This is a genomic window from Arthrobacter nitrophenolicus (assembly GCF_000332815.1).
GTDB lineage: Bacteria > Actinomycetota > Actinomycetes > Actinomycetales > Micrococcaceae > Arthrobacter > Arthrobacter nitrophenolicus.
In genome coordinates this window covers 1-57,671 of the sequence record NZ_AOFD01000016.1, presented here as the reverse complement: position 1 = coordinate 57,671, position 57,671 = coordinate 1, and the positions used below count along the sequence as shown (strand labels likewise).

General features: G+C 60.3%; 43 protein-coding genes and 5 pseudogenes. 13 read left to right on the top strand and 35 right to left on the bottom strand.

Features of this window, described 5'->3' with window-relative positions:
* Positions 1-1,275: 1,275 nt before the first annotated feature.
* A complete protein-coding gene (pmfR, locus tag G205_RS07900; RefSeq protein ID WP_035752413.1) occupies positions 1,276-2,688 on the bottom strand; it encodes a transcciptional activator PmfR in 1,413 nt (470 codons plus the stop codon).
* Positions 2,689-3,287: 599 nt separating this feature from the next.
* On the opposite strand from pmfR, the gene G205_RS07895 reads away from it, so the two are divergent.
* The 6 genes from G205_RS07895 (at position 3,288) to G205_RS23990 (ending at position 10,318) form a co-directional block, all read left to right on the top strand.
* A complete protein-coding gene (locus G205_RS07895) occupies positions 3,288-4,631 on the top strand; it encodes an APC family permease (RefSeq protein ID WP_235046823.1) in 1,344 nt (447 codons plus the stop codon).
* A gap of 837 nt (positions 4,632-5,468) precedes the next feature.
* Entirely contained in the window at positions 5,469-6,332 is an 864-nt protein-coding gene (gene purU / locus G205_RS07890) for a formyltetrahydrofolate deformylase (RefSeq protein ID WP_009357517.1), read from the top strand.
* Between the two features lie 56 nt (positions 6,333-6,388).
* Positions 6,389-7,897 (top strand): FAD-dependent oxidoreductase, encoded by a 1,509-nt coding sequence (locus G205_RS22075; protein ID WP_200859148.1) that lies wholly within the window; start codon positions 6,389-6,391, stop codon positions 7,895-7,897.
* Positions 7,879-8,862: a glycine cleavage T C-terminal barrel domain-containing protein gene (locus G205_RS23750; RefSeq protein ID WP_200859147.1), complete on the top strand. Its 984-nt coding sequence runs from the start codon at positions 7,879-7,881 to the stop codon at positions 8,860-8,862. Before G205_RS22075 ends, G205_RS23750 begins: the two co-directional genes overlap by 19 nt.
* A 94-nt stretch (positions 8,863-8,956) precedes the next feature.
* On the top strand, positions 8,957-9,883 hold the full coding sequence (locus tag G205_RS07880) for a bifunctional methylenetetrahydrofolate dehydrogenase/methenyltetrahydrofolate cyclohydrolase (protein WP_009357515.1): 927 nt from the start codon (positions 8,957-8,959) through the stop codon (positions 9,881-9,883).
* Positions 9,884-10,018: 135 nt separating this feature from the next.
* Positions 10,019-10,318, top strand: coding sequence for an SMR family transporter (locus tag G205_RS23990; protein WP_420874307.1), 300 nt, complete (start codon positions 10,019-10,021; stop codon positions 10,316-10,318).
* Positions 10,319-10,479: 161 nt separating this feature from the next.
* On the opposite strand, the gene G205_RS07870 is transcribed toward G205_RS23990, so the two are convergent.
* Both G205_RS07870 and G205_RS07865 read right to left on the bottom strand, forming a co-directional pair.
* Positions 10,480-11,142 (bottom strand): fumarylacetoacetate hydrolase family protein, encoded by a 663-nt coding sequence (locus tag G205_RS07870; RefSeq protein ID WP_009357513.1) that lies wholly within the window; start codon positions 11,140-11,142, stop codon positions 10,480-10,482.
* Between the two features lie 88 nt (positions 11,143-11,230).
* Positions 11,231-12,736, bottom strand: coding sequence for an NAD-dependent succinate-semialdehyde dehydrogenase (locus tag G205_RS07865; protein ID WP_009357512.1), 1,506 nt, complete (start codon positions 12,734-12,736; stop codon positions 11,231-11,233).
* Between the two features lie 898 nt (positions 12,737-13,634).
* Between G205_RS07865 and G205_RS07860 the strand changes: the two genes are divergently transcribed.
* The 3 genes from G205_RS07860 (at position 13,635) to G205_RS07855 (ending at position 16,367) form a co-directional block, all read left to right on the top strand.
* Entirely contained in the window at positions 13,635-14,900 is a 1,266-nt protein-coding gene (locus G205_RS07860) for a flavin monoamine oxidase family protein (protein WP_035752410.1), read from the top strand.
* Positions 14,897-15,241: a cupin domain-containing protein gene (locus G205_RS21010; RefSeq protein WP_009357510.1), complete on the top strand. Its 345-nt coding sequence runs from the start codon at positions 14,897-14,899 to the stop codon at positions 15,239-15,241. The genes G205_RS07860 and G205_RS21010 overlap by 4 nt, the downstream gene beginning before the upstream one ends.
* A 511-nt stretch (positions 15,242-15,752) precedes the next feature.
* A complete protein-coding gene (locus G205_RS07855; protein WP_009357509.1) occupies positions 15,753-16,367 on the top strand; it encodes an NADPH-dependent FMN reductase in 615 nt (204 codons plus the stop codon).
* Positions 16,368-17,622: 1,255 nt separating this feature from the next.
* On the opposite strand, the gene G205_RS21715 is transcribed toward G205_RS07855, so the two are convergent.
* The 16 genes and pseudogenes from G205_RS21715 to G205_RS07790 all read right to left on the bottom strand — a co-directional run bounded on the left by G205_RS21715 (position 17,623) and on the right by G205_RS07790 (position 35,922).
* The gene (locus tag G205_RS21715; protein WP_152419549.1) at positions 17,623-18,417 is read right to left on the bottom strand and encodes a hypothetical protein; all 795 of its coding nucleotides are present in this window, start codon (positions 18,415-18,417) and stop codon (positions 17,623-17,625) included.
* A 291-nt stretch (positions 18,418-18,708) separates the two neighbouring features.
* Positions 18,709-19,362 (bottom strand): hypothetical protein, encoded by a 654-nt coding sequence (locus G205_RS07850; protein WP_009357508.1) that lies wholly within the window; start codon positions 19,360-19,362, stop codon positions 18,709-18,711.
* 374 nt (positions 19,363-19,736) lie between these two features.
* Positions 19,737-20,948, bottom strand: a complete 1,212-nt coding sequence (locus G205_RS07840) for a quaternary amine ABC transporter ATP-binding protein (RefSeq protein ID WP_083875024.1) — start codon at positions 20,946-20,948, stop codon at positions 19,737-19,739.
* A 25-nt stretch (positions 20,949-20,973) separates the two neighbouring features.
* The gene (locus G205_RS07835; protein WP_160166600.1) at positions 20,974-23,043 is read right to left on the bottom strand and encodes an ABC transporter permease; all 2,070 of its coding nucleotides are present in this window, start codon (positions 23,041-23,043) and stop codon (positions 20,974-20,976) included.
* A gap of 5 nt (positions 23,044-23,048) precedes the next feature.
* Complete coding sequence (locus tag G205_RS07830) at positions 23,049-24,092, bottom strand: glycine betaine ABC transporter substrate-binding protein (RefSeq protein WP_083875023.1); 1,044 nt, start codon at positions 24,090-24,092, stop codon at positions 23,049-23,051.
* Positions 24,093-24,932: 840 nt separating this feature from the next.
* On the bottom strand, positions 24,933-25,355 hold the full coding sequence (locus G205_RS07825; RefSeq protein ID WP_035752401.1) for a hypothetical protein: 423 nt from the start codon (positions 25,353-25,355) through the stop codon (positions 24,933-24,935).
* A 192-nt stretch (positions 25,356-25,547) separates the two neighbouring features.
* Entirely contained in the window at positions 25,548-26,654 is a 1,107-nt protein-coding gene (locus G205_RS07820) for an ATP-binding protein (RefSeq protein WP_009357503.1), read from the bottom strand.
* Between the two features lie 435 nt (positions 26,655-27,089).
* Complete coding sequence (locus tag G205_RS07815; protein WP_009357502.1) at positions 27,090-27,872, bottom strand: 2-keto-4-pentenoate hydratase; 783 nt, start codon at positions 27,870-27,872, stop codon at positions 27,090-27,092.
* An 89-nt stretch (positions 27,873-27,961) separates the two neighbouring features.
* Positions 27,962-28,700, bottom strand: a pseudogene (locus G205_RS22065) (aldehyde dehydrogenase family protein); the annotation flags it as partial.
* A 32-nt stretch (positions 28,701-28,732) separates the two neighbouring features.
* A pseudogene (locus tag G205_RS21000) lies at positions 28,733-29,485 on the bottom strand (aldose 1-epimerase family protein); the annotation flags it as partial.
* Positions 29,370-30,650: a beta-galactosidase small subunit-related protein gene (locus G205_RS23745; RefSeq protein WP_235046821.1), complete on the bottom strand. Its 1,281-nt coding sequence runs from the start codon at positions 30,648-30,650 to the stop codon at positions 29,370-29,372. The pseudogene G205_RS21000 and the gene G205_RS23745, both read right to left, overlap by 116 nt.
* Positions 30,647-31,486 (bottom strand): glycoside hydrolase family 2 TIM barrel-domain containing protein, encoded by an 840-nt coding sequence (locus G205_RS23740; RefSeq protein WP_338058404.1) that lies wholly within the window; start codon positions 31,484-31,486, stop codon positions 30,647-30,649. Before G205_RS23740 ends, G205_RS23745 begins: the two co-directional genes overlap by 4 nt.
* A 7-nt stretch (positions 31,487-31,493) precedes the next feature.
* Positions 31,494-32,759, bottom strand: a complete 1,266-nt coding sequence (locus tag G205_RS23735) for a sugar-binding domain-containing protein (protein ID WP_338058403.1) — start codon at positions 32,757-32,759, stop codon at positions 31,494-31,496.
* Entirely contained in the window at positions 32,728-33,636 is a 909-nt protein-coding gene (locus G205_RS07800; protein ID WP_009357500.1) for a carbohydrate ABC transporter permease, read from the bottom strand. Before G205_RS07800 ends, G205_RS23735 begins: the two co-directional genes overlap by 32 nt.
* On the bottom strand, positions 33,633-34,586 hold the full coding sequence (locus G205_RS07795) for a carbohydrate ABC transporter permease (RefSeq protein WP_009357499.1): 954 nt from the start codon (positions 34,584-34,586) through the stop codon (positions 33,633-33,635). Before G205_RS07795 ends, G205_RS07800 begins: the two co-directional genes overlap by 4 nt.
* Positions 34,583-35,922, bottom strand: a pseudogene (locus tag G205_RS07790) (ABC transporter substrate-binding protein). The gene G205_RS07795 and the pseudogene G205_RS07790 overlap by 4 nt, the downstream one beginning before the upstream one ends.
* 121 nt (positions 35,923-36,043) lie before the next feature.
* Here G205_RS07790 and G205_RS07785 point away from each other — a divergent pair.
* The gene (locus G205_RS07785; protein ID WP_052014066.1) at positions 36,044-36,703 is read left to right on the top strand and encodes a TetR/AcrR family transcriptional regulator; all 660 of its coding nucleotides are present in this window, start codon (positions 36,044-36,046) and stop codon (positions 36,701-36,703) included.
* Positions 36,704-37,285: 582 nt separating this feature from the next.
* On the opposite strand, the gene G205_RS21705 is transcribed toward G205_RS07785, so the two are convergent.
* From G205_RS21705 to G205_RS07765, 4 genes and pseudogenes are all read right to left on the bottom strand, one after another.
* Positions 37,286-37,606 (bottom strand): hypothetical protein, encoded by a 321-nt coding sequence (locus G205_RS21705; RefSeq protein WP_009357497.1) that lies wholly within the window; start codon positions 37,604-37,606, stop codon positions 37,286-37,288.
* Between the two features lie 90 nt (positions 37,607-37,696).
* On the bottom strand, positions 37,697-38,329 hold the full coding sequence (locus G205_RS07775; RefSeq protein ID WP_009357496.1) for a LutC/YkgG family protein: 633 nt from the start codon (positions 38,327-38,329) through the stop codon (positions 37,697-37,699).
* Positions 38,326-39,846, bottom strand: coding sequence for a LutB/LldF family L-lactate oxidation iron-sulfur protein (locus G205_RS07770; protein WP_009357495.1), 1,521 nt, complete (start codon positions 39,844-39,846; stop codon positions 38,326-38,328). Before G205_RS07770 ends, G205_RS07775 begins: the two co-directional genes overlap by 4 nt.
* Positions 39,843-40,644, bottom strand: a pseudogene (locus G205_RS07765) ((Fe-S)-binding protein). The gene G205_RS07770 and the pseudogene G205_RS07765 overlap by 4 nt, the downstream one beginning before the upstream one ends.
* A gap of 185 nt (positions 40,645-40,829) precedes the next feature.
* Here G205_RS07765 and G205_RS07760 point away from each other — a divergent pair.
* Both G205_RS07760 and G205_RS07755 read left to right on the top strand, forming a co-directional pair.
* The gene (locus tag G205_RS07760) at positions 40,830-42,569 is read left to right on the top strand and encodes an L-lactate permease (RefSeq protein ID WP_009357493.1); all 1,740 of its coding nucleotides are present in this window, start codon (positions 40,830-40,832) and stop codon (positions 42,567-42,569) included.
* Between the two features lie 77 nt (positions 42,570-42,646).
* Positions 42,647-43,381 (top strand): FadR/GntR family transcriptional regulator, encoded by a 735-nt coding sequence (locus G205_RS07755; RefSeq protein ID WP_009357492.1) that lies wholly within the window; start codon positions 42,647-42,649, stop codon positions 43,379-43,381.
* Between the two features lie 106 nt (positions 43,382-43,487).
* Here the strand turns inward: G205_RS07755 and G205_RS22060 are convergent, their stop codons facing one another.
* The 7 genes from G205_RS22060 to G205_RS07720 all read right to left on the bottom strand — a co-directional run bounded on the left by G205_RS22060 (position 43,488) and on the right by G205_RS07720 (position 51,889).
* Positions 43,488-43,676, bottom strand: a complete 189-nt coding sequence (locus tag G205_RS22060) for a hypothetical protein (RefSeq protein ID WP_009357491.1) — start codon at positions 43,674-43,676, stop codon at positions 43,488-43,490.
* Between the two features lie 646 nt (positions 43,677-44,322).
* Positions 44,323-45,990: a thiamine pyrophosphate-dependent enzyme gene (locus G205_RS07745; RefSeq protein WP_009357490.1), complete on the bottom strand. Its 1,668-nt coding sequence runs from the start codon at positions 45,988-45,990 to the stop codon at positions 44,323-44,325.
* Between the two features lie 86 nt (positions 45,991-46,076).
* Positions 46,077-46,652, bottom strand: coding sequence for a hypothetical protein (locus G205_RS07740; protein ID WP_009357489.1), 576 nt, complete (start codon positions 46,650-46,652; stop codon positions 46,077-46,079).
* A gap of 43 nt (positions 46,653-46,695) precedes the next feature.
* The gene (locus G205_RS07735) at positions 46,696-46,986 is read right to left on the bottom strand and encodes a hypothetical protein (protein WP_009357488.1); all 291 of its coding nucleotides are present in this window, start codon (positions 46,984-46,986) and stop codon (positions 46,696-46,698) included.
* A 635-nt stretch (positions 46,987-47,621) separates the two neighbouring features.
* Positions 47,622-49,319 (bottom strand): urocanate hydratase, encoded by a 1,698-nt coding sequence (locus G205_RS07730; RefSeq protein ID WP_009357487.1) that lies wholly within the window; start codon positions 49,317-49,319, stop codon positions 47,622-47,624.
* A 546-nt stretch (positions 49,320-49,865) separates the two neighbouring features.
* Positions 49,866-51,236 (bottom strand): MFS transporter, encoded by a 1,371-nt coding sequence (locus tag G205_RS07725; RefSeq protein ID WP_009357486.1) that lies wholly within the window; start codon positions 51,234-51,236, stop codon positions 49,866-49,868.
* Positions 51,233-51,889: a flavin reductase family protein gene (locus G205_RS07720; RefSeq protein ID WP_035752437.1), complete on the bottom strand. Its 657-nt coding sequence runs from the start codon at positions 51,887-51,889 to the stop codon at positions 51,233-51,235. The genes G205_RS07725 and G205_RS07720 overlap by 4 nt, the downstream gene beginning before the upstream one ends.
* Before the next feature lie 115 nt (positions 51,890-52,004).
* Here G205_RS07720 and G205_RS07715 point away from each other — a divergent pair, with 115 nt between their 5' ends.
* Positions 52,005-52,667 (top strand): GntR family transcriptional regulator, encoded by a 663-nt coding sequence (locus tag G205_RS07715; protein ID WP_009357484.1) that lies wholly within the window; start codon positions 52,005-52,007, stop codon positions 52,665-52,667.
* Between the two features lie 376 nt (positions 52,668-53,043).
* Here the strand turns inward: G205_RS07715 and G205_RS07710 are convergent, their stop codons facing one another.
* The 5 genes and pseudogenes from G205_RS07710 to G205_RS07690 all read right to left on the bottom strand — a co-directional run bounded on the left by G205_RS07710 (position 53,044) and on the right by G205_RS07690 (position 57,429).
* Complete coding sequence (locus G205_RS07710) at positions 53,044-53,544, bottom strand: LysE family translocator (protein ID WP_235046819.1); 501 nt, start codon at positions 53,542-53,544, stop codon at positions 53,044-53,046.
* Between the two features lie 266 nt (positions 53,545-53,810).
* The gene (locus tag G205_RS07705) at positions 53,811-54,140 is read right to left on the bottom strand and encodes a hypothetical protein (protein ID WP_009357481.1); all 330 of its coding nucleotides are present in this window, start codon (positions 54,138-54,140) and stop codon (positions 53,811-53,813) included.
* 215 nt (positions 54,141-54,355) lie between these two features.
* A pseudogene (locus G205_RS07700) lies at positions 54,356-54,921 on the bottom strand (recombinase family protein).
* Between the two features lie 186 nt (positions 54,922-55,107).
* The gene (locus tag G205_RS07695) at positions 55,108-55,875 is read right to left on the bottom strand and encodes a DUF1828 domain-containing protein (RefSeq protein ID WP_009357479.1); all 768 of its coding nucleotides are present in this window, start codon (positions 55,873-55,875) and stop codon (positions 55,108-55,110) included.
* 705 nt (positions 55,876-56,580) lie between these two features.
* On the bottom strand, positions 56,581-57,429 hold the full coding sequence (locus tag G205_RS07690) for a hypothetical protein (RefSeq protein ID WP_160166599.1): 849 nt from the start codon (positions 57,427-57,429) through the stop codon (positions 56,581-56,583).
* Positions 57,430-57,671: the final 242 nt, after the last annotated feature.

Sequence of the window (57,671 nt, the reverse complement as noted above, 5' to 3'; positions counted from 1 at the left end):
CCGCCACGAGACAGAATGCGTCGAGTGTAACCACCCCTCAAGCGACGATCAATGGGGTTGGCTGGGAACCATGACCAACCTACCGCCTCCAGGTCTTGGGCTCTGCCAGGCATCGGACAGGAACGGCCGCAGATGTCCATGCGCGAACAGAAGCCACGCCAGTTACCTATGAATTCCCCTTGGGCGGCACTGTTTCGAACACACCGGGACGCAGTGCCACAAGGCTTGACGAGTCACGCCACGTCAGATCTGTTCCAGCCAATTTGTCTCCTGCTCTTGCTGTATCGAAACAAAGAAAAGTAAAGGAGGGCGCGTTAGTAGGTGTGGCACTGAGGTTAGCTCTGGCACAGGCCAGGACCCGAATGTCCTCCGCGGCGCGAAGCAAAGTGGGCTGGTTTTCCGTCGGCCCGGCCCGGGAAGTAGAACTCATCGGCGGACTGCCAGCAGCGGCAAGGCGGACCCTTGCAGCGTTATAGCTAAAAGAACATGTGCCGAAAGCGTGGGGGAGGGATTCATCGCCGACGCCAAGAGCGTCCGCAGCGTCGGCGACATCCACCGCGGTCAATGCTGATTTTTCTGCGGTGGCGTCTGCACCTTGGACAGACCGAGGACCAGCGGAAGACAAGACGGCCCAACCGCATTCCCTCATTTCGCAGCTTCGCCCGCGCAAGTGCCAAACGGAGTTTGCCCACGGATAATGGGGACGGGAAAAGCACTTGCGGTATCGCGCGGGTTCTTTGGAAGGTATCGCCCGGAACAGCTGGGCGGTTAACTTCCTTTCGTTGCCAGCTCAATCAGTTTCCGGAATGTTGCAGAATCTGCAGGGGTGCTCTTCGCAGCCAGACCCGGCAGGTTCAAGGGCCAGATACGGGTGCTGGCCTGAGGTGGGGATACTGTCACCGGGATTTACGGTAAGTTCCTCCGGAATGGCGGCTGTCATCGTGGAAACCTTTCTGTTCCTCAAGACCACGTGCTCGTGGACGAGGGGTGTATGGGGACACAGGAGCTTGTGCTAGGCACGCGAAACCTGGGTAAGACACCGATTAGCGCATCGAGACTCGGGCCAGTAAGGTTAGACCCCATTCTTCCTGCTCACGGGCGCCATACATCCATGACAAGCACTGTCCATCGACACTAAACGTTCCGGCGGCGGCAGTCATGATACGGAAAGCCAAAAACACGAGTCCCGTTTGTGTGATTCCTTGGATCGCTTCTCCGTACAAAACGACAGTCAGATAGCCGTCTGAAGAAAGGAGCCGCCGGATGACGGCGGTCCTAGTCGGATATGGTCGAGTAAGAGGGCCAGGCTTGGAACGCGAGCCAGAAGGCAGATAGGTCCGCTGAAGACGCGACATCTCGCCCTGTAATCTCTTTGATTCGGGTGAGTCTATAGGACAGAGTTTGCCGGTGGATGCCAAGAGCGGCTGCCGTTTCATTCCAGCGGCGGTCATTGGCAAGGAACGCAAAGAGTGTTTCACGCAGAGCAGTCGATTTAGGATCTGTACCCGCGAGCCCACCTAGTACCTGTTGGACTACGGCCGATGCTTCCTTCCGAGAACGAGTAAGCAGCGACACGGGGACTCCGGCGAAGTCAATCCACTGATCGTTCATCCCACCGGATGAGAAGACCTTCACGGCCTCCTCGGCTGCCGCTTTAGCATCCCGCAGATCAAGGTATGTTGACGATGCTCCGGCCCGGACGTCGAGGCGGCTGAGCAGCTGCCGGACGTCATTCCGGCTCTGCTCGGGCATCAGGATAAAGAACGAGCTGCCTCCGGAGCCCGCCAGGACTGCCAGTGACTTGATTGACGCCGCCCGGGCTACCTTCTCGCCCTCGCCCAATGCCACTGCAACGACTTGATACCCAGACGAAGTACCGCCCGTACCCAGAAGATTTTCTATCCCGTCGGGGCTACGCCCTTCCAAGATGGACGCCAGCATATGCGCTGAGCGTTCGGAACGGCGGCGAAGTGACCGCAATAGTTGGCTCAACGCGACATCAATCACCTGCAGGACATGGATTAGCAGGAAACTGCTCACCTCTTCGCCTGGGAATTCCGAAATCATGAGCCGGGCATCACTGTCCCCCGGGAGGGCATAAGTACGTTCCCGCGCGGAAGTGGGCATGGATTCCAGCGGTGCTCCCTCTACAATTGCGAGCCCGGTTTTCACATCAAAGACACTGAGGCCAGCCCTTAGAAGAGCCTGCAAGTCATTTAACATCCGTACCGGGTCAGTGCGGGCGTACGCGGACAGCTGGTAGAGCTTGCTGAGCTTGAGTACCTGCATGGTCTGTGTGGTGGCTGTAGCAGCAGCAACTGTTCGCCCGATCGCAGCGAAGGGAGTTGCATGGTTCGTAAGAAGCACGGGGAAGGAACGTTTGTCTGCTTCTTCGTATAGTTCCGGGGTGAGTGGAGGGAGACTCGGGTGATCCCCCAAGGCAACACCGGCAAGGCCGGCCTCATCGAGTTTGACAATAAAAGTCCGTTGCTCAGCGGCACTGTGAGGAACGCACAAACCCACTGTCATGAGTAGCTCATGCGGACCGAGCCACCGGTCGGGATCGCTCAACTCACAGCTATGCGCCCAGAGAACCTGCCGGTCAAGGCCTGCCGCGCCTGCAAGTACCTTTGTACCCAGGCTTTGAGCGGTAACAAGGTCCCCGACCGTCAGCACTTGTGGCTCCATACAGGCATACTAGTACTGCCGTATGAGACACGCCTCTGGTACGCGGGTACGAATCAATCCAAAACTTCGGCAATCTGTCTGATTTTGGCCGTCGGGGCCAACTCGTAAGGTGAATCACATGTAAGCGACCTTGACCCTGGGGAGCTTATATGGGCTGCGTGCATCGACTTGACCCTCTGCCACCAATCTGGAGCGCCAGTTCCGATTCCTGTGCAAGCACCTTTGCGCTTAGAAACGACACTGCTAGCTCCGGCCTTTGACATCGAACGGCGGCGACTGATCGCTCTTTGCCGGCTGCTCTGTTTTCTCCACGGCGTCATGGTGAGGCGCCGTTCTTCTGAGACCAGTAAGAGCCAGCCCCTCCCGCCGGCATCGATTGTCGCCGGAGGGCTAAACCAGCTTGAAATTGCCGAAAACAATACCGGCGAAGGGGCTCGGAAATCCGTACAGACTGAACCAGTCGCGAACCATCTCCGCGCCGAAGTCGCTATCTGGTAGGTGCAGGGACGCATCTTCCCAATCCGCTTCTTCGATTCGAAAAAGCGGGACTAAGCGTCGCGGCCGTGCGGCCGCGACTCATTTTCGAAAGGCGTACGGCTTTGCAAACTTCTTCTGAAAACGCAGGAGCAACAGCTGATGGTGGTCAAGCCCCACCGACTCAGGATATAGCCCATGCAGATCTGCAGTTAGGGCACCTCACAGGATCGCAGGTGATGGGGCTCTCAGTATCTTCCTTTATTCCCGCTGTCGGTCTTTCAGCAGTCCCAGCCTTCCTTGCGGCTTATTCAGGCCGTTCTTCATGGTTGGCGATGGCCGCGTCGGTCGTTGCCTTCACAGTCGTCGGGCTGTTCATCACTGTGTTCGCGCGACGGTATATCGGAACCGGGTCTCTTTACTCCTATATTCGCCATGTGTTTGGCTCCTGGAGCCCGCTCGTCATCGCGGCGGCAATGATTCCGGGTTACATCGTCGTAGTTATGGTACTTGTCGTATCACTAGGCCTGTATGTAGGAAGTTTCCTCATGTCCGTGGGCCTATCCACCGCAGCTGGACCAGAAATACAGCTGGTGATTTATGTCTTAGCAGCGTTGGTGGCCATGGGGATTGCCTATCGAGGTCTGGACGTGTCAGTCCGGTCCAGCGTCATCCTCACGGTCGTTTCCGTACCGGTGATGTTGACTATCACTATCGCAACGGCGTTCAGCGGAAATGTCGATCTGGCAGGACAGCTTAGCCTTAGCGATTTCACCTTCAACAGTTTCCTCCAGGGTCTCGCCATAGGCTCGGCATTCTTCATCGGCTTCGAAAGCAGCGCAGCCCTCGGCGCAGAAACCCAGAACCCTACCCGCGCTATCCCTCGGGCAATTATGGTAGTTCCCGTCGTCCTGGGTATGGCCTTCCTCGCTGCTACAGTGATCCAGGTACCGACACTTGTCGACTCTGCTGATCAGCTAGCCCTTGGGGTCTCACCGAATTCGGTACTCGCTGAAGCAGCAGGGGTGGGCTTTTTGTCAAACATAAGTGACCTGGTTCTTGCCGTTGCCGTCTTCGCCAGTCTGATCGGATTTTTCAACTACGGGTCGCGAGTGGTGGTCAGCGCAGCTTCAGACGGTCTCCTACCTGCGGCACTAACCAATGTCAGCAAGCGTTACAAGAGCCCGGTGGCAGCCATCGCCTTTCTTGGAATCCCCTCGCTCATTGGCCCCCCAATCATGCTGTGGCTGACATCATCCACACCGTTGGAAATCTACGGGTATATCGCCACCTTGCTGGTCTATTTCTGGGTGATCCCTTACTTCCTCATCTGCATCGGCGGTGCAGTGTTGTTGAATCGCACCAGCCCAAGGAAATCTGTTCTGGTTAACATTGGAGCTGTCGCGGCGTCTGCTACCGTTCTGTGGCTCTACGTCAACGGAATCTTGTACCGGCGCCGGGGCCCCTGAGCGCGCTACCCTATGTGATGATCGGCACGGTAGCCGTGTTCCTCGTCGGTTTTGTGGCCTCCGTCCGCATCAAAAGCAGGACTGCAGCCTCGGTGTAGGGCTCACTGCAGTCACCTATAACGAGGTCAAGTGCGGCGCTGTATCGTTGCGGCGCGCACCACCTTTTCAAAAAATGAACCCAGGCCAAGAAGCTCCCGTCCGCCGCACTGGACGGGAGCTTCCTCGTTGCCGCGTTGAGCTTCTCTAAATGTGGTTGCCCGGCAAAGTCAGAACCTGACAACCGGGAGCTTGATCCACCCTCGGCTAGAAGTGAACGTCTTCCTCAGGACGTTGATGCTATTCGCTCATCCCGCCGCGGTGCGGGCAGCGCGTCCTGCCCGCACCGTATAAAGCCGGTTCACAAAGATCTGAAGTCCTCCAATATGGCGACCCCGTTGGTGTCTGCGCGTCTCCGGGCTAGGCCACCCGTTGGCGGAGGTGGTCACTTGGCCAAAGAGCAGCCAACAATGCCGCATTAGGCCGGCGGTTCAGGCGGTTATTGCTGTGTTGAAATCGGATTTGCTCGGGCAGCGGCTGCACTACTCGCATAGGCCGTCTTACACGTTCCAGGCAGCTACACCGGCGAGTCACGGATACAGTAAGGCATGCGTCCCGTCACCGCACTGCGGTATGAAAACGCTGATTTTTTCGTACAAATTGAGCATGGCGAGGGCTGCTTTAGGCCCGTATGGTCAACGTAGGATGCAGGTGCAGCTGGCAGGCGTAGGCCTATGGGCACTGCTCGAACCCTTCTCCTCGCAAGGGCACCCCAACGTACGAATCTCCCCTAGGAGTCCCATGGAAAACGCCCAATTCCGCCAAGTGATTCTTTCACTCAGTTGCAGAGACAGAATCGGAATTGTTCACGCTGTCTCCGGTTTCTTGGTATCCCATGGCTGCAATATTCTTGCCAGTCAGCAGTTCGACGATGCCGCCGAACAGAGGTTCTTCATGCGCGTGCACGTCTCTTGCCCAGCAGCCGTATCCGTTGGCGATCTGAAAAAGGCGTTTCAAGCAATGGCCTCCACGTTCGGAATGGAGTGGACGTTGGTCGACGCCGCCGACCGGCCCAAGGTTGCACTGCTGGTTTCTAAAGCCGAGCATTGCCTCAACGACCTGCTCTTCCGGTGGCGCTCAGGGCAACTTAGGGTTGACTTTCCCTTCATCGCCTCGAACCATACGACCCTTCAACCAGTTGCAGACGCCCATGGCATTCCCTTCTTTCACATTCCGGTGACACCTGAAACTAAGAGGGAAGCAGAGGAGAAGCTACTCGCTCTCCTTGCAGAACATCAGGTGGATTTGACCGTTCTAGCCCGGTATATGCAGGTGCTCAGCGACGATCTTTGCCGCGAACTTGTAGGCAAGGCCATCAACATCCATCACTCCTTCCTTCCAGGATTTAAGGGCGCCAAACCTTACCACCAGGCATTTGAACGGGGAGTGAAACTCGTTGGAGCGACGGCGCACTACGTCACCGCCGAACTGGACGAGGGACCAATCATTGAGCAGGAAGTTCTCCGCGTTGGACATGACTACAGTCCAGCTCAACTTGCAGTGACAGGCCAGGACGCAGAGCGGCTTGCACTGTCTCGCGCTGTTCAATGGCACGCAGAGCAGCGGATCCTGTTAAACGGCCACCGCACCGTCGTTTTCAACTAGCACAACAACCACTTGCCCAGGGTCTGGCAGCGACCTGAGCAGAAATGAGGCCCCCGATGGACAGGCTTGTCGACCGCACCGTAAGCGCCAACATGTTTACAGATACTTCCCATGATCCCTTGCCGACGCATGTGCGGACAATCGTAATCGGCGGCGGAATTATCGGTGCCAGCATTGCCTATCACCTTTCAGTTGCAGGTGAGAACGACACATTACTTTTGGAGAGTAACGTCCTAGGCAGCGGCACCTCTTGGCACGCCGCAGGCTTGGTCACTGGAGCCCGCGGTACCACGACGATGACAAAGCTGGCCAAGTACGGTTTGGACTTTTATGGTCAGCTCGAGCAAATGTCCGGGCTGGACGTATCATTTCAGCGTTGCGGGTCCCTTAGCGTTGCACGAACCGCCGGACGCGTTGATGAACTTCTGTATGCAAAGGACGTGGCCGACCAGCAGGGCGTAAGAACGGAATGGCTAACTGAGGACCGATACAAGGAATTGTGGCCTCTCGCAACCTACTCAGGGGTTGCCGGAGCACTCCTGCTGCCTGACGATGGTCACATCAACCCCGGACATGCAACAGTGGCTCTCGCTAAACTCGCCCATAGCTTTGGGACCCAGATACGCGAAAACGTTGCTGTCCTCAAGATACTTCGTCAAGGCGATCTCGTCGTCGGCGTGCTCACCGATCAAGGAATCGTGCACTGCGATCGGGTGATTCTGGCGTGCGGCTTGTGGACCCGTGATCTCGCGGCCACCGCCGGTGTGAAGGTACCCTTATACGCCGCCGAGCACATCCACGTCCGATCTGCAGAAATTTCCGGGGCTGTGCCTGAATTGCCCGTGTACAGGGATCTAGACAACAGCTATTACATCCGGCACGAGGCCGGGAGGCTCTTGGTCGGCGCATTCGAGCCTGACGGGCTTCCACGCGCGCTTGAGGAAGTTCCTTCCAACGGCTTTGCAGAGTTCGAGCCGGAGTGGGAACACTTCGCTCCGATTAGGGCGAAGGCCGAAGGGGTAGTACCGGCACTTTCTTCAGCGGGATTCGACCGATTCCTGAATGCCCCGGAAAGCTTCACCCCGGATGCCAATTTTGCCGTGGGTGAAACCTCCGAACTTTCCAATCTGTTCGTGGCAGCAGGCTTCAACTCCCAGGGAATCATTTTTGCTCCCGGCATCGGTAAGGAATTGGCTGAGTGGGTCATTTCAGGAACTCCCGGTTTTGACTCATCCTCGGTCGATGTGCAGCGCTTTTCCGGACATCAAAACAACCGCAAGTATCTCAAGGCCCGAACCAAGGAGGGCCTTGGACGGCTTTACGCAATGCACTGGCCGAACTTGCAGATGGAGACGGGCCGCAACGTCCGTCGAACGCCCCTTCACGGGCGCCTGGCTGAGCTCGGTGCCTGCTTTGGTGAAGTTAACGGTGGGGAGCGGGCGAACTGGTACGGGGCCCCGGAACATCTCCCACCTATGACTACAGCTATGGACGCCCGACTTGGTTCGACCGTGTCGCCGAGGAACATAAAGCGGCACGTGAGGGTGTGGTCCTTTTCGATCTGAGTCCATTCGCAAAGTTCGAAGTTGCCGGCCCTGACGCCCTTGAAGTGTGTCAGACGGCCGCAACAGCAGACATCGACGTTGAAACCGACAAAGCGGTCTATACCCTCTTCTTGAATGAGCGAGCGGGGATCGAACTAGACGGAACCATCACTCGTCTCGGCCCGGACCGGTTCTTAGTCGTTACCCCATCGTTTACGCAGCAAAAGACCGCAGCGTACCTCAACCGAATAGCTCGGGGCAAAGCGGCGGTAGTGTTCGACTGCACTGCGGCCCTGGCCACAATCGGAGTCATGGGACCGAAAAGCCGAGAACTTCTTAGCAGGGTTTCACCGGAAGACTGGTCCGACGATGCACAGAAATACACCCACGGACGCACGGTAGAAATTGCAGAGGGCTATGCCTACAGTCTGCGCGTGAGCTTCGTAGGCGAATTGGGCTATGAGTTGTATCCGAGTGCCGACATAGCTACAAACGTCCTCGATGCACTGTGGGAGGCGGGGCAGGATCTGGGAGTCAAGTTGGCCGGATACCACGCCTTGGATTCACTGCGCAGCGAGAAAGGATTCCGGCACCTGGGTCACGACATCGGGCCCATCGACGATCCCTATTCGGCAGGCCTTCGTTTTACAATCTCCATGGACAAACCAGGAGGCTTCGTAGGCAAAGACGCCCTCCTCAAGCTCGACCCCGCAGCGCCCGCTCATCGAACAGTGTATGTGGCGCTGGAAGATCCTGAACCGGTGTTCGTACATGACGAGACGGTCTACTGCAACGGCCAACCCGTCGGACGCATGACGAGCGGCAGCTACGGCCACACGCTGGGAAGCGCAGTCGGAATTGCAGCTATTGAACCTGATGTAGACCTCTCGGGAGACTTCGAAGTCCGGTGTAAAGGGCGGCTATACCCTGCAAAGGTCTCCCGGCGGCCCTTTTACGATCCCAAGGGCGAACGGCTCCGCGGTTAGGAGCCACGTCCCATAGACCCCCACTGGCTCAGACAACGACTTAGGTCGTCTCTGCACGGGCGAGAGCCAGGAACGAGCACCACAAGGAAGGCCTATGACTAACAGCGTCATGCAGATACCGGGTCCCCCGGAGAACGTCGACAACATCCTGGATGGCAAGGCAACCGCTGATGCCGTGAAAACCGAACTCGCAGATCGAGTTACAGCTTTGAAGCGCCGTGGCAAGACAGTTGGCTTGGGAACAGTTCTCGTTGGTGATGACCCTGCAAGCCATTCTTATGTGGCCGGGAAGCATAGAGATTGTGCGGAAGTGGGGATTGAATCCATTCGTCGGGATCTACCCTCGACAATTTCTCAGCAGGAATTAGAGAGCGTTCTGGAAGAGCTGAATGGAGACACTAGAACCACAGGCTACATAGTGCAGCTGCCGCTGCCCCCACACATCGACCAAAACGCTGTCCTGGAGAAAATATCCCCTCAAAAAGATGCTGACGGACTACATCCGATCAACCTTGGAAGACTTGCACTCAACGTCAGCGGCGATCTCAGCTCTCCGCTGCCCTGCACTCCAAACGCGATAGTCGAGCTGCTAACCCGACACGGCATCACTCTCAACGGTTTGGAGGTGCTTGTCGTCGGTCGCGGAGTCACAGTTGGTCGACCCTTGGGGCTGCTGCTTACACGGCGCACCATCAACGCGACCGTCACTTTAGCGCATACCGGATCGGTTGATCTTCCTAAGTTGCTAAAGCGCGCAGATGTTGTCGTGGCCGCGGCCGGTGTACCGGGCATCGTGCAAGGCAAACACCTCAAACCGGGGTCAATAGTCTTAGACGTCGGAGTGTCACGGATAACCGAGGCCAGCACCGGCAAAGCCGTCCTCCAAGGAGACGTCGCTGCCGACGCTATGCACGTGGCCGCCTGGATCTCACCCAACCCTGGCGGTGTTGGCCCCATGACCCGGGCGATGCTTCTGGCGAATGTCGTTGAGACGGCCGAGCGGGACCTTTTACTTGCGTAGCGACGCGCTGCCACGACTACTCTTCGTTTACAGTTCCCCCTAACGGCCCGGTGAGGTCAAGGGTATGCGTGGGTGAAAACCGTATCTTCTACGGCGGTGACTGTCGCAATCTCGGGTTTCCTGGATCGTTTGGTTATGCGAGCAGGCCGGTGGCGGCTGCTTCCGCAACGATTGCCAGGAAAAGACGTGGCCAGATGGTTGAGGCCTACCTTCATGCTTGGTCGAGGCTTCAGGTCGGTAGCTCTAGGCGTCGCTTACGCCACATGCTCTGGTCTAGGCACAGTAGCCGTTGCCTTTGCTGGCACGATCATGGAAGAGGAAGTCACCTGGGCGAGAGTCGCGGCCATCGTTGCGGTGCTTGGGAGCATTGAAATTGCTCCGCGTCTTCGTCATAGCGAGGGAGCGCCGGGGCTCCCTCGCTATGACGAACTCTAGGAAAAGTAAGGCCCGGTGCTCCACCCAAAGCACATCGTACTGCTCGGGCACCTTGCAGATCGGGGCCAAAGGCCAGGGCTTTAGCCTCTTAGAAAATTGTGGCTGACCCCTTATAAGGGGTCTTCATCGCAGTGCTTACACGATGGAGTTAGTTAAAGTACCTATTCCCCCGAGACTGATTTGCACGCAGTCTCCGGGGATAACAGCTGCGAAGGTACCCGGGGCCCCGTCATAACGATGTCACCAGGCTCAAGAGTCGTCCAGCGGGTGACGTACACCAGACAGTCGACAACGCTCGTGGGGAGGTTGAATGACCCGGACTCGGCCCTAACATGGCCGTTCACGTTCACCGTGATGCTGACCTTTTCAGGATCCTTAATTTCGGTCTCAATCCAGGGTCCAAGAGGTGTGTAATTAATGCCGGCTTTGGCTTGGAAAAGCTTTTCGTCTATAAGTCCTTGGTCGGCGTTTGTAACATCATTCGCGACCGTGTAACCCAGCACATGATCCGTCGCGTCTTCGGCGGTGAGACCGGTAGCCCGTTTGCGCATAACAACTGCCAGCTCTCCCTCCACGTGCACTACACCGACGTCCTGAGTCAACTTAACGTTGTCTTCCGGGTTCGCCAAGGTATGTACGGATTTGTGCCAGGCCTGTACGGGAAGCGGATGCTTATTACCGGGGCGGTTGTGGCTCAGCCCGATGAGGACGGAGGGCCTAACCGGAACGAGTAGCTTCGCCTCTTCCGCTGGCGTCACTTGCCCAGTGAAGGATAGTACCTCGGCAAACGGGTCTTCCAGGTGGTGCCAGTCCCCGTTCCGCAATACCGCATGCTGAGGTCCTCTGGTCGTTTGTATCCTAGCAAGTCGCATTATTCACTCGTTCAGTTGGCACGTAACCCCGACCAGTAATTCAGTTCTCATAGGGGTCGGCGATGCCGACGTATTGGGTGGTGGTGTATTCGGCGATGCCTTCAGACCCGCCTTCGCGGCCTAGGCCTGATTGTTTGACGCCGCCGAAAGGGGCGGCGGCGTTGGAGATGATGCCCGCGTTGAACCCAACCATGCCGAACTCGATCTGCTCTGCCACCCGGAGGAGTCGATTGAAGTCGCGGCTGTAGAGGTAGGCCGCAAGCCCGTATTCCGAGGCGTTGGCCAGTTGGATGGCGTCCTGTTCGGTGCTAAACGTGGTGACAGGGGCGACGGGACCGAAGATTTCCTGGTTGAGGATCTCCGCATTATTGGGAACGTCGGCGAGAACTGTGGGCTGGTAGAAGTAGCCTGGCCCGTCCACGTGGGCACCCCCGACGAGGGCAACGGCTCCGGCATCGATTGCGTCCCTGACCAGGGCGTGGACGTCGTCGCGAGCACTGTCGTCAATCAGCGGGCCGACCTGACTGGCAGGGTCGGTACCGCGGCCCGTGGCGAGGGCGCCCATCGCGGCTGCGAATTTCCGGGTGAATTCCTGCGCCACGGATTCTTGAACGAGGAACCGGTTGGCCGCGGTGCAGGCCTCGCCCATATTCCGCATCTTAGCCGCTATTGCCCCTTCTACAGCTTTGTCCAGATCTGCATCTTCAAACACGATGAACGGAGCATTTCCGCCCAATTCCATTGAAGTCCGCAGGACATGTCGCGAAGCCTCTGTCATCAGGCGCTTGCCGACGGGTGTGGATCCTGTGAAGGAGACTTTCCGCAGGCGGGAATCTTTCAGCAGCGGCCCGGATATCCCCGACGCCGAGGATGACGAAACGACGTTCAGAACCCCGGCCGGAAGGCCGGCCTCCATCATCGTCTGGGCAAATAGCTGCGAAGTCAGCGGTGTCAGCTTGGCTGGTTTAAGGACCATCGTGCAGCCAGCGGCGACTGCGGGAGCAACCTTGCGAGTAGCCATCGCAAGGGGGAAATTCCAGGGAGTTATCAGCAGGCAGGGGCCTACGGGTTTGTGCTGGACAAGAATCCTGTTTTTGCCCTCGGGGGTGGTGAGGAATCGGCCGTAATTTCGCACGGTTTCTTCCGAGAACCACCTCAGAAACTCAGCCCCATAGGCAACCTCGCCCCGGGCCTCAGCCAATGGTTTGCCCATCTCCAACGTCATCAACAGCGCGAAGTCCTCCGACCGCGCTGTTACCAGGTCGAATGCACGGCGCAATATCTCGGCGCGCACCCGGGGAGCAGTGCGCGCCCATGAGGCTTGCGCCGCGCAAGCTGCCTCCAGGGCGGCGACCGCATCCTCGCTCGTGGCCGAAGCTAGGGTGGCAAGTACCTCACCAGTAGCAGGATCACGCACGTCAAACGTTCCGCCGTCGGACGCATCCACCCACTGGCCACCAACCAGCAGGCCGGTGGGCACGGACGCGAGCAGAGACGCCTCGCGCTCTAGGGGAGTGGCAGGCAACACAGCCGATTCAACTGTCATTTGTAGTCCTCGGAGATTTGATTTGTAGCGACTGACTGCGCCGCAGGGGCACTGCAAGTTGGGGGCGAGTAAGAGTTCTGCTAAAGAAAGCCCGGGTCGGTCGCCAACGATCAGGCGAAGCTGTGACAGGCGGAGTCGCATGAATGCCGGCGAAAGAACTTTTCAGCCCGAAGTACAGAGTTCCAGCCTTAGATAGTCGGTCGACATCCAACGTCGCTTCTCCAGAGGTCGCGCTCCACCGTCGTCCCTGGCGCTATCTTCGTAGAAAGACGGACACTAAACGTTCTTTGGTCGTGACGCGTGACAACAATCCCGTGGTGGTCTGACGTTCGTAGCGCATGCGCCACTGCCTCGCTGACCGCTGCGGTAAGGCGTTCTTCCATGTCGCCACGGTGATCCACGGTGATGATTTTGCTATATGAGCCTGTGTGCTCTGGCATGCGGTAGTTCCTTACGAAGCGATGCGCGGGTGTGCTGCCACGCTATACCTCAGACATAAGAGTGCGATTTGTGGAATCTGGTGCTTCAACATGAACTCGAAAGCGGATGAAAGTCTCACGATTACAGCAGTCAGTATGGAGCGCCCTGTTACGGTCGCAAACAGTTCTTGAGAATGATCTTTGTACTAATCCTGTACGCAAGTAGGACTAGGGCGCGCGGGCAAAGAAGGGAAGGACTGCACCTAGGACGAGCCGCTCGACCTGCTTGTACGGATCCCCAGTCCTCCATTCCGTAGCTAGCCGACGGCGGACAAGGCAAAGATTATTCAAAAGTACGAAAACTGAGGGTATCTATCACTTCGGCACGATTTTGTCGGCACCCTAAGCGGCTTACTCTGGGCTAGAAACAGCGTCTTCTGCCTGTCTCCCCCATACCACATCAAAACGGAGGTGGCTGTGTGCCCCGCATAGGAATTCTTGGTGCCGGCTTGGCTGGCCTTGCAGCAGCTACAAAACTCGCCGAAGCCGGCGAACACGTCACGGTATTCGACGCCCGTAACCGCCCAGGCGGTCGCGTTTGGTCAGAAACACTTGACACACCACAAGGCAGGTATGTCATAGAACGAGGTGCCGAGTTCGTTCTGGACGGCTACACCTCCATGCGGCGGCTGCTATCGCATTTTGGGCTTAGCTTGGTTGATACTGGCATGAGCTATTACGTTCGTGAGCCCGGCGACATGGCTGGCATCACTTGTGATGACATTATTCGTACCGGGCGGAAAGCACTGGAATTAACCAGCAGCAATGGCCTTCAAGGGACCGCCGAAGAGCTGCTGGCCGCATTGCCCGACGAACCGGAACTGGTCGACGCGCTTCGTGCCCGCATTGAAATCTCTACGGCTGTGAGCGCATCAGAGGTCACGGCGAAATCGTTGCAGCATATTGCCTCGTTCGAACCCAAACCCAGCTGGCGAGTGGCTGGCGGCAATCAACGACTGCCCGACGCGATGGCAGCTGCACTTGGTTCTGCCGTGCGTTACGGCGAAACCGTGAGGGCCGTTGAGAACATCAGTGACGGTGGTGTCCTTGTTACTACCGACACCGACACGTCCGTGTTTGACGCCGTCGTTGTCGCTCTTCCGCTTGCTGTAATCCGTGACCCACAAGTGAACCTGCCTTCAACTGAGGCCCGCAGCGCAGCCCTAAAGCACGTTCTTCAAGGACATGCCGCAAAACTGCACCTCCCTCTGGAAACTCCGCCCCCCACAAGTGCTGTCATGTCCGTCGAAGGCCGCTACTGGACTTGGACTGCCACCGACGACTCCGGGGTTGTGGCCCCGGTGCTAAACGCCTTCATGGGCTCCCCATCAGCCATCTCCCGTGCCAACCTCACGCAAAACCCGTCGGAATGGGTTCTCAAAGCACGAGCACTTCGCACGGATCTCGACATCGCGCGAAACGCTTCCGCGCTGACCACTGTATGGTCCGAGGATCAACTGGCAGGTGGGGCATACGCCGCCCATGCCCCAGGCGCCACGGCCGCTGGGACGGCCCTCTTGGAAAAGCCGGTCGGGGATGTTTTCTGGGCTGGCGAGTACAGCGAACCGGAATTCGTAGGCCTAATGGAAGGAGCTATACGCAGCGGCGAGCGGGCCGCGGAACGTGTCATGCAGCGCCTTGAAACTACGTCCCGTGACTCTGACTCTGAAAGAACCAAAGCATGAGCACCGTACTTCACGCTTCTTCACTGCACTGGGCAGAACCGGTTCCAGTTGATCCCGAACGAATCATCCGGGGTGCTCCGGCCACGAGCACGCACGTACTTTTTGCAGACGGCAAAACGGAACTGGGGCTGTGGCGGGCAACCCCCGGCGAATTCACTACAGTCCATCAGGGATACGAGGAGTTTATTAGCGTGATCGAAGGAGAAGGAGAACTGATCCATGATGACGGCTCCCGCATCACACTCAACGCCGGGACAGTCCTAATCCTCGAAAACGGCTGGAGAGGGCGATGGAGCATTGCAAGCACCCTCGTTAAGTCCTACACAACAATCCGAGCGTGAACCAGGCAATGGGATAAGCGTGCAGCGGCCGAGCGCGCCGTAAGGGAGTTCCACCCTGGCTAAAAGTGAAAGACGCTCACCACATCCACCGTCCTATAGAAGGTCTAGACGTGAACAAACACCCGTCCCACGTGTTCAGCCCGAAGTTTTGCCACTCGGCCTCTAGCCATCGCTCGCTCCACTTCGAAGTTCTGGCGCCCGCTGGTACCTGCCTGTCTGTGGAAAAACCCAGCAGCGCTGCCCCTCCTACCTTGTCCCCGGCGCCCCCCGCAGCAAATCGCGGTCCGGAAGTCCAGGATCTTCTCCCTTGGATCGGGTGGGTTACTGCATGAACGGAGAAATTTTATCGAGATAGACCCATACCCGCTTAAGTGTGAAACAGGCTCCCTCCGAGCTCTCTGATCCAGGGCTCCTGAACCGGTTGGCTGAGCCGTGTTCCACTCCGCTGCCGTAACTCGCAGCGTCGCACACGTCGCCGCCGGCCGTAATCAGAAAAGAAAGGACTAGGCTTTTGGCAGCAAAATACAGAATTGGCTATTTCGTGGGGAGCCTCGCGACCAATTCCATCAACCGCGCTCTCTCGCAGGCTTTGATAAAGCTTGCCCCGGAGGACCTCGAGTTCACCGAAATCCCCATCAAGGACCTCCCACTTTACAGCTACGACTACGACGCCGGTTTTCCGCCGGAAGGCCTGGCCCTTAAGGAAGCTATCGAAGCGTCCGACGGGATCCTCTTCGTGTCTCCCGAGTACAACCGTTCCATTCCAGGTGCCCTCAAAAACGCTATCGACTGGGGATCTCGTCCATGGGGATCGAATTCCTTCGCCCGTAAACCCACGGGAATTATTGGGACTTCTCCCGGCAGTATCGGCACCGCAGTGATGCAGTCGTCCTTCCGCAGCATCCTGAGCTTCCTAGACGCACCACAGCTGAATTCCCCTGAAGCCTATGTTCACTACGACGTCGACATGTTCGGGGAGGGTGGCGAAGTCAAGGATGAACGCACGGCGAAGTTCCTGCGCCACTACATGGACGAATACGGCGCCTTCGTGGCCCGTGTCCTCGCCACAAGCACCGCCGGACACATCGGCGATATGGAGCCGGACAGTGACAAGCTCTCCCGCTGATGTGTAGATCTGGTTGTCAAGAGTGCATGGATGAGCGGCTGCCCGGTTTGATTTCGGGAGCCGCTCATCTTTGTGCCAGCCGGTCATGCTGCGGGGGCCGTGAGCGAGTCGTTTTCGAATGCAGTGTCAGGCTCACATTGCGGGTTGTACCCCATGACGATTTGTTCGGCTGGAGCATATCGTGCCTAGAATCGAGCACGTTGGAGGACGTCGGTTCACAGCGGGAACTCGGGTTAGCTCAGGATGCTGCCACCGCCGACTTCGATCACGTTAGGCGGCACGTTCATCTCGGGCCGCGGTTCATGCGTTCTCCTTGCTGGAGTGGTGCGGCCAGTAACCAGCACCAGCCGGCGAGCTCGCGGGCGATTGCGGTGTGGCCTTGACTGACATTTCATGGCGCTCGTTGAAGTGTTCCCAGTTGCGTGGAGCCGGTGGGTTCCTTCCAGGGCGCGGATGCGGGTTGCCGAGGCGACGAGCTCAAGCTGGCGCAACACTCGTTCCCCGGGCAGTTTACGAGCGTAGGTGTTCCGGCCTTGTAATCGGACCCTGGTGCCGTGACTGGCCGGAGGACTCCTCGCATCGCTTCGAGATTGTCGGAGCAGGAACTGAGGCTCGCTTTTCGCAACCAAGAGATTGCCAGTTCGCCGGCTACAGCCTGCAACTCGCTGCTTCCGTCGGGCCGCATGCCCCTAACAGTCCCTTGTCTTCCCCGGTAAGCCGAAAACTCCGGGCGCGGGACGCAATCTGCCCGCGCATTCGGCTCCCGCTTCCGATTGAAGGCAGCGGATCGTAAAAAGATGCACAAGCGCCGTGCCAGCGGCTTGCCACCCGAAGGGAGAGGCGGCGATGGAGCTGCTGTTCTGCCCGGCTACTCGGCTTTAGGTTGGTAATCCCTTCGAGCCTTCCTCTACTCCTCTTGCCAAATAGGTCGGGACTGCCTGGTTTCGCCACCCGGTGCCCTAAAGCCCGTAGACGATAACCTCGAGGCAGTAACACCCGGGCACCGTCATCGAAGTAGACGGCTTTGTGCCAGCGTCCGCCGTCAAGCCGCTGGATCCACCCAACCTCCTACGAGAGGACTTGCCTTTGGTTGACGATCGTCAGCGGTTCCAGCTCTAGGTGTAGGGCGCTGACATCATGTTTTAGGATGCACCATCGGCCTAGGCGGGAACCCAACGCGCGTGGTCGTAGTCCCCGTCCCCATCCGCGGGCAATCGCCGCGGCGTCCTGATTTAGCCATACGGTCAGAGGCTGGTCAGTAACGACAACGCTTCTTCTGGCTGATTCGCCGGTAGGATTCACGTCTAAGGCCGTTGCCATCAAGACTGCGGAGTCGGCGATCGGCGATTGTGCGGGCATAGTCGTACTCAACCTCGCCCAGTCGCAACTTTGCTATAGCCGCCCATCTGTCGTTGTCCACCGGTTGAGATTCACCCGGAAGCTCTGGCGGAACATCCTGTACAGAGCCAATGACTGCGCCGATATCCAGCGTAGCGGCGATGTTCTCCTCAAAAGATCCGTGCGATGTCTGCAGCCACACGTCCGCGCCAGATGTCACACCCTCTGGGCTATAAGCAAAACATGACACTAGGAGATTTCTTGCTGCCGCTTGTTCGGCCCAGGTGCTCGGTCCATCGGCAAAAACAGACGTATCCCCACCACTTGTTCCGTCGGGAATAGCAAGGCGGGTGATGGCCCGGTCGTTCAATGCCTCCACTACTGTCAAAGGGGAATTATCCGCCAAGAACACTTCCTTGCGCGGCGGCCAGAAGTCGAACACACTGTGATCGCCATGGCGTCCTCCCACATGAAAAAGGTAAATCTCCGGATATACGGCAGCGCTGAATCGTCTCTCCGGGGCAACTTTGAAAAACTGAACGATGGCAGCCTGCAACAGAAGGCTGGCACCTAAGCTACCGAATGGCTCATTAACAATCAGTCCGAAGCGATCATGCTTGTGCGATTCGGGGAAGAGCTGGGCCAGGGAAGCGTCTGAGACGCCAATCTTTATTTGCAGATGTTTCTCCGCTAACTGCTTCGCGACATGCACTATGTTCACTCCAAGGGGCCGCATGGCTGCGTACTACAGCCGTACTGTGTCAAGGGATCAGTTCTTACACATTGTGAAATTTACGGCTTGCCCTCCTCGCCGCAATGATGGTGAACCATCGTTCGGCCAAACTCTGTAGTTTCATCCTTCGAGCTTCCGACGAGAGCCCTACTGTCCCTTGCACACAGAGCGGCGAAGTTCCCCTGATCCCCACCATCGCCCGAGTACTCAAGATGGAGGATGCGTTCGGGCTGAAATCCATGATGGGCAAGGGACGCCATGGGCTGGGGGTTATGGCACCAGGCGACTGAGGCCATCATCAACGCTCAATTTTCGATAGGCCTGTGTGATGTTCCCCTCAGCGTTTCGGCGCCCTACTCGATCGGCCAGCAACCGCGCCCGCTCTTCTGCCCGGACCTCATTCATTCGCTCAGCTACGATGGGCGTAAGCGCTTCGAGGTCTTCCAGGCTGGTTTCGCCAATCATCTTCTTAGCGAGCGATTCCTCCGTGGCATCAGAAAACACCTTTATGCTTTCCTCCGGCCTTAGAACCTGGGTCACCGACTCCTCCAGACGCGGATCGGCCGAAGTTATCTCAATATCCGAGGAGCGGGCAAAGCCATTCTCCTGGCCATAGGCATAGACCGAGCGCAAATTTTCCCGCAGGTAACGGAGGTCCGTCCAGCCCAGTGGAGCCCGCTCGACATAAGACAGATCATGTTCTGCGTGTTCGTCAGGGACCATCAACCGCGTGATCCCATAGTCCTTCACGGCGGTGAGCACTGCGTAGGGGTCATTCTCTACCAGCACCTCATAGCGATGCGGAACGACGTCCAGCATGATATGGCTACCGTGCATCCGGTCGATGTGGAATAGAAAGATCGGCGGATACTGCGGCTTAGTCGTCGCACGCTCGGGAACCAGTCCGTAGAACAACGGCGTCATGGCCAGCAACGCGAGGCTCGCTCGATGGCCCCGTACGGTTTGCTCAGGACGATACCCAGCCGTTCTGTCATGCCCCAGTCGGGGAACAGGTCCTCTAACGTACCGGATTTTCGGTTACCGTCCGCTCCAATACGGACGGCGAAACTTTCCCGGGTGACGAACTTGGAGAGGTGCATATGGGACTCCTTATCGGTGCATCCCGCAAGACTGGCGGGATCGGATGTGCTTCAAATCCGCATAGGGCGGGTCGAGCTAAGTTACGACGCGCGGACAGTCCGCGTGGCCTTGAAGAGGGATGGTCGACTAGCTGTGAACGCCGTCATAACCTCGCGATCAACATGACCCTACAGTCGGCCCTTTGAGGAAATGCCGCCCTAGCGGGAAAGGTCTGCGAATTCCTTGCGGTGGTCTGGAAGATCGACCAAAGCTGCCAACAGCAGACGAGTATCAACCACCCCCACCAGGCGGCCCTCAGAATCAATGACTGCTACGGGGTTGTTACCGTCCATCACCAAATTGGTCGCGTCATGAAGTGTCCGGTCGCTGCTGATGATCGGAACCGGAACGTGCAGCGAACCGACGGGATCGTTGTGCCCGACCGAGAGAAGCTTTGACCGGTTGATGTAACCCAGTGGCCGGCCATGGGAATCGACAATGATTGCGGAATCATTCCCAGAATCATCGAGAACCTTCACGGCATCGAACGCTGAGGTCTCAACGCTGATGCTCTTCGACTCACTAGCAACAGTACCGACGCGAACTATATGCGCACGTGAAGCATCAGCGGTAAACCGTCGGACATAATCGTCAACAGGGTGCAAGAGAATCTCTTCCGGTGTGCCCACCTGAACTATCTGCCCATCTTTCATGATAATTATCCGGTCGCCCAGCTTGAGCGCCTCAGCCATATCGTGGGTGATGAATATGAACGTCTTTTTAATGTCTTTGGCCAGTCGGAGTAATTCGTCCTGAAGATCCCTGCGAATCAGCGGATCCAACGCACTGAAGGGCTCGTCGAAGAATAGTATCTGGGGATCGGAGGCCAAGGCCCGTGCCAACCCAACACGCTGCTTCATGCCGCCACTGAGCTCCGATGGATAACGGTTTTCCCATCCGGAAAGGCCCACGGTGTCTAGTACGTCGCGCGCACGCTGCTCCCTTTCCTTTCGGCTTACACCCTTGATTTCAAGGCCATATGCAGCGTTCTGGAGAACAGTCCGATGCCCAAACAAACCGAAATGCTGAAAGACCATCGAACATTCGTCACGCCGTAGGCCACGAAGTTCTGCCGGCTCCATTTTAGTGACGTCGCGGCCACCGATGATAACTTCACCGGATGTGGGCTCCACTAAACGCGTCAAGCATCGAATGAGCGTCGACTTTCCGCTGCCTGAAAGCCCCATAACGACTAATTTCTCGCCCGGCCGCACATCAAACGTCAGATCTCGAACCGCGGCCGTATGGCCGTCCAGTGCGCCAACACCCGCGTTGTGTGCTGAGACGTACCGATGGGGATCAGGTCCATACACTTTCCAAAGATTTCGGCAGGATACTATCGCCTCGTCTGCCGTGAGGGCTTTACTCATTGGGTCTTTTCCTATCGTTTAGTCGTCAAGCGGGAACAAGATGACTATGTGCTTGAATCTTCCGGTTCACGCCGGTTACGAGTCGGTCGACAACAACTGCAAGTAAGAACATGGCCACACCGGCCTCAATCCCCAAGTCAAGTCTGGCAGTCACGACGCCGGTGAGCAGTGCCTGTCCCAACCCAGGAGTGCCAATAAATGCACTTACGACCGCCATTGCGAGCGAGAGAATAATCGCTTGATTAATTCCGATCATGATCGTGGGCATGCCGAGGGGAATCTTGACGGTGCGTAGCAGTTGCCACACCGTCGCGCCGGTGCTTGTGGCCGCCTCCACCGTTTCGCTGTCGACGCCGCGAAGTGCGACATTTGTCAGGCGTATTACTGGTGGGAGGCAGTAGAGAACGGTTGCCAGCAGGCCGGCCACCGCACCCGTTCCCAGGACTACGACGATAGGGATAACGAATAGGAAGACCGGCAGCGTCTGCATGACATCAAGTACTGGGCGGATAGTTCTTTCTAGTTTGATACTGCGGCTCATCACCGCACCGATCGGCAGCCCAATGAAGAGTGCTACTAGAACAGCGGCCCCCGCTATCCCGAGAGTAATTGCCGCCGCTTCCCACATTCCCAGCACTCCTATGCCCAGTAGGCCAGCCGCCGCAAGAGCCGCACCACGAATGCCGCGGAGCAACAGACTTGCCCCGACCACCACGAAAAAGACTGTTGGCCATGGAATTGCCAGGAGCAAGGCCGTCACGCCATTTAGGACGTACCCCTGAATGCCATCAACTACTACATCGAGAATGAATCCAAGGTTGAGATTGAGCCAGTCCACCGCTTGGTCAACCGGATCGGCAAACGAAAGTCTGAGCGACTCGGGTGGGGTCTCGAAGTTCGCAAATCGCAGAGCTGGGACCATAGAAATGTAGATGGTTCCGGCGAATAACACCGCTGCCGTCAGGATGGTTCTGCGGTGCTGCTGAAAAGCTCTTTTCACAAGCGCGGGACGCTCTGCGCCGGTTGTCGTAACCAAGGTTCTGAAGTCGGAGAACAGTCCATGTCCTGTGCTTTTTTTCCCTTGGCCGGTAACGCGGTCTAGCACGATAGCGAAGAGGACGAGAGCAATCCCCGCCTCAAGTGCCTGTCCGAATGCGAGCCGGGTCAGGCTGCCCCATACCGACTGACCCAGACCACCAGCTCCGATCATGGCGGCAACGATAGCCATACTCATGGCAAACATGACTGTCTGGTTGACGCCAGCCATGATACTGGGACGTGCCAGGGGTATTTGTACATTCCTCAGGATTTGCCAACCGGTCGAGCCGCAGGACGTGGCGGCCTCGATGCTTTCGGAAGGGACCGTTTTAATTCCTAGTATTGTCATACGAGTTACTGGCGGGAGCGCCCAAATAATAGTCACAATGAGGGCACCAGTATTTCCAGGGCCGAAAATAAACACAATCGGCACCAAATAGGCAAAAACTGGAAAAGTTTGCATGGCATCAAGTGCGATGAGTACGAAAGCTTCAAACCTTCTGTTCATCTGTGCAGCGACGCCAATGAGGATGCCCAAAATGACGGCGATCACCACAGCCACAACCATCAGCACCAGGGTTTGCAGCGTCTCGTCCCACAATCCCACTGAGATAACGAAGCCAAGGGCAACCGTCAGAAGTCCGGCGATAAGAGGACCGCATCGTGCGTAGGCAATTCCAATAAGAAGGAGTGCCAGCAACGGTGCTGGAAGGTCCACGAGCATGAACTGCATGGATACTAATACGTCTTCGAGGCTTTCGGCGACAGGCTCGTACAGCCAAGCCAGATGATCGACGCCCCATTCGAATACTGCTTCTGTAGCGGAACCGAAAGGTACCCGAAATGATGTCGGGAATTGTTGTCCTACCACTGAGGACACTGATAACACGGCTACGAGAAGGCCCAAATACAAGGCGACCCGTCGAGCACGGGAGGAATAGGGGGGTTTCAGGCCGCTGACCACATGATTCAGTTCGCGGCGAGTTCTACTTTTCTTGGTCTCCACCTCTTGCATTTCTGCACGGGGAGTCTCTTGCTCAGGGGCTATTTTGGTCACTGTCGTCATGATTCTGAAGGAACTGACGGCAGCCATTGCGACCACACGTCAGGATTCTCGTCAATCCACTTCTTAACAACTACGTCTGCGGCATCCTGACTCTCTTCCATCTCAACCATCAGTGCGCCGAGATCATCATCACTAAGAGAGAATTTCGAGACGAAGTCAGCGGCTGTGGGATGTTTCTCTGGAAACTCACTGCCTGCTAGCTTGAGCAAGCTGGGATCCTGCCAGCCGCAGGCAAACGTTGTACCCCAGCATTCCTTCGTATACGGGGGAAACTCGATTCGCGTCAGATCATATTTCTGGGTTACGAAGTGCGGCGACCACATCAGGCTGAGAAGCGGCTCTCCTCGGTCATACGCCCGCTTAATTTCTGCAACCAGGGCTGCCTCAGAACCAGCAGCAACAACCTCGTAGTTGAGGCCTAGGTTTTCAATCCTTTGAGCGTCACCGTAGTAATCGATCCAACCAGCCGGACCCGTGAGGTATTTTCCTTTACCCCCCGTCTCCGGGGAAGCGAATATATGCGCGCAATCGTTGAGCGCCTTCCAGTCGGGAAGGCCTGGACAAGCTGGTTCGATGCCCCGCTCTGGATCGCCTTTGATAACATACGTAGGAACATACCAACCCTCCTCGGCAGTAATAGAAAGTGTCCCTAGTTGAACGACGCTCTTTTCTTTTTCGACGTACTCTTCAATTTGAGGGCCAAAAAAGATATCCCAGGCTTCTGGATTCACCAGATTGTCTGCTTTAGCCATCGCTGGCCATGTAGAATTGATGTCTGCAATTTTAAGCGTCGATGCTTCGCCGCCCATTTTTTCCAACAATTGGGCCATCATCTCCGCATGGATACTTGCCGAGAGAAAATCCTGGTCAATGATTTGGACTGGCCCCTCTTTTTGAAGTGCGGTGCCAATTTCAGGAGCGATCGAAGCATCTACTTGCGGGCCTTGCGCAGAGCGCTCGGATGCTGCTCCGCAGCCAGAAAGAATAATAGCCAGCGATACGATCCCGGTTATTGATGCAGCCCGGTAGTGGTTTTTCATCTAACGAAACCTCAATTCGAAAGAGGCGCTTTGCCTCGTCTTCAGCCTGCATGCGCGGCCATGCCGGTCGTCACATGACGTCTTTGTCGTCGCGACGGTTGTGACGCTTACCACGATGATAAAACCGGCAGTGAGACGCACTCCACTATCCATGTGTATGAAGTTAAACTAGAACTCGTACTGAGTATCGAACTGACGCGGGTTCAAGGCTTCTCTGAAGCACGTCTCCAGTTCAGACAATAGGAGGCGCCGCTGCAGAGCAGGCCGGCAGCCCGTGCGCTGTACTGCAGGGGCAGGCGTAACCACCGGTTTTCCGTATGAGGGTGGGGCGTAGAAGCCGATTTGAAGAGAAGGGCCAACGCTCAGGCGGGGAAGTTCTTCAACCCGAGACCGGCAGGTCGACGAAAACACGGCAACCCGACGCTCGAATTGGCACCGACGACTGGCTTCACTGTTGGACGGGCCTGCCTTCTGTCAGGCGGCAATAATGGCCTGTTTGCGGTTTCCAGGCGACGCGCTTTGAGGGCCCCAACGCATGGGAGCGCAGGCGCAGGTTGGAGGTCAGGAGAAGCCCTTTCCTGCGCTTCTCCCCGGCGCCGATAACGGCCGTTCTGTAAAGCCATGGGACTGGGTGTTCTAGCCGGGAAAGGCGGTATTAGCTTGTAGCCGGACCGCGCGGGCGCGAACATAAGCTAACTCTTCCCAGGGCAGCGCGTGCGCGGGAAACTGGGCGGTGGTGGTACAAGTAGACGCGCTGCGGAGGCTGCTGACTTGTCATTTTCTGGTCGTTCTCGCTTGTGCTCTGAACTCAGGGAAACCGACGCCGGCAGGGACCAACTTTCATAGTCCGCTGTAGCTGGCGTCTCTGTGGTCCCGGGAAGGTTTGGACGCCAGGGTATGCAGCCATCTGACCGGCATGGTGACCGTTTGAACGGCCGGCATCGAGACAACAGCCTCGTCGTCAAGCGGCCGCACGTGCCCGGCAATTTCGTAAGACCCCGCTGGCAAACCCAGTTCGGCGACCTGCGCGCTGTTGAGTGGAAGGACCACGTCGGTGCGTCGCAGCAACCGAATCCCGTGGACGGTCGCCGGTGCCCGTGTTGCCTCGATGTCGAGGACCGTGAGCTCAAACCAACATCCCTGAAGCAGCATCAAAGCCGGCCAGTCAACTGCGGCCCAGAGCGGAACCGACAGCTCCGGCGGCAGGCGTTGCGGGACTTCAACCCGATACGTCTCGCCCACGTGGACATCTTTGCTGCGCACAACGCCAGACTGCGCCCGTTGCCGCCGTCCTGTCCAGAGTCGCCGCTCAACTCAGATGGGCAAATTCGAGTGCTTTGGCAGGCGAAACTAGCCCTTCTCCGACGCCCCCACTCCGCCAATTTCAAGCCTCGATAATGGAGACTCGATAAGGCTGGTTGGTGGGCGAGATGAAGCTGTGCCCGATGAAGGGAGCTACTTGTCTCGACTTTTGCGGAGGTATTCGCGGAGGCCTGGGATGGCGAAATCGACCTTGCCGTACGCGGGGGCCTCGATAAGTCCCGCGGCGATGAGCCGGGCCCGGTAGTTGGCGACGACGTTGCTTTTCGCGTTGAGTCGCTTGCCGATGTTCCCGGCGGCAACAACACCATCGTCTTCGGCCATGGCACGGAGGAAATCCATGTCTTTCTCCGAGGCGGTGGAGAGAGCTGCCTCTATAACCGTCATCTCATGGCGGCGACTGGCTGCTGCGATGGCTTGGGTGACGTTATCCGCTTCCAAGGTGAAATTGTTGATCTCGGCTTGACGCCACAGCTGGTAGCCGATGAGCTGGATCAGAAAGGGGTAGCCCCCGGTCGCCTCAGCCGCCCGCCGGACCTGGTCCTCGTCGATCTTGATTCCGGCCTGCCGGAACGTGTCCTCGTAGGAACGTTCAACTTCATTGATGGCCGCGGCGTGCAGGTCGATCCGTTCCGCCCGGCGCAAGAACGTGGCGACGCCTTCGTTAAGCAGGTCCGAAACCGCAGCCGGAAGCCCGGCGAAAAGCAGGCCTATCGGCAGCCCGTCGCGGATAAAGTGCTGGACGTCCGCGGCGAGCTGGGACAGTTCCGTCCGGTCAGCTGAGTGGATCTCGTCAACGGTGAAAAGCAGCCCGGTCTTCTTTTCCGCGAGTTCATTCAGGAGTTGCTCGCCCAGCCGGCGCCAATCTACCTGCCGCTCGGGCGGCAGTTGAGTCGTTACCGTAAATCCGGCTACGCCAAGGGCGGTGATTCGGCGGCCGGCAGGGCCGGGGCCGAGTTCTTCCAGGTGAAGCCGCATGGTCTCGCCGATCCGGCCGAGGAAGCCGGGCGTGGCGGTTTCGGAGACGACGATCCAGCCTTGCTCCCGCGCTTTGTCTTGGGCCTCGCTGAGCAGCGCCGTCTTGCCGATGCCGCGGGCGCCGGTAATGATGGTCAGCAATCCTGGGGCGCCCGAACCGAGCCTAAGACCGTACTCGAACTCGTCAAGCACTCCCTGGCGCCCGATGAGTTCCGGGGGAGTAGCCCCCGCGGTGGGGCGGAAAGGGTTCGGCAGCGAGGGCATCTGTGAGTCCTTGTGAGTCTTGTGAGTCCCTGTGAGTTTACTCCCTCGGTGCTGTGGTCCTAAGAACCTTCGGCTAATTGGGCGCAACGAATGCAGCTGCTGCGTCAGGATAAGACGAAGTCCCGTTTTTGCTGACAGCGGTTCCTGACCTTCTCAGACTCCACCCTGACAGATGCCGGGCAAGGGAAAAGCGTGGTGAAGCTCGGGACTGATCGAAATAGTTCGCCGATTCTGGAGTTAATGAGTCCGCTAAGGTCCTTCGGAGCATCTGTCAACAGTTGCAACCGGGGCGGGCACCGGAGAACGAATGGGAGCTCCGTCCGCTGTTCAAGTCCGCCCACGTCAGGGGGTTAGACGTCAGGTTCGGGTGTAGTGCAATGTGACCTAGTGCCGGCTGGCCCACTTCTGCACTCCACATTGGACTAATACCTTCGACTAGACGACGTCGAATTCAATGGTGCCCCAGCCTTCGAAGGTCCCTGACCAGCGGCCGGCTTCCTTCATCGGAACGGCTTGCAGGCAGCTGCCGGGGAGGATGACTTGGCCGGCTTCGAACTTCACGTCGTAGTCGGCCATGCGGTTCACGAGCCAGGCGACGGCGGCGAGGGGGTTGCCGAGGATGTTGCCGGTGGTTCCGGAGATGACTTCCCGGTTGTTGAAGGTTAGGACGCCGCGGGTGTCGCGAAGGTTCAGGTCGGTGAGGCGCCGGGGTGTTCCGCCGAGAAGGATCGCGCCGGTGGAGCCGTTGTCGGCGAGGGTGTCTGCCAGGCCGATGGCCCAGTTCTTCACCCGGGAGTCGATGATTTCGATGGCCGGCACTGCGTATTCGACGGCGTTGATGACGTCGGCGACCGTGGTGTTCTTGCCGCCGAGGTTCTTGCCCAGGATGAAGGCCGGCTCCAGCTCAACGAACGGCTCAATGAAGGAGTCCCGATTGAGGGCTGTGCCTTCGTAGGCGAAGCTGCTGGCCAGGAGGTGGCCGTAGTCGGGCTGGTCCAGGCCGAAGGCGTCCTGCATGACTTTGGCGATGTTGCCGAGCTTGTAGCCGACCAGCCGATCGCCGTTGGCTACGGCGTGGCTGACGTTGAGCTTCTGCACTTCGAAGGCGGCTTCCGGGTCAAGGGCCGGCCAAGTTTCCGTCGGTGCAGCGATTGGTTCGCCGCTCAGGCGGGCGGTGCGGAGCGTTCCCGCGATATCTTCCAGCGCAATGGCGGACATTAATGCTCAATTCTGTGTGCGGTTGGGGCTCCGGCCCCAGGGCGACTCGTTGCGGGAGGCACGCCCCGGGGCCGGAAGGCGGGAGGTTCCTAGCGGGACTGTTCAGGCTTGCCGTCGATGAGCCGGTTGACTTTCCATGGGTTGGCGTCCTGCAGTGCCGCGGGGCGGAGCTGGTCGGGGAAGTTTTGGTAGGCCACCGGGCGCAGGAAGCGGTCGATAGCGAGCGATCCCACGGAGGTGGACTTCGAATCGGACGTGGCCGGGAAGGGGCCGCCGTGGACCACTGCGTGGCCTACCTCGACGCCGGTGGGCCAGCCGTTGACGATGATGCGGCCGACCTTTGCGCTCCAGAGTGGGGATGAGCCGTGCGGCAGCGGTGTAGTCGTCCTCGGTGATGTGCAGGGACGCGGTGAGCTGTCCTTCCAGCTTGCTGGTTGCCTCGATCAGGTCCTCGATGCTCTTGTAGCGGACCACGAGGGATGCCGCGCCGAAAATTTCCTCGTGCAGGACGGGGTTGTTGATGAATACATCCAGCTCGGCGGAGAACACGGCCGGTGCCGGTGCGTTTTCTCCCGGTCCCTTCTGGCCGCGGCCGAGAACCTCCACATCGGCTGCTGCTTCGAGGGCATCATGGCCGTGCTGCCAGGCCGAGGCGATGCCTCCGCTAAGCATGGTCTGGCCGGACAGTTCGCTGATGGCGCCGGTGACTGCTGCGGCGAAGCGCTCACCACCTTCGCCGGCGGGGACGAAGACCAGGCCGGGGGAGGTGCAGAGCTGTCCCGAGCTGCCGGTGACGGAAGCGACGTACTGCTTGGCCAGCGTCTCCACGGGAGGAGGACTATGAGGTCTGTCCTGGTGTTGAAGGCATTAGGCGGACAGGTCATTGGTTCTACCGCCAGGCCGGCTCTGCTGGATTCCACATCCGGAAGGTCGGCTGTGTGTATCTGAACCCAGGGACAGTCCCGGCCCCATGTCATCGAAGTTCCCGACCCGTCCCATGTCGTCAGGCGTGCAGTTGAGTAGCCCTCATCGTCACGTACAAGGTCGGTAAAGGCATGGTCTAGTGTTGTGGAACCGATAGGTCGGGGGGACACAAAGTCGTAGCGTCGATCATCGGAAACGTCACTTACTCCCGTTGGTACCAGAAGGTCTGCCGTGACTTGCTGCACTTTCCTTGCGGGCAGCTCGAGAATCCAGTCGTCGACCCGGCCCTCGCCGGCGATCAGGTATGGGTGTCCGGCCGCCCCGTAAGGTGCAGAGCCAGGGCCGGTGTTGGTGGCTGTAACCGTGGTGTGCAGCCCGGAAAGATCCAGCTGGTAGGACACCTGTACGTCCAAACGGAAGGGGTAACCGCTCCGCGCTTGAATGACGGTGGACAGAATTGCCGAGGACTCGTCGGATTCCACGGGGCACCAGTCTTGCCAGGCCAGTAACCCATGGAGCGCATGGCCCCGGCTCGGTTCGTTGATACCGAGCTGATATTCCACGCCTTCGAATTCATATCGACCTGCGATCACCCTGTTGGGCCAGGGGGCCAAGACTGCACCTCGGTAGGCGGGGCGGACCTGATGTTCCGAAAAGGGGAGAATCAGGTCTCTGCCGTTGTGGCGCAAGGAGCGCAACGTTGCACCTACGCTGGCTATTTCGGCGGTGTAGGGGCCGTAGCGCAGCGTGGTCTGTCGACCCGAGATCGGGACGGTTTCGGTGCTCGTACTGGGCATTACGAGGCTGGTCATTTGGGGGCCCCAGGCGGAAGGTCAGCGTTCGTGCCTCCGGCGCCAACGCTGACTCGGGCCAAACATCGGGGCCACACGAGCGGGTGCCGAGCCCGTGCTGAGCCGCGTCGAGATATAGCCATGAGCGCGTGGCAAGAGGCAGCTCGTGCGGGTGTCCAGCTGCGGCCAGCTCCTGGGCCGTGTAGCGGCTCAAGGTGAAGCCCGGCAGGCGGCCCCGTGCATCCGGGAACGCGTCGAACCGTATCCACGGTTCTGAGCCCCGGAGCAGGCTGAGCGAACGAAGACCCCCGCGGTGACCGCTCTCCTGCGGCCGCGCGTATGGCACGGCGAGCTGATCGATCCCGGCGGCGTACCGTCCTACATGCGCAGCTTCGAGGCTGTCCGGGTAGGACTCGTGTGGGCCCAGCCCGAACCATGACGCTGCGTCCACGTGGGTGGGTAGCCCGAACCGGACCCCGACGCGGGGCCAAACGCCGTCCCAATCGGAGGACGGAAGAATGTCCACCCGCAGCCACAGACCTTCGGAATCGAGGATCCATTGCTCCTCGACGGTGACGGTGCGGACCTGGTCCGCCGCGGCGTACCGGGTGCGGACACGGAGGGCCCGTTCATCGAGCACTTCGACTGCCTCAACGCGCCCGTGCAGCCGGTCCAGTCCGGCTTTGTACCAGCGTGCTGCCGACGAAGGCCCGGGAGTTCCTACGCCGGGGATTCCGTCTGCGTCTGGTGCCCAGGGGTCGGTGTCGATGTATCCGCCCCGGGATTCGCCGCGGTCATTGTCCGTGGGAGCCCGGAACAGTTCAAGGCGGGGCCCATCGACAGGGAGGCCCGCGAGTGTAACGAGTCGCCCTTGATCGAAGACTGCCGGTCCGAGCTCCAGGAGCCCAGCGCTTTCCCCTTGCCGCCAAGCTCGGCCCGGGAGCCCGGCAGCGAACGGCAGCGGGCGCGTCGCGGGTAACGCGAGGCGGCCTTGCGCCGAGGCGACTTCGTGCCCGGAAGGCGCCCACCCGGCATCCTGCGCGAGGACGGCCTCGACGGTCACCCATACCTCTCCCGTGCATCCTTCCGCGGACACTGGGAGGGGCACTGAGCTGAAGCGCCAGGGGCGAGAGGACCGCCGTCGAGCCCATCGACGGTGAGCTCACCGGAGGCGACTGGTTCGCCGTTATCTTCAAGGCGCCAGCGGAAGATCAGGTCTCCCAGATCAGCGCTGTGTCGCAGGTTTGCCACCCGGACCAGGGGCTTGCCGCCCGGCTCGAGCCCTTCAAAGGTAAGTCCCACTGGCGCCACGACGGCCTTGAATTCATACAGTCCCGGAGAGGGGGTCGAGTCGGAGAGGACGAGGCCGTCGAGGACGAAGTTGCCGTCATGGATTTCCTCGCCGAAGTCGCCGCCGTAGGCGAAGTAATCGGTGCCGTCCGCGGTACGGGCGGCGATACCGTGGTCGCGCCACTCCCACACGAACCCGCCGTGCAGCCGCGGGTATTTCGTGACCAGGTCCTCATACAGCGATATGTTCCCGGGGCCATTGCCCATCGCGTGGACGTACTCGCACAGAACAAACGGCTTGCTCCGCTGCCGTGCCCCCTCGGCAGGGGAACAGCCCAGCAGCGGCGTGGTGTCGCCGTCGCGCCCAATCGTCTCCACCTCGGGCAGGGTCGCGTACATGCGGGAGTACACGTCGGTGTACGCGCCGGCGTAGTCATTTTCGTAGTGGACAGGTCGGCCTGCATCACGTGCGTGCACCCATGCGGACATGGCGGCGAGATTCTGCCCTGTGCCGGACTCATTGCCGAGGGACCACATGACGATCGAGGGGCGGTTCTTGTCCCTCTCCACAGTCCGTTCGATCCTGTCAAGGAACGCCTCGCGCCACATCTTCTCGTCACTCGGGTTCCGGGCCAGTCGTGCCGCTCGAACCCGTGAGTCTCGAGGTCGCACTCGAGGATGACCCAGAAGCCATCTCGTCTGCGAGTTCGAGCAGCCTTGGGTGGGGTGGGTAGTGGCTGGTACGGATTGCATTGACGTTGGAGCGCTTCATGAGCGCGAGGTCATCGCGGGCGAAGTCTTCATCGAAGACGCGGCCGAGCGTGGGGTGGGTCTCGTGGCGATTGACACCGTGGAACACGACCTTGCGTCCGTTGACCAGGAACTGGTCTCCAACGATTTCAACGGTGCGGAAGCCGATCCGCAGTGACACAGTTTCGGTCTTGCTCGCCACCGTCGTGTCGTAGAGCCTTGGGGTTTCGGCGGTCCAGGGTTCGACGGCAGAAACCGCCACGGGTGCAACATCGGCGGGGTTAGCCCACTCGACGTCGATGCCGAGCTCGGGTACGCGGAGGCGAACAGGGTATGAGGACGGCGTCGCCTTAACTTCCGGTTCTATAATCCCGGCCCCGTCGTTGTAGCCGGTCCTGAGCCAGATGTCCTCGATGCCGCCGGCCGGGCGGGACAGGAGGGTCACTGACCGGAAAATTCCAGGGAGCCACCACTGGTCTTGGTCTTCGAGGTAGCTGGAAGCGGACCATTGATGGACGCGGACTGCGATCGTATTGGTGCCAACGCTGACGGCGTCGGTGACGTCGAACTCCTGGGCGAGGCGACTGCCGGCGCCCCACCCGATTTCTGTGCCGTTGACCCATACCTTGTACCGGGATTCGACGCCGTCGAAGCGCAGGACGATGCGGCCGTCGCCGGCTGAGTCGTTGGTCTTCCAGTCGGCGGGCAGTTCGAACGTGCGGCGGTAGTCTCCGGTGGGGTTCTCGTCGGGGACGAACGGCGGGTCGATGGGGAAGGGGAACTGCACGTTGGTGTAGATCGGGCGGCCGTACGATCCGTCGCCCTGAAGCACCCAGTGGGAGGGCACGGTGAGCGACTCCCACGTAGTGTCGTCGTACTCCGCGGCGGCCATCGCGTCTGCGGCTTCCCCCCGGGGCAAGACCCCCCGGCCGCCGGGCGTTCCGGGGACTCCGTTGAGGAGCCGGAATCGCCATTGCCCGTCGAGGGACAGGGACGGGGCGTCGGTGTGAAGCAGGAACGGGCAGGTACCCGCCGTCCTTCTCCCGGGCCCGGGTCGGTGACGTAAGCGGTGGAGGCTGTTGCCTCCGCTGGGTTCGGGATCATTTGACGGCTCCTTCTGTGAGGCCTCCACGCCAGAAACGCTGAAGGACGATCATGGCGATGGCCAGCGGGATGACAGACAGCAGTACGCCGCCGGTGGTCAGCTGGTAGAACTCGGGCAGTCGGTCGGCCTGGCTAAGCCAGTTGTTCAGACCGACCGTGATGGGGAACAGTTTCGAGTCGGAGAGCATCACGAGCGGCAGGAAGTAGTTATTCCAGATGCCCACAAGCTGGAACAAGAACACCGTCACGAGGGCGGGAGTGAGAACGCGCAGTCCCACGGAATGGAAGATACGCAACTCGCCCGCACCATCGATGCGGGCAGCCTCCAACAATGCCGGATCCACGGTTGCCTGCGCGTAGACCCGGCACAGAAACAGGCCGAACGGCGAAACGAGGGAGGGTAGCAGGACGCTCCAGTACGTGTTGGCGATACCGAGCTGGCTGAAGAACAGAAACAGGGGCAGGGCCGTGGCGGTGCCGGGGACGAGAACGCCGCCGAGGATGAGCCCGAAGATGAAACTGTTGCCCCGGAAGTTGTATTTGGCCAGGGCGTAACCGCCTGCGGCGGCGAAGTACGTCGCGGCGACTGCGCCCACTCCTGCATACAGAATTGAGTTGAGGAACCAGCGCACGAAGATGCCGTCCCCGTAGGCGAGGACGTTCGCCAGGTTGTCCCACAAGACAAAGTGCGGGGCGAACAGGAACCCGTTGGTGGCGAAGAGGTCACCGCTGGTCTTTGTCGCGGCGACCACCACCCAGTAGACCGGGACCAGGAAATAGAGCGCTGCGACGACAAGCAGCCCGGTGACGAGAATGGTTGTGGAGTCGGGGCGCCGACGACGGGTCACAGGCGGCTTCTCGGCGATGTTCTGCGGCTGGCTAAGGGTGGGGGTGGCAGCAGTCATGAGGACTTCCTGTTCGTGAACCGGAGGAAGGTGAAGGAGAGGATGAAAGCCGCGAGGGCGATGAGCACGGCCTGGGCGGCGGCGACGTTGTAGTCGTTGTACGCAAAGGCAGTAGTGTAGGCGGACAGGTTCGGGGTGTACTGGCTATTGACGGCCGGCGCAACAGTCTGGAGGACTTGGGCCTCGGCGAACAGTTGAAGCGTGCCGATGATGGAAAACACCGTGGTGAGCACGAGGGCGGGCCGGATGAGCGGCAGCTGGATTGTCCACGCGACCCGGAAAGGTCCGGCACCGTCCACGCGCGCAGCTTCATAAACCTCACTGGGAATTGCCTTGAGCTGGGCTATGACGATCAGCATGTTGTAGCCCGTGTAGCTCCACGTAACGATGTTGGCGATGGACCACAGCACGGTATCCGGGCCAAGGAAGTTCACGGTGAGGCCCACAGACCCGGCCGCGTCCACCAGCGGGCTCAGGCCCGGGACGTAAAGAAACGACCAGAGGATGGTCGCGATGACACCCGGCACGCCGTAAGGCATGAAATACGCGGCGCGGAAGAAACCGGGCCACTTAGCCGAGGCTGACTCCAGTAGGAGCGCAAGAACCGTACAAAGGGCGATCATGACAGGGACCTGGACCATGCCGAAGAGCAGCACCCGGCCGATCGAGGCGACAAAGCTTCCGTCTCCGAGTGCGCGGGCATAGTTTTCGAAACCCGCAAACCCGGAGTGGACGCCCGTTTCGCCGAAGAGGCCACTGCGGGTCACTTTTGTGAAGCTTGAACCGACCGCAGCGATGATCGGGAAGATGAACGTGAGGGCGAAGAGTGCCAGGAAGGGTGCGAGCAGGATCCAGGGTGCGCTGGTGACGGCACGACGCTGTTGCCTTGCCCGGTCACGGCCCTCCCGCCTGGGTACTGCCGGATGTGCTGTTTCTGCGGCGGTGCTCATGCCTGCTCCTTCCTAATCGTCAGGCCCTTGTTCCTGAAGGCGGTCATGATCTGTTGCTCGGCAGCCACTACGGTGTCGACGAAGCTCGTGCCCGATGCCTTACGACGAAACCCGTCGCTCAAAATGTTGAAGGACTGCGTGGTGACGGGCCACCAAGACCAGTCCATGTTCTGCGACTTACTCGCTGGCACGATGACGTTCTGGTTGTAGTTTTGCCCCCCGAAAAGTCGGATGGCTTCTCACGCGCGGCACCGATCATGCCCGGCACGGGCGACCATCCGATGCCACTGTTGGCGATCTCGGCGTCGATGCCGGCCTGAGTGGACGTCATCCAGACAGCGAACTCAAGGGCCTCGCGGGGGTGTTTGCTGTTAGCCAGGACAGCCGCGGTAGACCCGCCAAGGTAACTCGACCCATATCCCGTTGAGTCCCAGATGGGCATGGGCGCCACACGCCACTTTCCAGCTCCGCCGCTGACGCTCTGTACGAGCGCATCGGCCCAGCTGCCGCTCGTTAGCGAGGCGAACTCCCCGCTCGAGGCCGCCGCGTACCAGCCGGGAGTAAAGGGGCCGTAAGCGGTAGTAACGATGCCGTCATCGATGGCCCGGTCAAAGAACCGCGCGACCTTCAGCGTTGAATCGTCAGTCATGTTGATGACCCATCCATCCTCGGCTGGACGCAGCCAGCGGGCACCAGCCTGCGCGGCAAAAGACACGAAGTAGGAGGTGTCCGCGAGGGAGAAACAGTCGATATAAGCGTCGACACTGCGCAGCTCCTGCCCGACGGCTGCCCACTCCTCCCACGTCGCTGGGGCAGAGGCGCCTACTTTAGCCAAGACGTCCGGGCGGTAGAACGTGGCCATTGGCCCCGAATCCTGGGGGATGCCGTAGACACCCCCGGAGAAACTCACCTGGCTCCACAGTGCGGGGTCGTAACGGTTCGCATAGTCACGGGCACCGTAGCGCGAGAGATCCACGAGCCCGTTGACGAGCATGAACTCGGGGACCGTGCGCATTTCAACCTGCGCTAGGTCAGGGCCGCCGCCGGCCGCTAGCGCGGCGTAAAGCTTGGAGTACCCGCCGCGGTTGCCGCTGGGGATCCATACCGTCTCGACCTGGACGTTCGGGTGGCTGGCGTTCCAGATGTCAGCAACCTTCTGGACGTTCTTGAGCCAGGACCAGTACGTGAGGGTCACTTTCTCACCGGCACTGGCGGCAGGAATTGCAGGTGCGGTATTGACGGAAACAGTTCCCGGAGTGGCGCATCCGGTGAGAAGGGCGAGGGCGGAGGCGCCGAGCCCACCGCAAAGGAGTTGTCGTCGTGTCAAAGATGGCATGAGTCCCACTTCGTTATGGTCAGCGCCGCGGACGCGGCACCGGAGCCGGATGGCCCGACGTGACAAGGCTAACATGAAACCCGAGTGAATGCTCGGCTTTCATGAAATTAGACTGGATTACATGACTAAGAAGGCGAACGCACGCTCAGGACCGCGCGGCCCCTACGCCAAGACCGCTGAGCGTCAACGGCAAATTCTTGAAGCTGCGGTAGAGGTCTTCGGGTCACGGGGTTACAACGGCGGCAGTATCCAGGACGTTGCGGACCGGGCAGGAATTAGTCAGACGACGCTCCTGCACCATTTCCCCACCAAAGCGCAGCTGCTTGTTGCGGTGCTCGAGTACCGTGACCGGATATCTACGAGCACCCCGGGAACACGGGAGCGATTTGCCGAAACCATCGTGCGGCAGGCGGAGCACAATGAAGGGCTTCCCCACCTCGTAGAGCTCTACTCCGTACTCTCCGGGGAAGCCACAACTGAGGACCACCCCGCCCGCAACTACTTCGTCCAGCGCTTCGCCCGCCTACGGAAGGAATACAGCGGGGAACTGCGGTATCTGGCGAGCATTGGCCGGCTCAGGCCGGGCGTCGACCCTGATGTCGCGGGACCTACCATCGTGGCTCTATGGGAAGGAATTCAAACCGAGTGGCTCCTCAATCCTGACACCGTGGACGTGCCCGGCATCCTCAAGGGCTACCTCGATCTGATCCTTGTGCCGGAGGAAAACGCAGGATGGTCATCTGGCGCCACCGATACGGTCCACGCAAAAAGCCGTCAGTAGCCATCGGGTCGTGCCCGATGGAACAGAAACCCTAGGAGCGTCCGCTACACACCGCGCCCATCAACTTCGGCGTCAGAATAGGGCGAAATTCGGTTTCATTGACAGTCGCTCCATGATGCTCTCAAAAGCCAACCTGACATGAGGAGCGGCAGGAAACCCGGGTGCAGTGCACCGACAATCATCGAAATAGTCCAAAGAATCAGGGGCCTGATGGACATCTCTTGGGACAGGGGCTGGCGATGTAATGTTCTACACCTCTACAGTTTCGAAAGGACTGTCGTGAACTCCGGCGACAGGCGTATCCTCCCTGGCCAGGCACCCCGGACGCCGGTTCGGGGTGTTGCCTATTCACACGAGATTCCGGACCTAATGTCCCTTCCAGAAGCCGCCTGCACTCAATCTCAGAAGCTGATTGCACCATCACGGACCAGCACCAGCCTCAGTCGGTACTGGCCGGCCGCTGGGTTTGAGCGTGATGCCTATCTGCTCAGCAAGGTGTTGCCGAGGGTTTCCGCGGTGATGCCGGTGCTGTCGGAGAGGAAGTAGACAAGTCAGAGGAACCCGTTGGTCATGCTCTTTCCGTTACTGCTGTACGGATGTGGTAGCGCAGCCGTCCGTGGGTGGGGCCTTCACGCCGGTACCGGCCGGGTCGGGGTGAAGCGCGGACCAGGTCATGCGGTAGGCGCGGGTACCTTTTAGTTGCTTTGGTTCCACCCACACTTCGTGTCCTTCAGCGGCTTCGATGAGTACGCGGCCTGTCAGCCCGTGGGCGGCGATCCACAGGGCGGAGGAATCGGGCATGACGTCTTCGACGAGCCCTGTGCGAATAGTGGTCCCGTTTTTTCGGATTTCCACGGCCGCGCCGCGGAGAGTGTTCCAGGTGTCGTGGCGGTAGACGGGCATGGGGGTGCCTTTCGTTCGGCGGCGGTGGTGAACGGGTGGGCGCCGGCACTGTGGGGGCACGGCCTGGATGCCGGCCGCGCCCCCGTAGTTTTAGCGGGCGATGATGACGTCGAGTGTGCGGGGGCCGTGAACTCCCTCAACCCGTTCCAGTTCGATGTCACTGGTGGCGCTGGGCCCGCTGATCATGGTCAAAGGCCTGGTGCCGTTGATTCGGCCCAGGGCCTCGGGCAGGATCCCGGCGATGTCGGCGACTTTCACAACACAGATGTGGTGGTCCGGGACGAGGGTGATAGCGCGGCGGCCCTGGTTGGGGCTGCCGTCCAGGATGATGGTCCCGGTCTCGGCGACGGCCACGGCGCTTCCCGTCACGACGGCGTCGATCCCATCGAGCTCGGCGACGCTCAGTGGCGCGGTCACCGAGTCCGTGCGCCGCCGGCTGTCCTGTTCGAGTTCCGGTCCGGTGAGCCAGCCGGCGTCCAGCCCGGCTGGCACAACGTAGCTGCCGGCCCCGGCGAGGAGTTCTGCAATCTTGGCAGGAACGTCCGCGGTGTCCACGATGGAGACCCGGGCTTTGTAGTCGATCAGGCGGTCCACCAGCAGCTCGATCAGTTCGGCTTCGTCCAACTGGCTCGAGGCCCGGTACCCACGAGGGATAACGGGAACCTCGGGGGTGTCTTTTAGGGCGGTGCGGATCCGGTCGAGGATCTCTTCGCGGGCGCTCATGGCTGGTCTTCCTGGTTGTAGGCTGCGGCGGGGGCGGTGTCCGGGGCGTGGTGTTCCTTCTTCCACCAGTCGCGGAAGGATTGCTTGGGCGGGGCCGGGATGTCACGGCTTTGCGTCCAGCCGGCGGCGATGCCGGGCAGTTTGGTTATTTTCTTGTCCGGGCCGGCCGCCAGGCGTCCCAGTGGCAGGCCTTTTTCAAGCATGCCCAGCCGTTTGCCGGAGGACAGCGCCCAGGATGCGGCGTTCATGCCGATGTCCATCTGGGTGGGGATCTTCTTTTTCCCGCGTTTGCTGTCCACGTCCACGCTGCGCAGGTGCACCAGGATGTCGGGGATGTTGATCTTGACGGGGCAGGCGTCGTAGCAGGCCCCGCACAGCGAGGACGCATAAGGCAGCGAGTTGTTCTCCTCGGCCTGGATGCCGGTCATCAGGGGTGAGAGGATCGCCCCGATCGGGCCAGGGTACGTTGACCCGTAGGCGTGGCCACCGGTGCGTTCATAGACGGGGCAGACGTTCATGCAAGCGCTGCACCGGATGCAGTGCAGTGCCGAGCGGCCCATTTCATCGGCCAGGGCAGCGCTGCGGCCGTTATCCAGCAGAACCAGGTGGACGTTCTGGGGCCCGTCTCCTTCGGTGACGCCGGTCCAGAGGGAGGTATAGGGGTTCATCCGCTCACCAGTTGATGACCGCGGGAGAAGCTGCATGAACACTTCAAGGTCCTGCCAGGTGGGCAGGAGTTTCTCCACGCCCATCACGGTGATCAGAGTCTCGGGCAGGGTCAGGCACATCCGGCCGTTGCCTTCGGATTCAACGACGGCGAGGGTACCGGAATCTGCGAGGGCGAAGTTGGCACCGGAGACGGCGACCTTGGCGGTGAGGAATTTCCGGCGCAGGTGCGCCCTGGCGGCGCCGGCAAGGCGTGCGGGGTCGTTGGTCAGCTCAGGGTCCACGCCCTCCATTTCGCGGAGGAAAATGTCCCGTACCTGGGTGCGGTTTTTGTGGATTGCCGGGACCAGGATATGGCTGGGCTTGTCGTGGTCCAGCTGAACGATCAGCTCGGCGAGGTCGGTCTCATAGGCGGCGATGCCCTGTTCTTCGAGGTACTCGTTGAGGCCGATTTCCTGGGTGGCCATGGACTTGATCTTGACCGCTTCGGTTTCCCCGGTCGCCCGGATCAGCCCGGCCACGATTTCGTTGGCCTCATCGGCGTCCCTGGCCCAGTGGATCACGCCGCCGCGGGCGGTGAAGTTCGCCTCGAACTGTTCCAGCAGCTCGGGCAGGCGGGCCATCACAGATTCCTTGATGGCGGAGCCGGCGTCGCGTAGATTTTCCCAGTCAGGCAGTTCCGAGACCACGTTGAGCCGTTTGTCCCGGATCGTGTGGGTGGCGTGGCCAAGGTTGGCCCGGAGCTGGGCGTTGCCAAGCTCCCGGTGGGCCGCCTTTGGGAAGGACTGGGAGGCGTGCAGGTTGCCTGTGCCGTAGACGGGCAGGGAGGGCATGCCAAGGAAGGTGCTCATCGTGTTGCCTTTCCGATGGAGACGAGCACATCGCCGCTAACGGCCGCGGGCTCCTCAACGGTGCTTGCAAGGATTTCGGCCAGGTGCAGGGTGGCGACGTCACTGCCTGCCGGGAGAGGCCGCCGCCGATGTGCATCAGGCAGGAGGCGTCCCCGCCGGCGCACAGGCTGGCGCCGGTTGAGGCGATGTTGGCCGTCTTGTCCTCCAGCATGGCCGAGGAGACATCGGCGTTCTTCATCGAGAACGTGCCACCGAACCCGCAGCACTGGTCCGCTTCGGGCAGCTCTGCCATGTCGATTCCCTGCACGGTGGCCAGCAGCCGGGACTGCCGATCACCCAGCCGCAGCAGGCGCATGCCGTGGCAGCTGGGGTGGTAGGTGACCCGATGCGGGAAGTAGGAGCCAGCTGCGCACCGGCGTCTGTGACGCCCAGGACGTCCACGAGGAGTTCGGACAGTTCGTAGGTTTTGGCGCCGACTGCGGTGGCCCGGGCTTCCAAGTCCTTGTCGCCGCAGGCGCGGGCGACCATGGGGTGCTGGTGCTTTACGGACGCGACGCAGGACCCCGAAGGGGCGATGGCAACGTCGTAGTCCTCGGTGTCGAAGGCGTTCACGTGGTTGGCGATGACGGGGACGGCTTCCTTGATGTAGCCGCTGTTAACGTGCATCTGCCCGCAGCAGGCCTGGCCGGACGGGAACACGACCTCGTGTCCCAGCCTCTCCAGAATCTTTACGGTGGCCCGCGCCGTGGCGGGGTACATCGCATCCACGATGCACGTAGCGAACAAAGCGATTCGCATGACAGCCTTTCGGGCTAAGGGGTTGTGGTCTGACCATAGTAGACCACGTGACCGGCGCCACTGGCAACAACCGATGCTCAAGTGAAGGGGCTCACAATCGGGGAGATGTGCGCTACACTCTACTGGTCCGACCACAGAGGTCAGACCATACTCCCCCTGTCGCCCCCTCAATGTGGAGGAACTCCGTGGACCAGTTCACCCCCAGCACCGACCCGGTGCTCAACAGCATCGCCTGGTCGGCCATCGTCGCCCTGCTGCCGCTGCTGACCTTCTTCATCCTGCTCGCCGTCGTCAAAACCAGGGCCCATATCGCCGGGGCCTTCGCCCTGCTGGCGGCCCTGCTCGTCGGCATCGTGGCGTTCCAGATGCCGGCCGGCCTGGCGCTGCTGTCCGCCACCCAGGGCGGGGTCTTCGGCGCCTTCCCCGTGCTGTGGATCGTCATCATGGCCGTCTGGCTCTACCAGGTCACCGTCCTCAGCGGACGCTTCGAGGACCTCCGCCGCGTCTTTGACGTGATCGGTAAAGGCGACGTGCGCCTGCAGGCGGTCCTGATCGCCTTCTGCTTCGGCGGCCTGCTCGAGGCCCTCGCAGGATTCGGCGCCCCGGTCGCGATCACCGCGACCATGCTGCTCGCTCTCGGACTGCCTCCGCTGCGTGCCGCTGCCGCCGTGCTGGTCGCCAACACCGCCCCGGTCGCCTTCGGCGCCATGGCCATCCCGATCACCACCGCCGCCGGGCTCACCGGGCTTCAGGCCACGGACATTGCCTCCATCGTCGGACGCCAGGCACCGCTGCTGGCCACCATCGTGCCGCTGATCCTGCTCTTCATCCTCGACGGCCGCAAGGGCCTCAAGGACTGCTGGCCCGCCGCGCTCGTTGTCGGCTTCTCCTTCGCCGTTGCCCAGTTCCTCTGCTCGAACTACTTCTCCTACGAACTCACCGACATCGTCGCCTCCCTCGCCGGGCTCGGCGCGGCCGTACTGTTCTTCCGCGTCTGGACGCCCAAGGGCAGCAACGCCGCACGCGAACGCCTGGGCGTGCTCGCTGAGGCAGCCGAGGAGGCAGCCTCCGCCACGGCAGGCGGCGGCTCACGCCGGGGCTCAGCTGTCGCCACCGCAGATACCGCCGAAGACCGCCTGACCCCCAGGCGCACCTGGCTGGCCCTGTTCCCGTACTTCCTCGTGATCGTCGTCTTCGGCATCGCAAAGCTGTGGAAACTTGGCGTGAACGTCCCCGCATTCCTCGCCTCGACCGATATCAAGATCCCGTGGCCGATCCTGCACGACGCCCTCGTCAATGCCGAGGGCAAGCCCATCTCATCCACCGTCTACTCATTCCAGTGGCTCTCCACCCCGGGCACCCTGCTGTTGCTCACAGGCCTAATCGTCGCCGCCGTGTATTCCAAGTACAACGACGGTGGCCGCTACCGCATCACGATTGGAGATGCGGTAAAGGAGATTTGGAACACCATTTACCGGATGCGCTGGGCAGGTTTGACGATCATCACGGTCCTCGCCTTGGCTTATGTCATGAACTTCTCCGGGCAGACGATTTCCATCGGCACTTGGCTGGCCGGCACCGGCACCTTCTTCGCATTCCTCTCACCGGTCCTGGGGTGGATCGGCACGGCAGTCACCGGCTCTGACACTTCAGCCAACGCCCTGTTCGGCAAGCTCCAGCAGACCGCAGGCCTGAAGGCCGGAATCGATCCAAACCTTCTCGTGGCTGGCAATACCTCCGGCGGCGTCGTCGGCAAGCTGATCAGCCCACAAAACCTCGCTATCGCCGCATCCTCGGTCAACCTTGAAGGCAAGGAATCCGTGATCCTGCGTAAAGTAGTGGGATGGAGTGTTGCGCTGCTGCTCGTGCTCTGCACGCTGTCCTACCTCCAGTCCACCCCCATCCTTGGCTGGATGCTGCCCTAGCGTTCCAACCCAAACAGTACGGAGTGTGCGGGCAGGCATGCCCGCACACTCCCCGCGCATTAAGGACCGACCCGCCCGTGGCAACCGTTGACGCAGGAGCGACCCCACGCCGTCGCACCCATGACGCGCTCCTTAAAGACATCGAAGCGGACCTGCGCTCGGGCAAAATCAAAGTCGGCGACCGCCTCCCCGGCGAACGAACACTCGCCGAAAACTACGGCATCTCCCGGGCCTCAGTGCGCGAAGCCATCCGCGTCCTCGACGCCATGGGAATACTGCGAAGCTCCGTCGGATCCGGACCCACCTCTGGTGCAATCGTCGTCTCCGACCCGTCCGCCGGACTATCGTCCGCACTCCGGCTGCACGTTGCCAGCAGCACACTTCCGGTCGCAGACATCGTGGAGACCCGCATCCTGCTCGAAACCTGGACAGCCCGGGCCGGCGCGAAAAGAGTTGGCGGTGAGGAAGACCTGGAGCAGGCCGCTCAGCTACTGCACGCCATGGACCACCCAGACATCAATCGTGAAGCCTTCCATGAACTGGACGCCAGGTTTCATGTGACGCTGAGCTCCCTTGCCGGCAATGCAGTAGTGGCGACCATGATGGAATCCCTAAGCGGTGCCATTGTCGGGTACGTGAAAGGTGCCATGGAGGCCATGGACGCCTGGCCGGACGTCATTTCCATACTCCGCACCCAACACCACGGCATCTTCGACGCCGTCAAGGCACGCGACGGAGAACTCGCGGCCCGACTCCTGCAAGAGCACATCGAATGGTTCCACAAGAAGGCACAGGAAGCGACCGACAACTAGGCCATGCCGTGCCAGAACGTTGTCCGACCCCGCCTCGGGTGTTGCTCCGCCGATACCCCGGGACCAGCTTCTGGCGGTGGTCGGCAAGCCCCGCCGAGGAAGACGTTCATTTCCCCGGCCGCGTCTGGGCGGCACGGGAAATGGGCTGGAACCGTCCGGTGCTCCAGCTGCTCAGTTTGTTGACGGCGTCAGGGGTGAAGTTGTGGGCGCCGGGGTCGCGTCGGGCGTAGGTCTGTTTCCCTGAATCGTTGAGAAGGTAGGACCAGGTGCGCGCAAGAAGTTCCCGGGGGATCAAGTGGTCAGACTCGCTTTGGGCGACGAATACCGAAACGCCGGCCAGTCTTGCAGAGGTGACGGGGCGCCTGACGAATCCACCGAAACTCGCCGCGGCAACCCTCACGGCGGACGGAACGTTGAACGGTGACAAGCAAGCAAGCACATCGGCGCTCGGGGGCTGAAAGTCACGTATCCCGCGGGAGTCCGGAGCGAAACCTATCCGGCGGACGGGGAACGGCGGTGCGTCAAGATAGCGCGAAGTTCCGTTTTATTGACAGTGAATCGCGATGTATTCGCTTTTTACCGGTAAGCAGGATCAAGTAATCTCATCCGCCTGCCCTCTCGACTCGTACCGAGAGGGCGGCGGGCATGGTCGGGAACATTGGTGACTTCTCCAGGTCCGGCAGAGCGCGCGTGCTTTCCATTGAGACTTTCGTTCTTTTTGGGCACGCGGTATGAGCCTTCAAGGTCCCTCTGCAGTGGCCCTTTGAAGATTGAATCAGGAGCCTCTCAGTTGCGAGGTTGGGAAACCCTAGCGGTTTTCATGGGTCCCTGTGAGGAGGAAGGGGAGTGCTGTCCGGCGTCAGGGTCGGCGGAGGCTAATGTGCTGGATGTTCCAGTGATGTGGTCGATTCCGGAACGGTCCAGGATCGGCAAGGGGGGTGTTAGTACGCTTTGACGCGTTGTTCGACGATGAGATGGATGAGTGCGAATACGTTGTCATCGTCTATGGCTTTGAGGGCTGCGGTGAGGGCCTGCGGGATATCGTGATCTTGTTCGACTCTTATGCCGAGGCCGCCGAAGGCTTGGGCCATCAGGGCGAAATCCGGGTTCTTCAGCTGGGTTCCGGAGACGCGGTCCGGGTAGTGGCGTTCCTGGTGGGTGCGGATGGTTCCGTATTCCTGGTTGTCCATCACGACAACCAGGGGAGTGGCTCCGTATTGTGCTGCGGTGGCCAGTTCCTGCCCGTTCATGAGGAATTCGCCGTCGCCGGCGATGGTAATGACCCGTCGTCCGGGTGTTTCGAGGGAGGCGGCGATCGCTGAGGGCACCGAGTACCCCATGGATCCGTTGCGTGCGCTGAGCATGGAGGCGTAACGGCGGGTAGGAAAGTACCGGTGGGCCCAGTTGGTATGTTCCCCGGCGCCGAAAGTGACCATGGCGTCATGGCGAAGCGTGGGGACGAGGTTGGCCATGAGGGTGTCCATTCGTGCCGGACCGTTGCCTGGAGCGGCAGGTGGCAGAGCAGCGAAGGCTTTCTGTTCCTTGCGCATGCGGGATGTCCAGGCCTTCCATTCTTCTTTCACCGGGAGCTCGATCTCGACAAGGTCGCGGATGAAGACGTCAGGTTTCGCCACGATCTGCCAGGAGACCGGGCCGGATCGTCCGCGCAGGGAGGAGTCGATCGTGACGAGAAAATTCTTCTTGTTCCAGTCCTGCCGGCAGACAAAACCGTCGGTGATGACATCGCCGGGCACTGTGCCGACGAATATCAGCAGGTCGGTTTCTTCCAGGAGATCATAGGTGGGGCGTGGCCGGCCGTAACCGATTGGCCCGACGTATGATGGGGAGTCGAAGGGGACGGTCCCTTGCGTCCGCCATTCTGCGGCTGCGGGGAGATGGTGCTTCTCCAGCCAGGCCGTGAGCTTATCGGCGGCCGCCTGGGACCAGTCATTGCCACCGGTGACGAACAAGGGCTTCGTGGAATCTAACAGTGCTGCGGTTATTGCAGCTGCGTCCGCCGTCGTCATTCCGCCCGTGGCGACGGGTATGACCGGATGCACTGCCGGGTCAACGTGCTCGCGGATGACGTCTTCGGGAAGACCGACCACAACAGGGCCGGGGCGCCCGCTCATGGCTGCGAACATGGCTTCAGCAACGATTTCGGAGGCTCGTTCGGCGTGATCAAGCACCATCACCCGCTTGGCGCCGCTGTTAAACCATGCCTTGATATCGAACTCCTGAAAGGCTTCCCGGTCCCTGTGCGCGAACGGGATGAGGCCCACGAAGAGCACCAGGGGAGTGGAGTCCTGCCAAGCGGTGTGCAGGCCAACGTGTGCATTCGCTGCACCCGGGCCGCGGGTCACCATGGCGACGCCCGGCAGCTGTTTCATTTTGCCGTCAGCTTCAGCCATGTAAGTGGCACCGCCCTCATGCCTGCACACGACGGTGTCTATGGGCGAATCGTGGAGCCCGTCGAGGACGTCGAGGAAGCTCTCGCCGGGAACGACGTAAGCGCGCGTGACGCCATGGGCAACGAGCGAGTCGACGATGACGTGTCCTGCGGATTTGGTCAGCTGCCAAGCGGGAAGCTCACCTGCACCGGCCCTCACCGCTCCGGCACGGGGATCTGCCGACGCGGTCGAATCCAACACGTAAGGGCCTTGTTGCGGTGCCTCGGGCGAAGCTGAGGTCGTTGTCACTGGTTCTTCTCGTCTCCTAGGTTTTCCATGAGGTTCGGTGTCAGGCCCGCAGGCGCCAAGTTTTCAGGACCCGGGGCGGGTCGTGTCAGAGGCTTGTTGTGGCGTGTTGCGCGGGCCAGAATGCTGATCTGTTCGAGGGTGAGGCCGGAAGCCGTCGCCAGCTGTGCTGGGTCGAGTAGTCCCGTTTCAAGCGCTCTGACGATGAGCTGTTCCTGTTGCTTTTGTAATTCCCCTCGTACGGCCTCGAGTTTGTTGGCCTGCTGGCTAACGGCGCTGAGGCTTTGAACGTGGGATTTGGCGGTGACGCCGGAGTGGGGGAGTTCTTCCCAGGCCAACGCGAGGGATCTTGCTTTGGCGGGGGTTACACCTGCTGCGCAAGCGACTACGTGCACGGGCACATCGTCCCAGATAGCTTGTGCAATTCCTGAGTCCAGCTCGCCTCGCAGACTGCTAAGTCTGCTGGAGATGCGGGCCAGGCCTTGGCCCTGGATGATGAGTCCTTGGTGGAGTTTCTGCCTGTCGCGCACCGCCCGCTGTTCGGAACCTGCTTTGCTCCTGTAGGTGTAAGTCATCTCGTGGCAACCTGGCGGCAGTGGCTTGTGCTGTTGCTCGTCATCATCTCGGGCATTTGGTCCTCGCAGCCTCAGGCGCCGGCATTGTCGCCTGTTGGCTGATCGCCGCGGGACGGCGCTTCTCCGGCAGGTCGTGGGAATCAGCCCACACTTCGAATCCTTCTGCTGCTTCGAAGATCCTTCGGCTTTCTGCGCCGTCCGCCGCCAGCCACAGCATTGCGACGTCGGCGGCGACGGCGTCAACGACTCCGGCCCGCACTAACCGGCCGCGCCTGCGGATCTCGACTTCAGCGCCCACAAAGCGGCCCCAGTCATCGCATCGGTAGGAGTTCATGGTGGTTCTTTCTGTTAAAGAGGCTAAGCATTCTCGGGCGCTTCTACGGGGGCTAGTCGGTCTCCGGTCCCTCGCAGTAATGGCAGCCGTCGTCACAATAAGGCGGGGCGGCCGGAAGGACGGCAACCGGGAATCCGGTCTCGGGATTGTCGATGCGGGGGGCTTGCCAGGGTTTATTCCCCGAGGGAAGCTGCGGGTTTCGTCCAGCGCGCTGAATGAGTGGTGGGCTAGAAACTGCCAATGGTATCTCCCGGGAAAGAATGGCCGTCCTTGGGCCGAGGGTGCCTGGATTCGCTTGCGACCAGCATCCACCCCACAGATGGGCTGTTGTCCGTCTGCAGGACGCTGCCCTTCGCGATGCCTTGCCAGGCAGCTGTCCGGCCTACATGCTCCCGCCATCCCTCCATCGGGCAGTGCTCCCCGGTTCTCGCTCCGCGGGCTTCAGTAAAGTTCAATTCGGGGTTCTGCTCGTAAAGAGTGCGTTTCTTCACCCTGGCCTCGATACCGCATCGTGGTCTGACTCCGACCGTTCAATTGGTGCTCCTTGGCGGGCGCTCGGTACCATCCTGTTTGCCTTCCCGGGTTGCTCGGGGTTGCTTGCTCATCTGTTCCCGAAAATCCCGGTCCTTCATCCCTTACCTGCTTTCATTCATGGGGATGCGGACGCCGCGCTCTTGGGCGACGTCGAGGGCGCGGTCGTAGCCGGCGTCGGCGTGGCGGATGACGCCCATGCCGGGGTCGTTGGTGAGGAGGCGTTCGAGTTTTTGCGCGGCGAGGTCGGTGCCGTCGGCGACGGAAACCTGGCCGGCGTGGATGGAGCGGCCGATGCCCACGCCGCCGCCGTGGTGCAGCGAAACCCAGGTGGCGCCGGAGGCGGTGTTGAGCAGGGCGTTCAGCAGCGGCCAGTCGGCGATGGCGTCCGAGCCGTCGGCCATGGCCTCGGTTTCGCGGTAGGGGGAGGCGACGGAGCCGGAGTCCAGGTGGTCGCGGCCGATCACGATGGGAGCCTTGACCTTCCCTTCCTTCACGAGCTGGTTGAACAGCAGGCCGGCCTGGTGGCGTTCGCCGTAGCCGAGCCAGCAGATGCGGGCCGGCAGGCCCTCGAAATCCACCCGCTCCTGGGCGGCGTCGATCCAGCGGTGCAGGTGGGCGTTGTCCGGGAAGAGCTCCTTGATGGCTTCGTCCGTGACGCGGATGTCCTCCGGGTCGCCAGACAGGGCAACCCAGCGGAACGGGCCGAGCCCCTCGCAGAACAGCGGGCGGATGTAGGCGGGAACGAAGCCGGGGAACTCGAACGCACGGGCGTAACCGCCCTTGCGGGCTTCGTCGCGGATGGAGTTGCCGTAGTCAAAGACCTCGGCGCCGGCGTCCTGGAATTCCACCATGGCCTGGACGTGCCTGGCCATCGATGCCTGGGCCTTCTTGGTGAAACCTTCCGGGTCCGCTTCGGCTTCGCGGTGCCACTCCGCCACCGAGATGCCCTCGGGCAGGTAGCTCAACGGATCGTGCGCGGACGTCTGGTCGGTGACGATGTCCACGGTGAGTTCGCCTGCCTTGTGGCGGCGCAGGATCTCCGGGAAGACTTCGGCGGCGTTGCCCACGTAGCCCACTGACCAGCCGCGGCGCTCTTCCTTGGCCTTGAGCACCTTGGCGATGGCGGCGTCGAGATCGGTTTCCACCTCGTCCAGGTAGCGCTTGCCGACGCGGCGGCGCAGGCGGGTCTCGTCGACGTCGACAATGAGGCAGGCGCCCTCGTTCAGGGTCACGGCCAGCGGCTGGGCGCCGCCCATGCCGCCGCAGCCGCCGGTGAGGGTCAGGGTGCCCGCGAGGGTGCCGTTCTCGTCTCCGGTCAGCTTGCGGGCGATTGCGGCGAAGGTCTCGAAGGTGCCCTGCAGGATGCCCTGGGTGCCGATGTAGATCCAGGATCCGGCCGTCATCTGGCCGTACATCATCAGGCCCTCGGCCTCGAGCCGGCGGAATTCGGGCCAGTTGGCCCAGTCGCCCACCAGGTTGGAGTTGGCCAGCAGCACCCGGGGCGCCCATTCGTTGGTGCGGAACACCCCGACCGGTTTGCCGGACTGGACCAGGAGGGTCTCGTCCTTTTCCATGGATTCCAGCGTGCGGGTGATCGCGTCAAATGCGGCCCAGGAGCGGACGGCACGGCCGGTTCCGCCGTAGACCACCAGGTCATCCGGGCGCTCGGCGACCTCGGGGTCCAGGTTGTTCATCAGCATGCGCAACGGGGCTTCGGTCTGCCAGGACTTTGCGGTGAGCACGGTGCCGCGGGCTGCTTTGACCGGGCGGGCACCGGTGGTGAAATCGGCGGGTGCCATGGTGGCTCCTTAAGGAAGTAAGTGTGAACTGACTTGTGACTTTGTTTTTGGACGCGGGAGACTGAACCGCCTTCACCGGGTCTGATGTCAGTGACTCAGGGAAACTGCGGGAGTGCCAACCCAAATGGCAGTCCACCCGGTGTGGGAAGTTATTCCTCCATGTCGGGGAACAGGGCACCGTCATAGCTGGTTGGTACAAGGTCCTGTGTCATGGGGGGTGCCTCCTGCCAACGGCTGCCCCGGGAAGAGGCACACATGCGGTCAGGCTGGGGATCGGTTCGCTGCTTCATTGTGGTTCACCTGATTGTTTGACTTGTTGGCGGTAGCGGAACCAAGAGGGATGGCGGTCACAGCGGTTAGGGGAGATTGATCTGCCGCTGCGGAAGCGCCCGAATCGGGATCGGGAAGGTGGACCTCGAGGAGGCGTTGGGCCTGCAAACTCCGCCGCGCCCGAGTTTGGTGTCTTCCCAGGCGGAGCGTTTGGAGAGCGCTGGGGACGTCTGCACGTCCCCAGCGCTTTCCGGAAGGGCAGGTTTGGGGACTGTGTTATGCCCCACGGACGAGGCTGTTGTTTTTGGTTTCGCGCATGAGTAGGCCGGTGATCAGGGTGATGGCGGCGACTCCTACGAGGTAGAAGAGGAACCAGTCCTGGTGGCCTGCCTGGCCGAGGGCTGTGTTTACGTAGGGTGCGGTTCCGCCGAATATGGCTGTAGCGAAGGAAAGGGGGCCCGCGACTCCGGCGGCGCGGACTTTGGTGGGGAATACTTCTGCCCAGACTGCGCCGTTGACTCCGAAGAGCAGGGCCATGGCTGTCAGTGATGCCAGCATGGCCAGGAGCAGGGTTCCGAAGGTCCCGTCGACGAGGTTGTAGATCGGAATGGTCAGCAGGACGAAAGCTGCGCCGAAGGCGATGACCAGGGGTTTGCGTCCGATGCGGTCTCCGAGCCACCCTGCGCCCAGGACGGCCCCGAGGAAGAATACCTGGGCGATGAGGCTGGCGACCAGTGCGCTGGAAGCATCCTGTTTGTAGTGGACTTGTGCGTAGGTAGGCATGTAGATCAGCCAGGTGTAGAACATGACTGAGCCGCCTGCTGACAGGCCGAAGACGATGAGGATTGAGCGCCAGTAGTGAAGCAGGCCGCGCTTTACCTGCCCGGCCGAACCTGATTGGCCGGGCAGGAGTGACTCGGCATCGGGGTCGTTTCCGTCGGAGTGCGAGGCTTTCTCGAATGCGTCGGTCTCGGTCAGCCGCCGGCGGAGGTAAAGGGCGTAGAGGCCGAGCACGCCACCAATGGCGAAGGCGATCCGCCAGCCCCAGGCTTTCATGTCGTCCGAGGGGAGGCTGGAGTTCAGGATCAGGCCGGTGATGGTGGCGAGTATGGTTCCGAGGACGACGCTGACCCAGGACGTGCTGCCGAAAAGTGCGCGTCGCCCCTGGGGGGCGCGTTCGACCAGGTAGGTCACGGAGGTGCCCATTTCGCCGCCGTGGGCCAGGCCTTGCAGGAGACGGGCGACGAGCAGGAGCACGGACGCCAGGACCCCAACGGAGCCGTAGGTTGGTGCGATGGCGATGGCGATGCTGCCGAAGGCTGTGAGCATCATGGCGACGGTCAAGCTCTTGCGGCGGCCGGCACGGTCGGCGTACGCGCCGAAGAGGAACCCGCCCAGGGGCCGGGTCACGAAGCCGACGGCGAACACGGCAAGTGTCGACAGCAGCGCGGAGGTGGGGTTGTCGGGCTGGAAGAACTGGACGGCGAAATAGGGGGCGAAGATCGAATAGATCGTCCAGTCGTACCATTCCAGGGTGTTGCCGAAGTTGACGGCGATGAGGTCCCTGAACCTTTTGCTCTTATCCGCTGCGGTGGTCTCAGGCAGCGGTCCCGCGGCCGCCCGGGTGGAGCTGCTGTGGTTGGTCATGCTGCCCGTCCTTCCAGACCCATCTGGGCGTCCTGGTCCGCTCCGGGCACGCGCATCTCAAATGTCTCGCGCACCACGGTGTAATCGAAGTATCCCAGACGGGCGATGGGCTCAATTTTTTTGATGTCCAGCCTGCCGTCAACCGTGATGACTTCATCATCGATGTGCACCGTTTCGACAGTGGCGAAGATGATATCGACCGTTCCGACCGCGGAGGCCCCGGGGATGCGGTGGGTGGAGTGGTACTTGCATTCGAACTTAACCGGGCTCTCCTGCACCATCGGGACCGGGAAGTTCTCTGCATAGGTGCGCGTCAGCCCCAGATGCTCGAATTCGCTTTCCTCAGGACCGAGGGCCATGGCGGACTTGTTCACAGCTTCACGCAACGGGTAGGTCGCCATGTTCCAGACGAACCAGCCGGTGCTCTCAGCATTAATGACTGTGTCTTTCCGGCGCCCGTCCGGGTATTGGTTGGCCGAAAACATCACCATCGGCGGGTCAAAGGTCAAGTTCTGCCACTGGCTGTAGGGCGCGATGTTCTCCACGCCGGTCGTGCTCACGCTGGAGAGCCAGCCGATGGGACGGGGGACAGTGCAGCTCTTGAAAGGGGAGTAAGGCAAGGGGCTGGGCTCGGTGGCCGGGTTGTACTTCACGACATTCTCCATGTGGTGGGGATCACTGCTACACCTTCAGCGTAGAGTATATATTCGGAATATATCAAGAGTATGCGCGTGCCTATTGTGTAGCCTGTAGGGGAAGGGGAGTGGGATGACGAAGGCTGACGACGCGTATTTATTGCTTGCCGAGATGATCGAGACCGGGCGGCTGGAACCGGGGACCTTCCATACAGAGGCCGGACTGGTGGAGGAGGTCGGGCTCGGACGGACGCCGCTGCGGGAAGCTCTCCAGCGTCTGGACCGGGACCATTTGGTCCGCATCAGGCCCGGCCGGGGGATCGAGATCCCGGCGAATTCGGTGGATGAACAACTCCGGCGGCTCGAAGTCCGCAGGGCCATGGAGGCTCTTGCGGTGGCGTTGGCATGTGAAAGGGCGACCACCGCCCAACTCGCCGGCATTGAGGCACTCACCGAGGAGCTGGCAGACATCCACGATCTGGAGGACTACGTTCGGGCCGTCCGGGCGACGCACCGCATACTTTGCGAAGCTGCACACAACGAGTACCTGGGTGATGCCATGACCCCGCTGCAGGGGCTGTCCAGGCGGTTCTGGCTGGCTCATGTTGTTGATGCCGCCGAAGAAGTGCGGGCAGGGAAGGGGATGCACCTGCAGCTGCTGCGGGCAATCCTGGCCCGGGACGCAGAAGCCGCCCAGCAGGCATCCATACAGCTCAATGATTACCTTGTCAGGTTTGCCCTAAGTGTTGCGACCCGCAACGCAAGGCTGGGACGCCTGGGGGCACCGCAGTACTAGCTGGTTGCGTTCCTGCCGGTCCATCCCTGCAGAGACGCGTCCGGTGATGTTCCGGGCACTCCTGGCGCTAGCGTCCCGTCGGGTCTTCCGGCCTGAGGAGGATTGCTTCTGCAACAGTTGCTCGCACTGGGCGCCAGCGGAGCGCTCTACGAGTACGACTTCGGCGACAGCTGACTGCACCGGCTCGCGCTAGTGTCCCGGCGCCCTGTCGACGACGACAGTCCTCCGGCACGGCAGGGTCGAAGACCAGGACGACTTGCCGGCTAAGAAGAGATCAGGGGCACCGTGGCCAACCCCGCCGACCGAGGGGAAAATAGAGGGACTGTTCGCGGACATTCACGATGAGTTGTGAGTCTTTGAGGACAGCAAGGAAAAGCTAGTGGGCAGGGTCGAGGGCGAGTTTCACGCCGAAACCTACGAGGACAGATCCGGTGATGCTATCGATGATGCGAATGCTTCGGACGCCCTGGAGCCAGCGGGCGGCGTAGCCTGAACCGAAGATCAGCAATGTGAACCAAGCCATGGACAGCAGGCAGTGGACGCCGGCGAGCAGCACGCCTACCAGCAGTGGTGAGGTGCCCGCCGGTATGAATTGGGGAATGGTGGCGATGTAAAAGACACCCACCTTGGGGTTGAGCAGGTTCGTTCCGGTGCCGATCAGCCAGCCCTTGAACAAATCATTTCTTTCGGAGGTGACTCCAGCCGCTTCACCTGCCGGCCTGGCAGGGATTTTATCTTTTCGCATAGTCTTCCACAGGAAAGTCGCCCCCAGCCAGACCATGTATGCCGCTCCGGCGAGTGTGAGCACACGGTAGGCCAAGTCCGAAGCGGCCAGCAGCGCCGATACGCCGACTGCTGCGGCTACGCCCCAAATCATCGCGCCCGGTGCTGATGCCCAGCGCCGTGGCAAAGGCGAAGCTTCGCGACTTGGAAATGGATGACCTCAGGACTAATGCCGTGTCCAAGCCGGGGACCAGTGTCAGAAGTCCGGCAACAAGCGCGAAGGAAAAAACAACGGTCATGAGAGTCACCGTTCAAGGATAGATGGGATTCTCGCAGCTACTTCTACTCCCGTGGTCTAACGCCGATAATGGAGATTCTGTAAAGCTGGGGGAGTAGTAGGCAAGCGCTCTGCGTTGGGCGTTACTGCACTGGCGGCTGGATATATCCCTGTTGCGGGTAGCCGGGCGGCTGGGATCCCATGGATTGCTGGGGCGCCGGAGCTTGCTGCTGAGACGCTTGTGCCCTGTCCAGGTTCCTGAAAGCAGCCGGCAAAGCATCGATGATTCTCAAGGCCCGTGCAGCACCGATGCAGAGCATTATGATGCCGGCGATGGCTGCCATGACGCCTGCAAGCGCCATGAAGCCGGTGTCTTCACCAGATGAATTTGCGGCCATCAGAATGAGAAGCGTGCCGCCGAATGACGTGGCTAATCCGCCCACAAAAATCCCGGCCGACGGCTTGAAGTACATGTTTTCCTCCCGTAGCGAATGCCCTTCGGCGCAAGAATATGGCATTGACCTTGCTACCCGCGCCACGGCGCGGCTCTTGGGACAAAACGGTTGTGCGGCAGCAAACAGATGCGCGTTTCTCTCACCTAGTGACGGCCGGGACCAAACGCCGAAAACCGACGTTCTGTAAAGTAGGTTGTCCCGCCCAGGCGGCCGTGTCGCTCGAGCAAGGAGCTTCATGCCAGCTTGGCTTGGCGCAGGTACTGGTAAACAGTCTCCCTGCTGATTCCGTAATCACGGGCCAGAATGACTTTGGGAACACCGGTGTCGGCACGCTTGACCATCTCGGCGACACGTTCAGATGAGAGCATCTTTTTCCGGCCCTTGTAGCTCCGCGCTGCTTGGCCAGGGCAATTCCTTCCCGCTGGCGTTCCCGGATGAGCGAGCGTTCAAACTCTGCGAAGGCACCCATTACCGAGAGCAGGAGGTTGGCCAAGGGGGAGTCCTCACCGGTGAAGGTCAGGTTCTCCTTCAGGAACTCGACGCGGACACCTCTGCGCGTGAGGCCCTGAACAAGGGCCCTGAGATCGTCAAGGTTCCGGGCGAGCCGGTCCATGCTGTGCACGAGGACCGTGTCCCCGTCGCGAGCGAACCGCAGCAGTTCAGCTAGTTGGGGTCTTGCGGTGTCCCTCCCGGACGCCTTGTCCGTAAAGACGCGGTCCAAAATTTGGCCTTCGAGCTGGCGCTTTTCGTTCTGATCCAACGTGCTGACCCGCACGTAACCGATCCGCTGTCCGTTCACCGTAGCCTCCAAACTTCGTCTGTGAGGTTGAGTTCTAGGCTTGTCCTACAACGAAGTCAAGATCTGGCTTAAGGAATGCTCAAATTACCGCCTTGCACAGACGGAGACTAGGGAAGACGCCTAGCCACTCTAATTCAACTTGGGCGGCACGCGTCTCTGATGCACTCTTGATTCAGGAGTCAGACGCTATGCTGCTTCAGCATGAAGCAGTTCGTCCACCATCGCTCCCAGCCCATCTTCAAAACGGGTAGTGCTGACGTCCTCCAAGGCTTTTACCTGCCAGTTCTCCCATTTGGAAACAGGGCCTTGTAGCAGCGCAATCCGTTTCTCGGGTGGAATGGTGGAACTGTTAAATAGCGAGATGGTGTGATCGAAGCTGCTCATACGGTCGGAGGCGCCCACGGCCTGTATGTAGTTCACGTGTTTTACCCCGACCGAGCATGTAACAACTCTCTTGGAACCATACTTTCCCGGAATCACCGCGCGTGGAACAACAGTGAGGCGATGACCCAGTGTGCTTACTACTCGCTCGGAGAAGGATTTCGGACGGTACTGGGAAGCAAGGACCCTCAGCCCATCTGCACGTATCGCAGAGTCTGCCACCGCGTATAGCGCACTGCTAAGTGACTTCCTGTCAGCGAAAGCGCTGATCTCCCAATCCTCAGCCGCCAGCGCTGGCAAATATCCCACTGAAGACCTAATCTGCAGCCACGCGGCCGAAATCTGCTTCTTTCCCAGGTCCACGCCCGCCATATCCAAATGGTCTGAGAGTAAGCCCTGATCACTTATTTGAGCAGTTTCACCATCAAACTCGACGTAAAGAACCACAGGTGTACCGTCGTGCAAGGTGTGGGGGAGTGTGAAAAGAAAGCCGCCTCCAGCCTCTTCCACATCGATTTGACGCCTGTAACTGGCAACCATTTCATCAACGATCTCGCTCGTTGTTTCGGTCATAAGGGAGCCTCCTTCCAAGGATCGCACCAGGTAACACCACCTGCATCTATCTTGTAGCGTTCCGTGAAGTAATGGAATACGGATCGGTACAAGCCGGGCCGGATCTCCCGTCGCGGGGGAAATTTAGCGGGGGTGGCGGGTCGGGGAGGAACGTCGGCCGGGAGTCCGGATATGGCGTTTCTTGTATGTGCGTACAGTCGAACATCTCGGCGCCCTCCCTATGCTTGTCATTGACATCTAGACGGAGCATGCAGACGTCCCGGGCAACCAGAAGCACATGTGGTGAATACGGCCGCTTGGGGTTCACCTTCATTCTCAAGTGAAGCTCTCCGTCTGCCATCGCAGGATGGGAAACTGACAAGCGGCTGTCCCAGGAGGCCGCTCGCTTCGTCCACACCACCGTCCCATGGACTGTGAGCAGTCCTCCGTCGCGCAGAGCAAGGAACTCTGAATATGAGTATGTCATGAGGCGCCGACAGGAAATGAGTCCTCATCACGGGACCTTGCTCCGGTGCTTGCAGCGGTTATCGCTTCCCCCAATCAACGTGTGATCACCCTATGAGCACACATCACAGAAGACATCCCTACTCGTAGAGCCGGCCCGAGCTGATTCCCTGACAGCAATTGCAGGGCGGCGAGTTCAGAAGTCTAGGGAAACGTAGGCGCGCACGAAGGTTGGCAGCTGTGCTTGTGGCCATCCCCGACTTAGCAATTCTCCAACATGCTGTGCACACCCGCGAGAGAGGCAAACAGCGGATGGTCCTGGCTCACGTCATCACCAAATTTTTGAATGCAATCTGCAAGAACCTTAAAATGAATAGTGACGGCAATACTTACGACGTGACCTATGAATTCATCAGATGCTTCAATTCTGGCGGAATTTACGCCGGGAGATGTGTCTCTTTGCTCCAACTTTGACAGGCGGTGAATACCACTGTTCTCTGCGTGCGCGACGGCCGAAAGCATTGAATACTCGGCCGAGCCATCGCTTCCTTGATACACATGATCGTGAACGGCGGTCGCTAGGGCGGTGAAGGACAATTTGGTATCGGCGGCAGAGAAATTCAGTGAGGAAGCATCGGACTTCAGATCATCTCTCAGCTGTTCTAAGCGCAGCGCTTCTGCCGGCTCCTCACAGGACATGCTTGCGAACTTTAGGTCACTTAGACGTGTAGCCAACCAACGTTTAACTAAAGTTTCCGTGTCGGTGGCATCCACCAGGAAGTGCGCCCGCCCATACGCCTCCATTGCGCCTCTAGCGAGAGTCGCAAGGGGGTATCCGATCGTTCTCGCTGACTGAAGGCTGTCAGCGAGGGCCGAAAGGTGGTCGATTCCGGAGGCCAGGCTCCAGGGAATCCCGGCTACGGCTTGAGTCGCCGGCGCAGTACCAATTGTTCCGGTAACAAAGCCAGCATCATGCTGCGTAACCGTTGCAATCCAGCTCCCCGCGGCATACGTACCTTTTGTCACGATCGTACTGAGCCGGTTTGCAGCGTTCATAGCGGGATCGATGTGCTCAGCGAGGGCGTCCCCAAGGTCATAGCGGAAAGTCATGAAGAAAGTATCCCGTACCAGAGAACCCTGCTTTTGCACGCAATGAGCAAAGCAACGCCTATTTTGCCGGAGCTTCGCCACCAGTGAGGCTCCTATGTATTGTTCAATCGCATTGAAGACTTTGAGCAACGGGCAAGCCGCTGTATCGGCGTCGCCGAATTCCGGAGGTGGTACCCAAGGTTTGAGGCCGACGAATGACTATACTGGGGGAGAGGATTAGTTGAAGGTTCAACTGTGTTACT

Excerpts from the sequence above, each read along its gene's own strand:
- G205_RS07815 (WP_009357502.1), bottom strand. The coding sequence starts at position 27,872 with ATGTCCGCCATTGCGCTGGAAGATATCGCGGGAACGCTCCGCACCGCC.
- G205_RS07820 (WP_009357503.1), bottom strand. The coding sequence starts at position 26,654 with ATGCCCTCGCTGCCGAACCCTTTCCGCCCCACCGCGGGGGCTACTCCC.
- G205_RS07740 (WP_009357489.1), bottom strand. The coding sequence starts at position 46,652 with ATGACTTACACCTACAGGAGCAAAGCAGGTTCCGAACAGCGGGCGGTG.
- G205_RS07730 (WP_009357487.1), bottom strand. The coding sequence starts at position 49,319 with ATGGCACCCGCCGATTTCACCACCGGTGCCCGCCCGGTCAAAGCAGCC.
- G205_RS22075 (WP_200859148.1), top strand. The coding sequence starts at position 6,389 with ATGGACAGGCTTGTCGACCGCACCGTAAGCGCCAACATGTTTACAGAT.
- G205_RS07865 (WP_009357512.1), bottom strand. The coding sequence starts at position 12,736 with ATGACAGTTGAATCGGCTGTGTTGCCTGCCACTCCCCTAGAGCGCGAG.
- G205_RS07840 (WP_083875024.1), bottom strand. The coding sequence starts at position 20,948 with ATGAGTAAAGCCCTCACGGCAGACGAGGCGATAGTATCCTGCCGAAAT.
- G205_RS07705 (WP_009357481.1), bottom strand. The coding sequence starts at position 54,140 with ATGTACTTCAAGCCGTCGGCCGGGATTTTTGTGGGCGGATTAGCCACG.
- G205_RS07695 (WP_009357479.1), bottom strand. The coding sequence starts at position 55,875 with ATGACCGAAACAACGAGCGAGATCGTTGATGAAATGGTTGCCAGTTAC.
- G205_RS21010 (WP_009357510.1), top strand. The coding sequence starts at position 14,897 with ATGAGCACCGTACTTCACGCTTCTTCACTGCACTGGGCAGAACCGGTT.
- G205_RS07880 (WP_009357515.1), top strand. The coding sequence starts at position 8,957 with ATGACTAACAGCGTCATGCAGATACCGGGTCCCCCGGAGAACGTCGAC.
- G205_RS07830 (WP_083875023.1), bottom strand. The coding sequence starts at position 24,092 with ATGAAAAACCACTACCGGGCTGCATCAATAACCGGGATCGTATCGCTG.
- G205_RS07800 (WP_009357500.1), bottom strand. The coding sequence starts at position 33,636 with ATGACTGCTGCCACCCCCACCCTTAGCCAGCCGCAGAACATCGCCGAG.
- purU (WP_009357517.1), top strand. The coding sequence starts at position 5,469 with ATGGAAAACGCCCAATTCCGCCAAGTGATTCTTTCACTCAGTTGCAGA.
- pmfR (WP_035752413.1), bottom strand. The coding sequence starts at position 2,688 with ATGGAGCCACAAGTGCTGACGGTCGGGGACCTTGTTACCGCTCAAAGC.
- G205_RS07725 (WP_009357486.1), bottom strand. The coding sequence starts at position 51,236 with ATGACCAACCACAGCAGCTCCACCCGGGCGGCCGCGGGACCGCTGCCT.
- G205_RS07770 (WP_009357495.1), bottom strand. The coding sequence starts at position 39,846 with ATGAGCACCTTCCTTGGCATGCCCTCCCTGCCCGTCTACGGCACAGGC.
- G205_RS23990 (WP_420874307.1), top strand. The coding sequence starts at position 10,019 with ATGCGAGCAGGCCGGTGGCGGCTGCTTCCGCAACGATTGCCAGGAAAA.
- G205_RS07715 (WP_009357484.1), top strand. The coding sequence starts at position 52,005 with ATGACGAAGGCTGACGACGCGTATTTATTGCTTGCCGAGATGATCGAG.
- G205_RS07795 (WP_009357499.1), bottom strand. The coding sequence starts at position 34,586 with ATGAGCACCGCCGCAGAAACAGCACATCCGGCAGTACCCAGGCGGGAG.
- G205_RS07690 (WP_160166599.1), bottom strand. The coding sequence starts at position 57,429 with ATGACTTTCCGCTATGACCTTGGGGACGCCCTCGCTGAGCACATCGAT.
- G205_RS07775 (WP_009357496.1), bottom strand. The coding sequence starts at position 38,329 with ATGAGCGCCCGCGAAGAGATCCTCGACCGGATCCGCACCGCCCTAAAA.
- G205_RS07710 (WP_235046819.1), bottom strand. The coding sequence starts at position 53,544 with ATGATTTGGGGCGTAGCCGCAGCAGTCGGCGTATCGGCGCTGCTGGCC.
- G205_RS07850 (WP_009357508.1), bottom strand. The coding sequence starts at position 19,362 with ATGACGCCGTTGTTCTACGGACTGGTTCCCGAGCGTGCGACGACTAAG.
- G205_RS23740 (WP_338058404.1), bottom strand. The coding sequence starts at position 31,486 with ATGTGGCGCGAGGCGTTCCTTGACAGGATCGAACGGACTGTGGAGAGG.
- G205_RS07735 (WP_009357488.1), bottom strand. The coding sequence starts at position 46,986 with ATGAACTCCTACCGATGCGATGACTGGGGCCGCTTTGTGGGCGCTGAA.
- G205_RS21705 (WP_009357497.1), bottom strand. The coding sequence starts at position 37,606 with ATGCCCGTCTACCGCCACGACACCTGGAACACTCTCCGCGGCGCGGCC.
- G205_RS07785 (WP_052014066.1), top strand. The coding sequence starts at position 36,044 with ATGACTAAGAAGGCGAACGCACGCTCAGGACCGCGCGGCCCCTACGCC.